This is a genomic window from Marinobacter sp. MBR-105 (assembly GCF_053628895.1).
This window is the reverse complement of sequence record NZ_JBRJHG010000011.1, coordinates 112,409-170,079: the sequence shown is the minus strand read 5'-3', so window position 1 is coordinate 170,079 and position 57,671 is coordinate 112,409. Positions and strand designations below refer to the sequence as shown.

The window sequence follows — 57,671 nt, the reverse complement described above, 5'->3', positions numbered from 1 at the left end:
GGGAAAATAGTGTCTGAATCTTCGATTTTTTGCCGTTTAAACCCAAGATGGGCAAATATCAGCAGTTATTCAGACCTTCCCTAGAATCCTAAATCAGACTTTTGTCGGACCCTGAGCTGCATGTTTCACCGCCTGAAAAACGATTTTCGGTTATCCATCATTACCTTGCTGGGCATCAGCGGGCTGGTGGGCATCACGCCGTTTGCGGTGCTGCGGTTTATGCAGGGAAACCTGTTGGCGGGTGTGGTGGATAGCGCGATCCTTGGCGGTATTGCGATGAGCATGGCCTATGCCTGGTTCACGGGAGATACCCGCAGGACGGGCCTGGTTATGGCGATTATTTCGTCCTACGGGGCTGTTGCAGTCGGTACGATTGTTGGTGACCCGGGGTTATTCTGGTTGTATCCCTGCCTGTTCACCACTTTCTTCCTGGTCGTTCCGAGGGTTGCCGTCGGTATCAACCTGTCCGCCATCCTGGCCATGATGGTGATCGGCCTGGCATTCAGTAGCCAGGAGCAGATGTGGTCGTTTTCTTCCACCGCCGTTGTGGTCAGTGCCTGCGCCTATGTCTTTGCCCATCGTAACCACAGCCAGCGCCGGCGCCTGGAGCAACTGGCCACCATCGACCCGCTGACCGGCGTAAAGAACCGCCGTTCCATGGATCAGGAGCTGGATGTGGCCGCTGCCAATGCCGAGCGTTCCGGCCTGCCCTACGCTCTGGTGTTGCTGGACCTTGATCACTTCAAGAAGATCAATGACGAATATGGCCACGGCGTGGGCGACGATGTGCTGACCGAGCTGGTGGCCCTGCTGGAGAGCAATACCCGCCGTTCCGATCAGTTGTTCCGATATGGCGGTGAGGAGTTTGTATTGCTGCTGCCAGGAGTTGATGGCGTGAATCTGCGTGCGGTGATGAACAATCTTCAGCAGGTGCTCCGAAAATACATGAAGCACCCTGGCGGGCCGGTAACCGCGTCATTCGGCGTGGCCCTGCTGGGCCATGGCGAAAGTGTGGAAAGCTGGCTGGCCCGGGCCGACAACGCGCTGTACACCGCCAAGGAAACCGGGCGTGACCGGATTGTTTATGCCGAGGATATTGGTCAGCCCATGCCAGAGCCGGTTCCCACGGCTGCAGGCTGAGTGTCTTCATCAACGGGTGTGGAAGGCTGGTAATGAAACAGGCGCCAGCCGAGTAACAGGCTGGCGGAGGTCAGCCCGGCCGTCAGTCCTACCCAGAAACCCGCAGCGCCCAGCGCCGGCCACACCCAGTCGGTAAATGTCAGCACATATCCCAGCGGCAGGCCCACTCCCCAGAATGAAAACAGCATGATGAACATGGGAATGCGCGTGTCCTTGTAGCCGCGCAGGGCGCTGATACAGGTTACCTGGATAACATCGGCAATCTGGAACATGGCGGCGAAGGTGAGCAGCCGAATGGTGACCGCCTGAACCTCGGCATCGCCGGAATACAGGCTGGCAATCGCGCCGGAGAACACGAACAGCAGGGTGGCAAACAGCAGGGCGATGGCCGAGGCCAGAATCAGCGAGCTGCGGGAGATGAGCCGGGCGGAATCCGGGGCCCGCGCACCTACCAGAAAGCTCACCCGCAGGGTCAGCGCCATGCCGACGCTCAGCGGCAGCATGAACAGCAGCGATACCACATTCAGGGCAATCTGATGCCCGGCAACCACCACTGGCCCCAGCGGTGCCAGGAACAGTGCAATTACTGCAAACATGCTGGCTTCCACGAAGATGGTGAAGCCGATGGGCACGCCAATGCGCAGGATGTAGCGAATGCCGGCCCAGTCGGGCTTCACCCAATCGGCAATCAGATGAAACTGGCGGAAGGTCTCGCTGCGGTTCAGGTAGATCAGCATGGCGATGGCGGCGATACCGTTGGAGATGGATGTGGCCCAGCCACAGCCGACGCCGCCCATGGCGGGAAGCCCGAGTTTGCCGTAAATGAAGATGTAATTCAGGGGCAAATTAATCAGGGTGCTGAGCACGGAAAACGCCATGATGACCCGGGTATGACCCAGGCCATCGGTCAGGCCCCGAAGGGCGTTGATCAGCAGCAGCGCGGGAATGCCCCAGGCGAATGCGTCGAGATAACCCTGGGTGATGCCGGCGGTGTGCGGGTCGAGTCTCAGCAGGGCCAGGACGGGATGGACATTGGTCAGCAACAGCGCCATCACTACGGTGCCGCCCGCCGCAATGTAGATGCCCTGCCAGGTTGCGGGCATGATCTTATGGGTTGTCCGAGCGCCGTTGTAGCCGGAAATGATCGGTTGCAAGGCGCCGAGCATGCCCATGAAAAACAGGAAAAGCGGCATCCACAGGCTGCTGCCGATACCCACGGCCGCGAGGTCTTCGGCACTGGCGTGGCCAGCCATCACGGTATCGATCACACCATTGGCCATCTGTGCCACCTGGGCAATCAGAATCGGGCCGCCCAGAATGGCCAGTGTTTTCCACTCGGCGAGCGTGCGCTGAATCAGCGGCTGGCGGGCTTCGGGTAGTGGCTGATGGGTTTCGTCCATGGCGCTCTGGTCTTTCCGGAATTGTAGCGTGGCACTGGTAGAGGACCGGCCATGGTACCTCAGCCTGCAGGCTCATGCTTATAGGGGTTTCCCCGTCTGCCGCCGCTGCAAAACCCACCGTAAAGCAGTAAAGTAGGCGCCCGGCATACAACAGGGGTGGTGCAATCGATGGTCTTACTGGTTCTGGTAACCGTACTCTGGGCCTTTTCGTTCAGTCTGATCGGCGAGTTCCTGGCTGGCCGTGTAGACAGCGACTTCGCGGTATTGAGCCGGGTCTTGCTGGCAGCCCTGGTGTTCCTGCCGTTTACCCGCTGGCGCGGTGTTCCCTCCGGTATGAAGCTGGGCATCCTGGTGACTGGTATGCTGCAGTTCGGCATCACCTATCTGTGCCTGTATCGCTCGTTCAGTTACCTGACGGTACCGGAAGTCCTGCTGTTCACCATTTTTACGCCTCTGTACGTGACTCTGGTGGATGATGCCCTGGCCCGCCGGTTTTCACCGGTGGCGTTGCTGGCTGCGGCCATTGCCACACTTGGTGCCGGCATCATCCGGTACGATGGCCTCAGTGAGGATTTCATTACCGGGTTCCTGCTGCTGCAGGTGGCCAACTTTACCTTCGCTGCCGGCCAGGTCGGCTACAAGCACGTGATGCAACGTTACCCTCTGGCGCTGCCTGGGTATCGCACTTTCGGTTACTTCTTCATGGGCGCACTGGTTATCGCGCTACCCTCGTTCCTGATTTTTGGTAACCCGGGCAAGTTGCCCTCAACACCGTTGCAGTGGGGCATTCTTGGCTGGCTGGGCCTGGCGGCGTCCGGTCTGGGGCTGTACCTGTGGAATCGCGGTGCCTGCAAGGTCGATGCAGGCACCCTGGCGGTGATGAACAATGCCCTCGTACCGGCTGGCTTGCTGGTCAATCTGCTGATCTGGAATCGTGATGCAGATCTGCTGCGCCTGGCCGTTGGTGGTGTGGTGATCGGATTCTCTTTGTGGGTGAATGCTCGCTATCACCCCAGGGCAAAACTGGCTGCATCCTCCTGAGTTCCCTGAATTTTTTCTAAAGCGCCGTGGCCTGTTGTCGTTACACGAATAGGACACGGCGTAACCCATTCGCTATTTCATTGATATATATCTATAACTAAGCTGTCGCCGTTAAATTTTATCGGGCCAACGGACGAACAGTTCCCCATGCGCAAGAACCTGCCTGTCACTCAGCGCGAGATCCACATCCCTGAAGGAATGCGGTTGATCAGTACGACCACTCTCAAGGGGGTGATTACTTACTGTGATGATGACTTCGTCACCATCAGCGGTTACAGCCGGGACGAACTGATCGGTCAGGCCCATAACCTTATCCGGCACCCGGATATGCCCCCGGCGGTTTTTGCTGACATGTGGGAATACCTGAAAGCCGGCAAGGCCTGGATGGGGGTTGTGAAGAACCGGGCCAAGTCTGGTGACCATTACTGGGTGAGCGCTTACGCCACGCCAATCTGGGAGAATGGCCAGATGGTGGGCTATGAATCCGTGCGGGTCGCCGCTACCCGGGAGCAGATTGCCCGTGCTGAACGGCTGTATAAGGAGATCTCCGAGGGTGGGTTGAGTTCCGGTTGGCGCAACCGGATTCTGACCATGGTCCGTTCAGGCTGGCCCTTTATGGTGTCCCTGGGCTTGAGTCTGGGCGCCCTCGCGTTCGAGTCTCCGGCTTTGGCCGTGCTTCTGGTAGTGGTTGGTCACGTTCTGGGTTTTGGTCTGGTGTTTACCTCGCTTTCCAACCGGCTCAAGAGCTTGCTGGAACTGCGTCCGGATGCCTTCCAGGACCCTATCGTTGCCCGAACCTACAGCGATGAGCGCGGACTGATGTCCCGGCTGGCACTGATGCTGGTGAGTGAGGAGGCGAGAATCCGAACCGCATTGGCCCGCATAGATGATCAGGCCGAACAATTGCTTGAGCAGGTTCACGCTTCCCATGGTTACATTACCGAGGGCGCAGCAGCCATTGCGCGGCAGCGCGCTGAAACGGACCAGACCGCTTCGGCCATCAACCAAATGACCGTCTCCATCCAGGAGGTGGTCGAATCTGTTAATCACAATGCCCGGGAAGCGGAACAGGCCAATCGCCAGGCCCATGAGGGTAGCGAGCGCAGTGGTGAGGCATTGGGCGCCATCCAGCAACTGGTGAATCAGGTTCAGGGCATTGGCGACTCGGTGGGCCGGCTGGGCGAATCCACCCGTAGCATTGGCGAGGCGGCAGATCTGATCAGTGAAATCGCTGATCAGACGAATCTTCTGGCCCTCAACGCCGCCATTGAGGCAGCTCGGGCTGGAGAGCAGGGCCGGGGCTTTGCGGTGGTCGCTGATGAAGTTCGCTCACTGGCGCAGCGGACCCGGCAGTCGACGGTACGCATCCACGAGGTGGTTGAAGGTTTCCGTGCCCAGGTGGATCAAACTGTAAACGCGGTGCGCGCAGGGGAACAGATTGCCGGTGATGGCCTCAACCGGGTGCAGGGCGCTGCCGATGCACTTAATGCCATCGTCAGTTCCGTGGATCGCATTTCCGAAAGTTTTATCACCATGTCGGCGGCGTTCGAAGAGCAGAGTCAGGTCTCTGATGAGATCAATCGCCAGGTGGTGAATATTGCCAGCCTGGCTGACCAGAGCGATGAACAGGCGGATGCGGCAAAACAGAGCAGCGATACTTTGAGCCAGATGGCCGGTGGTCTGAAAGACCTGATTGCCCGATTTGTCAGTAAAACCCGATGATTAGCATTCCCGGGCGGCGTCGGGGACGATGAATTGTCCCGGCGCTCGCCCCTCGGCACTGGCATCATGCCGCCAGTGCTGGCAGAATCCCGCCCCAATAGCCCGCACGCCGTGTGCCGGGCGATCTGACAATTCGTATTTTCCTCAGCCAAAAGCACAGGAAGCAAACACATGACTCAGTCCAACTCCGCAGCAGACAGCGGGAACGGGGCTCGCGGACTCTGGTCTTCCAAGTTCGCGTTTATTCTGGCAGCCACCGGTTCCGCGGTTGGTCTCGGTAATATCTGGAAGTTCCCCTATGTCACCGGCGAGAACGGCGGTGGTGCCTTCGTTCTGGTGTACCTGCTCTGTATTGCCATCATCGGTATTCCTATCATGATGGCGGAAGTGTTTATCGGCCGGAATGGTCGTCATAACCCCATTACCAGTTTTCGGCTGGTGGCGGAGCGCAACCTGGCGTCGCCGGCCTGGCGAGTCTCGGCCATTGTCGGCATGCTGGCTGCATTTATCATTCTGTCGTTCTACTCGGTCATCGGTGGCTGGGCGGCCTCCTACATTGGCCACGCGGCCATGGGCGATTTCACCGGTGGTACTGCAGAATCTGTGGGCGAGCTGTTCGGTGGCCTGCTGGGCAGCCCGATTCAGCTGCTGGCCTGGCACACGGTGTTCATGGCGCTGGTGGTGCTGGTGGTTTCCCGGGGCTTGAAAGGCGGCCTGGAGCGCGCAGTCACCATCCTGATGCCGGCGCTGTTCCTGTTGCTGTTGCTGGTGGTTGGTTATGCGACGACGACCGGCCATTTCGGCGAGGCAGTCAGTTTCCTGTTCACCCCGAATTTTGAGGCATTGACGGTCAAAGGCGTACTGGTTGCCCTGGGGCACGCCTTCTTCACACTGAGCCTGGGTATGGCCATCATGATGGCTTACGGTTCCTACCTGGGCCGTGATGTCTCCATCGGCCGAACTGCCGTCAGTGTGGCGATCATGGATACTGTGGTGGCACTGCTGGCGGGCCTGGCCATTTTCCCGGTGGTGTTTGCCAACGGCCTGGAAGCCGGTGCCGGCCCCGGTCTGATCTTCCAGACCCTGCCGCTGGCGTTCGGTAACATGCCCATGGGCGGCCTGTTCGGCACCCTGTTCTTCGTTCTGTTGCTGTTTGCTGCCTGGACCTCTGGCATTTCCCTGCTGGAGCCGGTGGTTGAGTGGGTTGAAGAGAAAACCAGCCTGGCCCGCACCGGCAGCGCTATTCTGGTGGGCGTGCTGTGCTGGGCGCTGGGCATTGTTTCCATTCTGTCCCTGAACGTCTGGTCTGATGTGACGCCGCTGGGCATGTTCGCCGCCTTTGAAGGCAAGACGGTGTTCGACCTGCTGGACTACTTCACCGCCAACATCATGCTGCCACTGTCTGGCCTGCTGACCGCCATTTTTGTGGGCTGGTTTGTGGCCAAGGAATCGCTGAAGAGCGACCTGGCCCTGCAGGGTGGCGCGTTCAGCCTGTGGTACAACCTGATCCGGTTTGTGACGCCGATTGCCGTGGCGATCGTGTTTGTTTACAACCTGACGGCCTGATCGCCTCGCTGCTCAGGCAGCAAAAAGAAACCCCGGTGCTGGCGACAGTACCGGGGTTTTGTTTTTGGGGAGCGTGTTATTCGTAGTCGCTCTCGTCCTGCTCCATCACAGCCTTGAGGCGTTCTACGTGGGGCCGGACAGCACGTTTGTCGGCATCGCTCACTTGCTTCGCCGCACTGGATGCGCTTTTGACGGTCACCATCATCTGTTCCATCATTTCGCGCATCTGGGCTTTGGCGGCTTCGGGCATGTCGGGATTGTTTTCCATCTCGGCAATGGCGCGCTCCATCTCCGCGATATCCGGAGCCATGTCGGGCTGGGCTTCCATTTCAATGGCAAACCAGGCGCTGACGATGCGGTCGCCTTTGCGGGCCCAGGCTTCCGGGCTGGAGAATCCGAAGTCATCGACCAGGTCGTCCAGGTCATCGTACATTTCGTGCCCTTTCACTTCGTCCACCATCGAAGACATCATCCGGGCGAAATCCACTTCCCGCTCATCGTCGGCTGGATCTTCGATGGATTCGATGAAGTCCTGATGCTTGTCGATCAGGGGCTGCATGGCTTCCATGCTGGCGATGAAGGAAGTGACATCGTCTTCGGTGAGGTTTTCGCTGTGGGCTAACGGTGCCAGGGCCAGGCTGAGTAGCAGCAGGCCGGCTTGCAGCACGTTGAGGCGCGGTTGGGTGTTACGGTGGTTCATGGTGCACTCCTTGCTGATGATTTCCTGTGGATGTCAGCAAAGAGTAATCCCAGGCTGGCCAGGTTTCCAGAGGTATCAGGAGCTCAGACCTTTCCGCCCAGCAATATGCGCACGGCAGTGCAGGCATCCTCAAGCTCTTCATCGCGGGGTTCGCGGCCGCCAATGATGTCGCTGTACAGGCAGGATTCGGCGATTCGTACCATGAAGTAGGACAAGCTCTGGATGTTCATGGGTGGGCTCAGATGGCCTGCGCGCACTTCGTCTTTGAGCAGGCGGGTGTTCACTTCCACGGTGCGGGCGTGCAGCGTGGAGTGGGAGGAGGTGAGCATTTTCAGGGCGTATTCCGGGTCCTGATGCAGGAACTTTCGCAGCGGCGCGAAGTGCAGGATGGTCATGTTGATGTGGCGGAACACGCCCACCACGTAGTCGACGCCATGGCCGGGGGTAACGGCGCGGGCTTCTTTGTACAGGGGCTCGTACAGGGACCACAGGATTTCACCAATCAGCAGGTCGCGGTTACCAACCCAGCGGAACAGGGTGGCGCGGCCGATGTGGAGGTCGTCGGCGAGGGCGGCCAGGCTGATTTTTTCCCCTTTTAGCCACATTCTTCTGGCGCGGCGGAAGGCGTCCAGGGGGGTGGTTTTGGCGGTTGGTGTGGTCACTTCGGTCCCTTTGGCTGGTTTGGGGACATTCTATCGGTTGCTGGGGCTTGGGGCTATGGCCATTGGCTTGGGTTGTGGTTTGTAGCCTGCTGATTCTGGAGTTTGTGAGCGTGTGGGAGTGCTTTCCAAAAACCGCTACGAGCTCATCCCTGAGCGCTTCTCTTCGGCCATCCATGGCCTTCGAAATTTTTGGAAACCACTCCCACACGCTCACTATCAGCCTTCGGTGGCATAGTCCCATTGATTGTTCGGGGATATCACACCCACAAGTCTCCAATAGGAGTATCCGGGCTGAAGTGGTGCACTATCTGGGCCTGCAGCAGTTCCGCGGTGGCGATGGCGTCGATCAGGGCGTTATGGGAGGCATAGTGGGGCAGGCCGTAGCGGAGCCGGCTGTCGGCGAGGCGGATGGAGATCGGCTTTTTGCCCATCAGTTGCTGCCAGCGGCTGGGGTTGCGGTTTGGGTGCAGGTGCGCTTCGATGGCCATGGTGTCGATGACCGGGAAGCGGAGTTGTTCGTTCAGGCGCCATTGCAGGGCGGTGTTCAGGAACGGGCGTTCGATGTTGCGGTAGTGCACCACGGGGATTCGGCCGTTGAGGTGTTCGAACAGCGGGTCGAGTACGTCTTCCAGGTCCGGGGCGTTTTCGATTTCGCTGTGGGTAATGCCGTGGATGGTCACAGAGGTTTTGTGCAGGGGCAGTCTGGGGCGAACCACCTGGTGCCAGCATTGGCCGAGCTGGATGCCTGTCAGGGTAAAGGGCACCAGGCCGATGCTGACGATGGAATGCTGGTCGGCTTCCAGGCCAGTGGTTTCGAAGTCCAGGGCCACTAAGGGGACGTCCCGGACAGGCGTGTCCGGACTGGGGCAGCCGGCTTCGTAGAAGGCGCGGATTCTGGCGTCTTTTGCCTGTTCGGCGCCTTTGCGGTAGTTCTCTGGCCAATTCTGCTTGCTGTTGCCGCTTTTGATCACGCTAGACATTCCGGGTGGCTCCCCCGGCGTTGTAGCGGAAGCGCAGGAATTTCTGGGCGTTACTGACGATCTGGAAGGCGTCTTTCAGGTGGCTGCGTTCAAACGGCGACAGGTCCTCCGGGCGCACGTTGTTGTCCGGGTCGCGGCCCTCTTCGATGGCCAGGGCCTGATGGCGGATGCGGACGATGGAGATGAATTCCAGGGCATCCCGCAGGTTGCCGGCGTCGTCGTCCAGCATGAGTTTGGTTTTGGCGATGTCGCGCAGGCGTTCGAAGGAGTTCTGGGAGCGGGAACCGCAGGCCAGGGCGTGCACCCGGATGAGGTCAGAAACCGGTGCGGTGCCGCGGCGTTTGAGGTTGAAGGTTTTCTGGTGTTTGCCGTCTTCTTCCAGGACGAAGGTGCGGAAGAAGCCCAGGGGCGGCGTGCGGTTCAGGGCATTGCGGGCCAGGAAGGTAAGGAAGCGCTGGCTGTTGCTGGCCTTGTTCACGATCAGGGTTTTCAGCTGTTCAGCATAGTCGGTTTCGCCGTAGATGCCGTCCAGGTCGAAGAAGATGTTGCTGTTGAGCAGGGCTTCGGCTTTGGGGTTGTCGATCCAGTCGGTGAAGTAATCCTTCCACACGCTCAGCGGTTGTCGCCATTTCGGATTGGTGGCCATGATGTCACCGGTGCAGTAGGTGTAGCCGCATTCAGCCAGGCCGTCGGAGACAAATTTGGCCAGGGCCAGGAAGTATTCGTCGTGCTCTTCCGGAATGAAGCTGTCGTCCAGCACCATGGCGTTGTCCTGGTCGGTAACCACCAGCTGTTCATCCCGGGCCATGGAGCCGAGAGCCATAAAGCAATACGGGATGGGTGGCGGGCCGAGTTTTTCCTCGCCCAGCTCCAACAGGCGCTGACTGAAGCTTCGGCCGATGCCAGCCATGGCGCTGCCGATCATGTGGGAATTGGCGTCTTCATTCACCATGCGCACGAAGCTGTCGCGCACTTCGCGGCTGATTTTCTTCAGGCCTTTGACGTCGTTCTGGTGGTAGATGTTGCTCACCAGGTACAAGCTGCTCTGGCTCTCGTATTTGACGATGTCGGACAGCGCGATTACGCCACGCACTTCATGGTCTTCCATCACTGGCAGATGGTGCACGTTATTGTGCAGCATGGTAAGCATGGCTTCGAAGATGTAGCTGCGGGCGCTGATGGTAATCAGCCCTTCGGACATGATCTCGCTGATGGGGGTTTCTGATGGCAGTGCGTTGGTGACCGCCCGGGTGCGCAGATCCCGGTCGGTGATGATGCCCTTGAGCCGGGGCGAATCCCCACTTTCGTCCATCAGCAGCAGTGCCGACACGCCGTTGTCGGTCATGATCCGGGCGGCTTCCTGAAGGCGCACGGTGGTCGGGGCAGAGACTGGCTCGCGGGCAATTAGCCGGGTGACCTTGGCGGACATCAGTTCGTTGGATTTGTGCCGGCGCGAGACCGCCGAACGCAGACGGCTGTGGTCTTCAATCTCGACAAAATCCGCGAAGTTCTCGTCGTTTTCCCACAGATGCTGGAAGGTCTCGTAGGGGATTTTGTAGATCAGGCAGTCTTCGATGGCTTTGGCCGGAAAGCGCACTTTCTGATTGCGCAGCAGGCCAAACTGGCCAAAGATTTCGCCCTCACCGATGCGGTTGTAAAGCTCGCCCGAACGCCGGAAGATTTCCACCGCACCGCTGCGGATGTAGTGCAACCAGTAGTTCTGCTGGCCCAGCTCAAGGATCTGGGTGCCGGCCCGGTAATAGGCCACTTCGATGCCAGTGACGATGCGGTCGAGCAGTTCTTCGGGCATTTCGTCGAAGGGAGCGTGTTGGGCGATGTGGTTGCGGATGTCGAGCAGCTCGGCCTGCATAAAACTCCCTGATCTGGCGACGAAAAACATTTGTTAAAAGATGAATATAGCAGTGTGGGGGTTGTGGGGCCACGCACGGTTTTGACGGATGTCGTTGACCGTCCCCGTTCCGGTTGCTAGCCTTGCCGCACTTTTTTCAGGTGCCTGTCGCAAAGCGCGATGGGTGAAACGGGAAATCGGTGCGCCATTGTATGGCTAATCCGATGCTGCCCCCGCAACGGTAAGCAGGTTAACGGCAATCTGATGCGCCACTGTGCTTCGGCATGGGAAGGTGATTGCCCCGGAGTTCGCTCTGCCTGCAAGCCCGGAGACCGGCCTGGAAAAACACCCGGAGTTGCGGTGGGCTGCTTGGGTGGGCGAATCCCGGCCCGTTTCACAACACCGCACCCGCCTGCCCTCTGCCCGTTCCGCAACCTTAAGCCTGAACCTTGAGTATCAACCCGTGCGGGTGCGCGCGGTTGGCGGAGTAAAGCGATGCATACCCTGAAGTTTCCTGCCGCAATTGCCGGCGTTTCCATGTTGACCCTGCCCCTGGCTGTGGCTGCCCAGTCTTCCGAACCTGCTGAAAACCTTGATCCGATTGTCGTGACTGCGACCCTTGGGCCGAAGACGGTGGGGGAGAGTTTGTCTTCGGTGACGGTGATTGAGCGCGCAGATATCGAGCGCCGGCAACCGGCCGAGTTCCGGGATCTTTTGCGTGCTCAACCGGGTGTTCATGTGGTGTCTGATGGTAGTTACGGTAAAACCACCAGCCTGTTTCTGCGTGGCGCCGGTAGTTCCGGCACGGTTCTTCTACTGGATGGAATTCGTTTGCGCTCGGGCACAGCTGGTATCCCGCCCTGGCAGTTTCTGCCACCGGAGCTGATGGAGCGTGTGGAGCTGGTGCGTGGTGCCAAGAGTTCATTGTATGGTGCTGATGCTGTCGGCGGTGTGGTTCAGGCCTTCACGCTGGAGCCACAGGCGAACCAACAGGGGTGGGCTGAAGTATCGGGTGGTTCTCACAAGACCCGTGAGACCTCAGTTGGCTTTGCTGGTAAAGCGGGACAAACTTCTGTGCTGGCAAGCGGTGTTTACTCCGATACTGATGGAACCAACCTGCGTGCCGGTGGCGATGACAAAGGCTTTCGCAATGCAGGCGGCCTCGCCAAGATCAGCCACCGGTTCGAGCAAGGTGGCGGAGCTGGTGTAACCGTTTTTCAGTCTGAAGGTAACACTGAGTTCGAGAACGGCGATACCGATTACATGATCCGGGCGGCCGGGCTGTATGTTGAGGCGGTGGCCAGCGATTACTGGCGTACCCGGATCCAGTTCTCGGAAGCACGGGATGAGCAGGAAACGTTCGGTGCCTACCCGAGCATCTACGATTCATTGTCCCGTTCTGCCCGTTGGGAGAACACGCTGACCGCCGGTGTTCATGAACTGGTGCTGGGCTCCGAAGTGATGGTGGATGAAGTCGAGGGCAGCGACGAGTTTACCGAAACCAGCCGTACCAACGCTGCGGTGTTTGGCCAGGGGCGCCTGAACTTCGGGGCAACGGATGTCATGCTGAGCCTGCGCCTGGATGATAACGAAGCCTTTGGCAAAGAAGAGACCGGTGGCATTGCCGTTGGCCACCAATTTGATCGTGCTCATCGGGTTCGTCTGAGCTATGCGACCTCATTCAGGGCGCCGACTTTCAATGATCTCTACCTGACCACACCTTACTACACCGGTAACCCGAACCTGGAGGCGGAACAGGGCGAGATGGTTGAACTGGGCATGTCGGGTCGCTACGACCGTTGGTTCTGGGATCTGGCGCTTTACCAGAATGATGTGGAAGACCTGATTACCTATGTATCTGATCCGGTTACCTGGAATGGCACCATGGAGAACGTGGAGACTGCAAGGATTCGCGGTGCTGAACTCTCATCCGGTTTCGACACTGGCGGCTGGAATATCGCGGCGGCCCTAAGCTACTCGGATACAGAAAACAGGGACACGGGTGCCCGTTTGCCTCGTCGTGCGGAAAAGACCGCGCGACTTGATGTTGATCGGCTGTTCTCGCGGTGGTCGGTAGGCGCCAGCCTTGTTGCTGAAGGCAATCGCTATAACGATGCCGCTAACACCAGCCTCTTGCCAGGCCACGGCACCGTCGATCTGCGAGCCGCCTGGAATTTCCTGCCCGGATGGTCGGCCAGCTTCAAGGTGGATAATGTGCTGGATCGTCGTTACACCACCAGCCTTGGCAGTGACAACGTCACCTTCGAGCCGTTCGACTATCTCGCCGCAGGCCGGACGTACATGGCAAGCGTACGCTATGATTTCAGCCGGTAAAGTACTTATCCAGAAAGGTATTGTTTCCTGATGATGGCTCGCGGGCTCACCCTCCTGACCGCTCTCCTACTAGCACCCCTCCCGGTGCTGGCAGAAACCCTGTGTGCCCGCGATGCCCTGCAACGTGATGTCTGCCTGCCGGATGCCGCCACCCGAATTGTCTCCCTGTCGCCCGGCGCCACGGAGCTTCTTTTTTCCGCCGGTGCCGGCGACAAGGTGGTGGGCGCCGGGGCCTGGAGTGATTATCCGCCAGCGGCGGAGCAGTTGCCCCGTGTGGGGGACAGCAACCGGTTGGACCTGGAGGTGATTCTTTCGTTGCAGCCAGACCTGGTGGTGGCCTGGGTGGATGGTAATTCCCGACAGCAGGTGGAGCGGCTGGAGCAGCTGGGTTTGCCGGCGTTCTGGCTGTCGCCCAGGGAGTTTGAGGATATTCCCCGGGCTATTGAACAGCTTGGTACGCTGGCGGGTACTTTGGATGTGGCGCAATCCGAAGCGCTGTCGTTCCGGCAGGGCATCCGGGAACTGGAGGAACGCTACCACTCAGCCGACCCCATTCGGGTGTTCTACCAGATCTGGGATCAGCCCCTGATGACCATCAACCGGGATGAGTTGATCGGTAAAGCCATCGAGCTGTGTGGCGGTATCAATGTCTTTGGTCACCTGCCCCGGCTGGTGCCTCGCATCAGTACCGAGGCGGTTCTGGAAGCCGCACCGGAGGTGATTGTAACCTCTGGCCGTGAGGGCAATGACCGGGCGTGGCTGGCAAGCTGGGAAGCCTACCCAGGCTTGCCGGCGGTCGCTGCCGGCAACCTCTTCCTGGAGCCGCCGGATCTTCTTGCCCGCCCGACTGTTCGTATGCTCGAAGGCGTAAGCCATCTGTGCCAGACACTGGAGACCGCCCGTGGCCGGCTTTAATGCCCTGCGTCCGCTGGCTGTGCTGGTGCTGATCAGCATCGCCGCAGTCACCTTCGCCATCGCCGTGGGCAGTGCCCAGATTGGCGTTGGCAAGGTGGTGTGGGTGTTGGCCGGGGGCGGCTCGGACCTGGATCGTACCCTGATCCTGGATCTACGCCTGCCCCGGGTGCTCAGCGCCTTTGCTGTGGGTGGCTTGCTGGCGGTGGCCGGTGCCTTGATGCAGGTATTGCTGCGCAACCCCCTGGCGGACCCCTATGTACTTGGCCTGTCTGGCGGTGCAGCGGTGGGCGCCCTGCTGGCTATGCTGGCGGGTATGGCCGGATTGATTGTGTCCGGTTCCGCCTTTGCCGGTGCCATGCTGGCCACCCTGCTGGTGTTTGGCCTGGCCCACGGCAGCGGCAGCTGGACACCTTCGCGCCTGCTGCTGACCGGTGTTGTAGTAGCTGCTGGCTGGGGTGCATTGATTACCCTGATCCTGGCCATGACACCGGCAGCCCGGTTGCCGGGCATGCTGTACTGGCTGATGGGCGACCTGTCTCATTCCGGCCAGCCCTGGCCCGGTTTGCTGGTGTTGGTGCTGGTGATCCTGCTGGTGCTGCCGCTGGGCCGGAGCCTGAATGTACTTGCCCGGGGTTCCATGCAGGCGGCGGCGCTGGGCGTGTCGGTTCGGCCGCTGGAATGGCTGGTGTACCTGCTGGCCAGTTTGCTGACTGCAACCGCCGTGACCATGGCCGGTGCAGTCGGGTTTGTCGGGCTGGTGGTGCCGCATATGCTTAGGCTGGTGCTGGGCAATGACCAGCGCCTGATTCTGCCTGCCTGTGCCCTGGCCGGTGGCATTCTGCTGGTGCTGGCGGATACCCTGGGGCGGGTGGTGATTGCCCCGGAGCAACTGCCGGTGGGTGTGATTACCGCTTTGCTGGGGGTGCCCACCTTCCTGTACCTGCTGTACCGGAGCCGATGATGACGACGTTGGCGACTCACGAGCTTGTGATCGACATTCCCGGGCGGGCGTCCGGATCGCCACTGGGACTGCAGGTTGCACCGGGGCAGATCTGGGGTGTGCTCGGCCCCAACGGTACCGGCAAAACCACCCTGCTCCACACCCTGGCTGGCCTTCGGCCACCCCGAGGCGGGCAGGTGTTGCTGGATCAGAAACCCCAAACCTCTCTGCGTCGCAAACAGGTGTCCCGTAATGTTGGTTTAGTCTTTCAGGACCGGCAAGACGGCTTCCCCGCCACGGTCCTGGAAACCGCCCTGATTGGCCGTCATCCCTGGCTCTCGGCCTGGCAAATGGAATCCGCGAACGATATCGCCCTGGCCGAACAGGCCCTGCAGGCCCTGGATGTAGCGCACCTGCGGGATCGTCTGGTCAGCACCCTGTCTGGCGGCGAACGCCAGCGGGTAGCTATTGTCACCCTGATGACCCAGAACCCGGACATCTGGTTGCTGGACGAACCCACCAACCACCTGGACCTGCACCATCAGGTGGCCGTGATGAACCTGCTCACCGCCCGTGCCAACAGCGGCAAGGCGGTGTTTATGTGCCTGCACGACCTGAACCTGGCTGCCCGCTGGTGTGACCATCTTCTACTGCTCTATCCGGATGGCCAGGCCTGCTGGGGGCCGGCGGATACGATGCTGGTGCCCGCGGCCCTTGAACAGTTGTATAACCAGAAGCTGGAAACGGTGGAGGTGGATGGCGCACCGTTCTTTGTGCCCAGCCGCGGGAGCTGATCAGCCGTTTGTCAGGATTTGATCGGCGGTAGTACTTCGACGAGCCCTTTTAATTCCCGGGTGATTTCAAATAACTCCCTGAGCAACTGGGGGTTCACGTCCATATGGCCTTCGTATTCGGCTAGGTTGCGGGCTGCATGGCACTTATCGAGCACACGCCATTTTGCGTTGGATAAGCCAACGGTATGCTGAAGACACTGGAACACAATGTAGCGGCTTTCTGACCGATACCCGTGCCAGCGCAGCGCGGCCAGCGATAAGGCGTGAGCGGCGCCGTAAGCGAGTGAAAACTGGCTGTCGGCCGATTATCCAGTGCTTCCATGCGCTAAGTCCTTTTCATTGGTGAAAACCAGCTCCAGCCGGGGCTGCTCCAGAACCCGTGTAACAAAGCTCTGTTGCTCTTTGATCCGTTGCTCAAATTCGGCTGGTGAGTATACCGTTGGATTGATGGTGCGTTGCAATTGCTGCTCGGCGGGAGCCAGTAACTCCATGATTCCGCTGTAACTCAGATCGTTGCCCACGAGCATCAAATCAACATCGCTTGCCGAATGGGCTTCACCCTTGGCAACGGAACCGTAAATAAAGGCCTGCTCCAGTTGATCGGCCAGCGGTGCCAGCGCGGTTTGCAGTATCTCGCGGATACCAAAGGTTTTCTGCACGAGGCTGCACAATTCCTGAAAGATGGGGGTGTCCTGATTGGCCTGATAATGGTGCTGGTTTCCATGGGGTATCATGATCACCAAGCCAGATTCGGTTAGCTTGGCCAACTCCCGGACGACCGAACCCCGGCCGATCTGGGCAAGCCGTACCAGTTCGTTCAGGTAGAAACTCTGGTCCGGGTGGCCATAAAGTACGGAAAGTAGCCGCTGCTGGGTTTTGGTAAAGAGTGCATCACCGATGCTTCTGCCTGGCATAATCTGGGCTCTGCTGACTAGGTCCTGTTATGGGTACTATAGTACCCAATATGGGAATTGAAAGTCTCAAAAAAGGTACTAAAGGTCTCATTTTGGGTACTATGAGTCCCTTTGTGAGACTTCTTTTTGTGTTTTGACAGCTCTGCCTTTTGGAGAGTGCTATGAACTTTACTGAATTCTACAACGTCGCCCTCGCCCGCAAAGGTGGTGAGCAGGCCCTGCAAGCCCTGCTGCCGCCGGTGGTGGAGAAAAGCCGGCTGGCGGAGGTGAGTGACGACCGCTATCTGTCGGAGATGACTCGCTGCATTTTCAAGGCGGGGTTTGTCTGGCGGGTCATCGAGAACAAGTGGCCGGATTCTGAGGCGGCGTTTGACGGTTTTGTTCCGGCCTACTGGCAGCAAGTGCCACCGGAGGTGCTGGAACGGTTGGCGGCGGATGAGCGTATCGTCCGCAACATGCAGAAAATCCGCACCGTGCCGGAAAACGCCCGGATGATCATGGATGTGGCGAAAGATCACGGCAGCTTCGGGCAGTTTCTCGCTAACTGGCCGGGTGATGACCAGGTGGGCTTGTTGCTTTACCTAAAGCGTAACGGTGAGCGGCTGGGCGGTAACTCGGCCCAGTACTTTCTTCGCCGAGTGGGCTGGGATGGTTTTATCCTGTCCCACGATGTGGTTACCGCTCTTACCCGAGCCGGCATTCTGGATGCCTCTCCTGCCAGCAAGAAAGGCCTGACCCAGGCCCAGCAGGCGTTCAACCAGTGGCACCAGGAAACCGGGTTGCCGGTGAGCCATTTGTCGCGGATTGTGTCGTTTACGGTGGATAATTAGCCAGACGGGACACGAGGGCTCGCCGGGTTTTCAGCCGGCGACGACACCAAAAAGCGCACCAATGCCCGCAGTAAGCGCCATGGCGAGCGCCCCCCAAAACATAACCCGGATGGTGCCCCGCATGACACCCGCACCGCCGGCCCGGGCGGACAGGGCACCAAGGCCTGCGAGGAAAATCAGTGAACTCACCGATACCGCGCCGAGAACCAGACTGACCGGAACCAGCAGAAGTACAGTCAGGGGCAGGGCTGCACCAACGGCAAAGGTGGCTGCCGAGGCCAGGGCTGCCTGCACGGGTCTGGCGGTAAGGGCATCCGTAATACCCAGTTCGTCCCGGGCGTGGGCACCCAGGGCATCGTGCCTGGTTAACTCGGTCGCCACTTGCTGCGCCAGCTCCCGGCTCAGACCGCGAGCGCGGTATATACCCGCCAACTCTGCCAGCTCTGACTCAGGGTCCGATTCAAGTTCCTGGTGCTCGCGCTTGAGATCGGCCTGTTCGGTATCAGCCTGCGAACTGACCGACACATACTCGCCGGCGGCCATCGACATGGCACCCGCCACCAGCCCCGCTACCCCGGCAACAAGAATGGCCTCTTTGCTGGCTCCGCTGGCCGCGACCCCAAGCACCAGGCTGGCGGTAGACACAATGCCATCGTTGGCGCCCAGAACGGCGGCCCTCAGCCAGCCAGTTCGGTGAACTCTGTGATTTTCCATCTATCATGGTCCGTGTGTAGGGAGTGCATGAGGCAACATAGCACACAGGAATCCTGGCGGGTTTATTTCAGCCAGGTTCCCGGTTGTCGGGTGGTGAAGCGCAACACGGACGCCGGAGGCTCGCACTCCGGTTTCAGGTGGTTGTCGCTCAGCAGCAGGAAGTTGTCCCGGTGAGCCGTGCCAATGGTTTTTGCGCCGTCAGTGGTGAAGCAAGACAGGGCATGCCGATCGGCCACAATCAGATAGCTATCCGGCGTCTCCCTCATCCAAAGCCAGGCATTCCGATCTTCCTGTTCCAGTGAACTGAAGAAGCTGAAATGCGTGAAATCGCGCTTTGAGAAAAGGATAAACTGTTCCCGAAAATCAATCATGCCGATCTGGCCCCCGGCTGGCGCGATCTGCTCTGCCGCCGCCAACACATTCCTGGGGGTGCGCAATGGCTCGAGAATCCGATAACCCCAGGTGGTGAATACCAGCCAGCTCAGCATCAGGGCAACGAACCAGCGCCCAAGAGCCTGGGAGCGCCAGAGCGCTACGAGGCTCACCAGCCAGATAAGCCCGAGGGTGAATAGCAGGCTGCCGGCTTCGTGCAGTCGGGCAGGATCCTGGGTGTAGTCGGCGACTTTTTCCACCAGGCGGGGGAGATCGTTCCAGGCCATCACGCCAATGCTGACCAGGGCGGCACCCAGCAACAGGTGCAGGCCGGTCATGGCCGGCCCGAACCAGCGTGCCGGGCGTTGTCCGCTCAATGCCGGAGCCAGGCTCAGGGCCAGTGCTGGCAGAGCCGGGAGCACATACACCCCGCGTTTGCCCGGGCTCAGGCTGAAAAACGCCACCACCAACACCACCCACGCCAACAGGACCAGGACTTCCGGACTGTGCCTGAGGGCGTTCCGAACGGGCTGCAACAGCGCCAGGAGCAGGAGTGGCAGCGGAAACCAGAGTGAGGGAATCACGCTGGCGAGGTAGTAATACCAGGGCTGAATGTGCCCCCAGGAATCGGCATAGCGCTCACCGGTCTGTTTGAACAGAATGTTGTCGCGATAAGCCAGGGCTTCATCGGTGCCAAGGTGATTGACTGCCAGAACCATCGGCACCAGCCAGGCTGCCACAACGGCCAGCATGACCAGGGGCCCGAGGGCGCAGCGCCAGCGGAGTGTGCCCTGAAATTGAGAAGTGTCCCGCAGTTTCAGAGCCAGTATCGGAATGAACAGCAAGGCGGGAAGAAAGCCAACCCCTTTGGTAATAATGCCAAGCCCCATAAAGGCCCAGGCCACGAAATACCAGCGCCAGGACGGCTGAACAAAAAAGTGCCGGATCAGGCCGTAACAGGCCACCATAACCCAGCAAGCCACCATGGCATCGATCTGGGCACGCTGGGCTTGAATCAGGAACTGGGGCGCCAGCATCAGCAACAGGGCGGCGGTTGCGCCGGTGCGTTGATTCCACAGGCGCGTGCCCAGATCGAAGACCAGCCCCAGGGTCAGCAGGCTGCAGAGGGCATTGGGTAAGAGAAAGGCGATCTTGAGATTGCCGGTCAGCCAGTAGAAGAACGCAATCGCCCACATGAACACCGGCGGCTTATCCGGGTACAGCTCACCGCCCCGCATGGGTAGCAGCCACTGCCCTGATTCCACCATCTCACGGGCGATCTCCGCAAAGCGGGGTTCGTCAGCAGGCCATGGCGAGCGCAAGCCCATGCCCGAGAAAATGACAACGGCGGCAAAGGCCAGGAGCAGCCAGAGTAATCGGCTGCGTGGCAGGTCGAACAGGCGTTCAGGTAACTGACGTAAAAACGGAGTTGCAAGCATAAACGGGAACTCAGGATGGCTCAGACACGGACCGGGCCAGAGACTGGTTGCGTTGACTGTGGTAGAGGAATGCCCCAATCGCTGATGCCACGGCAAAAAGAACGGCACTGACCAGCAGCTGGGTTGCGTCGGTTTGACCGATACCGGCACCGGCCAGGGCGAAGATCACCATTTGCGGAACATAGCCAATGACACTGCCGGTTATAAACGGCAGAAAACGAATGCCGGAACAGCCGGCAATCAGATTGGTGGCCAGGTTGCTGCCGACGGGCAACAGGCGGATCATCAAAATTTTCAGCAGGGTCTGTTCACGGAAGAGTGCGTCAAAGCGGTTGAGCCTGCGCTGGAAGCGATTGAGCAAGGGGGCTCTCAGCAGCAAGCGGGCGGTGAAAAAGCAACCGGTGGTGCCGAGGGCCGTCGCCAGGGTGGAGAGAATCGTGCCCTGCAGGCCGCCCACGGCGAATCCCATGGCCAGTGCCAGCAGTTGTCGGGGCGCGCCAAGCCCGGTGTAGAAGGCGCCTCCGAGCGTGACGGCCAGTAATCCCTGCAGACCGTGTTGTTCAAGGTACCCGGCGATTCTGGCCTGATCTGTGATTAATCCAAACCAGCCGTAGTGCACGGCCCCATAACCTGTCAGAACCAGGCCTGCAAATGCCAGCCAACGAACACCCTTGATCATCTCAGGCCTGCTCGGATGTCGGGAACTCAGCGTGGCTGTCGGCCGGCGCTGCAATGCGGGGCACGCGGGTTCGGCGAATCAGCCACATCACCCCGATCATGTCGATCACACCGGCCCAGGCCCGATTCCAGGCGGTGTATTTGGAGATGCCCGCCGTGCGGGGGCGATGATTGACTTCCACCACGGCAATCTCACCATTCAGACCCTTTACCAGCGCCGGAATAAATCGGTGGGCGTGGTCAAACCATGGCAGTTTCAGGAACGTCGCTCTGGGAAACAGCTTGAGCCCGCAGCCGGTGTCGGGCACCCCATCGTGCAGAAAGACATTGCGCACCTTGTTGGCGAAGCGGGATTGGAAGCGTTTCCACGAGGTATCTTTGCGGTTCTTCCGATAACCGGCAATGCAGAAATCGGTAGCACGGATGCCGTTGGCTTGTTGCAGAAGCGCCGGTATGTCCGCGGGGTCGTTCTGGCCGTCGCCGTCCATGGTCACGATCAGTTGACCCCGTGCGCGGTGGACGCCCGTTGACAGTGCGCCACTCTGGCCGATGCTCTGTTCATGTCGAACCGTGACCAGTTGCCCGCCAAGCCCCTCGGCGGTGCGACGGGCAATGGCCAGTGTCTGGTCATTGCTGCCATCATCCACGACCACTACCTCAAAGCCCGGGTAATCCCGCATCACCGTGAAAGCCTCGGTCAACAGGTGTGCGATATTATCCTGTTCGTCTTTGGCCGGAATCACCAGCGAGAGGGTACGAGGTTGCACCATTGCGTCTGTCTCCCTGAAAGAACCGATGGATCATCGCTGTCGATGATCCAGTCCGGGAGGTATTATTGGCCTGGAACCTTAAATGAACCTTAAGGGCGGGGCTGGCTTGCTGCGTACCGGGCGGGTAGCCAAACGTTGACGCAGAGCCCGCTTTCGCCATCCGCACGGTCGGTCAAAACCAGGTGGCCATGATGCAGCTCGGCAATCCGTCGGGCGATTGCCAGGCCCAGCCCGGCGCCGCCTCCTTTGCGCTGGTCCAGCCGGACAAACCGGCTGAGCGCCCGTTCACGTTCTTCGGGGGGAATGCCCGGGCCTTGGTCGCATACCGAGATGGCATAGCCGTCGCCGTCTGGCGCCAGGCGGGTAGTGATCAGGGTGTGCGCCGGGCTGTACTGAATCGCGTTGGCCAGCAGCGAGCGCATCAGGGTATTGATCAGCGCGCTGTGGCAGCTGATCAGCGATTGCCCAGCCTCATCCTCGAGTACCGGCTCGATGTGCTTTTTCAGGGCCAGTGGTGCCACGTCGGCAATGCTCTGTTCGATAATAGCCGAGAGGTTATGGTACTCCGGCGTGAAATCCGTGCCGGCGTCGACCCGGTTCAGTAACAACATTTGCTCCACCAGGTAGACCATTCGGTCGACAGACTGAATCAGGTCGCCGTAATGCTCCGGGTTGTCGCCGTAGACTTTCTCCAGGTTCAGGCGCAGCGCGGTCAGAGGAGTTCGCAGCTCGTGGGCGGCATCGGCGGAGAACCGGCGTTCCCGTTCCAGGGCCTGGTTCAGGCGTTTCAGCAGGCCATTTACGGCGTGCACCAGCCCGGCGACTTCTTTCGGCGCCTGGCGGTCGTCCAGAGGGTGAATTTTCTCCGGTGCCATATTGCGAACGGACTTCTCCAGCTTTCTCAGGGGCTGGAAACTGACCTGAATGGCGGTCAGCACGGATAACCCCAGCAGGGGCAGTGCCAGCAGGAATGGCAGCACGTTGCCCAGGGCAATCTCCTGGCTCAGCTCATCCCGAACGTCTTCCCTCTGAGCCGTACGAATCCAGAAGCCGGTGGCGGGATCCTGCAGGGTGAAGGTTCGCCACTGGTAGCCCGCAGCCTCTTGCCAGGCAAATCCCGGCTCCAGGCCCTGGGTGTCGTTGGCCCGAAGTGTGTCCAGAACCGGCTGCTGATCTGGTGACCAGACCTCAAAGGCTATTTTCCGTTCGTACTTGTGGCCAGCGCCGTCCGGCAGGATTTCGTCTTCCTCTTCATCGCCCTGAAAGACGGCGTCGGGTAACTCCAGGGTTCTGGACAGGGTAATGGCCAGCTGATCAATGGACTGAGTGCCAGACAGGTGCTCCACCAGCCCCTGCACGATGCGGGTGCTCTGGGCCAGTTCGGCATCAAATAGTTCTTCCAGCTGATGGTCGCTGACGTAAAAGCCCCAGCCGGCGGCAATCAGGGTAATCAGGAAAACGGTGCTGGTAATCAGCAGGATCAGCTTGCGGGTCAGGCTCATGCGCTTTCATCCTCGCCCGCTGCAGCCTTGCTGTCGAGCAGGTAGCCTACGCCACGCACGGTGCGGATGGTCTGTTTGCCCACCCGCCGGCGCAGGTGGTGAATGTGTACTTCCAGAGCGTTGCTTTCGGCGCCCTGATCCCAGCCATACAGCTGTTCTTCCAGGCGCCTGCGGGTGGCTACCTGGTCGGGGTGGCGCATCAGGTGGTGCAGAATCTGCAGTTCGCTGCGCGGCAGCACGGAGGCTTCGGTGCCGACCTGTAGCTTTCCTGACTCCGGATCCAGTATCAGTCGGCCGACTCTCAGTCCGTCGGCCCGGGTGCCGGAGCCCCGGCGCGTAACGGCCCGGATGCGGGCCTTGAGTTCGGCCATGGCGAAGGGTTTGGTCAGATAATCATCGGCCCCGGCGTCCAGGCCTTGAAGCTTCTCAGTCAGGTCGCTGCGGGCGGTCAGAATAATGATCGGCAGGTCGATTCCCTGTTCCCGCACCCTCCGGACGATATGCAGGCCGTCGACTCGGGGTAATGTCAGGTCCAGAATGGCCAGGTCAAAACTCTCGTTGAGTAAGGCATTGAGGGCCTGCTGACCATCATCCAGCCAGTCCACGGTATTCTGGCCGTCCCGCAGCATGCTCAGCATGGTGTTGGCCAGTGGGTGATCGTCTTCGGTTAGAAGTATGCGCATTTGGCTACGCCATCCGGTTGGTTTTTAGCTCAAAGGTTGCTGGTGTTTTTCAGTGTAATGGAATGCGGGCAATTTGCGGTCCGAATTACTGTTCCCAGCCGTATTGTTGGTCATCGGTTCCAGCAGGAACAGCTTGTAACGCCGGTTTTCGTCGACCGGATCGGTAATCTGCTGCAACTGGCCAAGTAAGTCATGCTGGTTTTTTCCCACGGCCACCGCCAAAGGTCGCCGCAGAGTTCCATTCGCGAGCTGAAGACGAAGACTTTCGACGTCAATGCTATCGGCTCTGCCTGCGCTGTAAAACCTGGCCGAAAATGGCGGTTCGCCGGTGTACACAAGCCTGGCCGATGAACGCCCGGCCAGCTGGCTGGCGGTCATCACCAGCTCCCGTTCCGTTTTCAGTTGCTCCGGATGCAGGTAGACCCAGCCGCTGGCAATTGAGCCGAGTAAGGGGATGAACAGGGGGGCGGCTATAGCGGAGCGCTTTAAGCGTCGGCCGGTGTCTGCTGCCAGTAACCCGGAGGCGAGCGCAGCCATAAATGGCAGTCCCGGCAGCACATAGGTCCACAGTATGTTACCGGCCAGGGTAAAGAACACGGCCGGTGCCACCGCGGCCAGGATTACCAGCGCGCTGACATGTTGTTCGCCAGTATGCCATTGCTGCAGCTTGGGAGCGTCGCGCCAGTGGTTGCGAAGCACGCCAGCCACCGCGACAAGCCCCCAGGGCATGCTGGCAAGCACCAGATAGACCCAGATAGTGCCCCGGGGGAAATCGTGGGCGCTGCCGTACAGATCACCCTGCCAGCCGCTGACCACAAAACGCTTGATGTGCTCGCCGACAATGAAGTAATCGAGGAAGCCAGGTGTCTTCAGCTCCGCCAGAACATACCAGGGGGCTGAAATCAGCAGGGTCAGGGCCAGCCCGCGCACCCAGGGCAAACTGTGCCAGAGGGTCTGCCAACGGTTGAAGGTGAGCGCCCAGAGGAGCACCGGCAGGCCAGCAAGCACCAGAACCAGTGGTCCCTTGGCCAGCAGGCCAGTAGCCAGGCCGATGAAGAACAGCCAGCCCCAGAGCGGCGGCCCCCCCTGCAGGCGAATGATCAGGCTCACCAGTGTCAGGCTGGTGCCAAGGGCCAGGAATGAATCCGTCATTACCGTGCCGGCAGACAGAAAGCCCAATGCCGTAGTGGCGTAGATTAACGCAGCCCAGAGCCCTTGAGTTTTGGCTCCGTGGCCGAGCGGGTCGGGGTGCAGGTAGCGACGCAGGTTGTAGACCAGCCAGACGATGCCGACATTGGCCAGCCAGGAGGGCAGTCGGCCGGCGAATTCGCTGACGCCGAACAGCTTGAACGACAGTGCCTGAGTCCAGAACGACAGGGGCGGCTTGCCCCAGAAAGGCACACCAATATCGAACCAGGGGGTTATCCAGTCGCCGGTTTCCGCCATAATCCGCGCCATCTCCGCGTAGCGGGGCTCGGTGGTGTCCGCGAACGGCAACAAGGCAGACAGGCCGAGCCTGGCAGCAAGCACCGAGACCAGCAGCCACAGCAAGGTGTTACTGATTCTGGTCATGGCCGGCCACTCGCAGCATGGGTTGTATGTAAGTCATGGTCTCCTGACTATCTTCCGCCACGATAAAAACCGGGCGTTGCTTGGTTTCCATATAGATGCGCCCGATGTATTCCCCCAACAAGCCGACACACAGAAGCTGGACGCCGGACAGGAAGGTGATCATGGCAATCAGGGAGGCATAGCCCGGTGTTGAAATGCCGAAGGCCAGCGCCCGGATTACCTCCCAGAGGCCAACGGTGCCGCCTGCCCCCGCGGCCAGTAAGCCCAGCACAAGGGCCAGTCGCAGTGGTCGGGTCGAGAATGAGGTGATGCCCTCCATGGCCAGGTGTACGAGTTTCAGGTAGTTCCACTTGGTGCTGCCTGCGATTCGGGGGTCGCGATCGAATTCCAGGGTCACCGTGGGCATACCCACCCAGGCAAACATGCCCTTGAGGTAGCGGTTGCGTTCCGGGAGCTGTTTCAAGGCCTCGACTGTGCGCCGGCTCATCAGCCGGAAGTCGCCGGTATCCACCGGGATCGGAGAATCGCTGATCCGATTGATCAGACGATAGAAAAGGCTGGCCGTGATGCGTTTAATCCAGCTTTCGCCGGCCCGGGATCGGCGTTTCATCAGCACGACATCGGCCCCTTTGCGCCATTGGGCAAGCATGTCGGGAATCAGTTCGGGGGGATCCTGAAGGTCTGCATCCATAAGCACCACGGCCTCGCCGCGGGCGTGCTCCAGGCCGGCCGAGACTGCCGCCTCCTTGCCGAAGTTTCGGGACAACTGCAAGACACGGATTTCTGGCTGCCGTTGCCTGGCGGCCATCAGAATTGCGACGGAATCATCCCGACTGCCGTCGTCGACAAACAGCAGCTCAAAGCTGCCGTCGAGATTTTGCCCGGTTGTCCAGAGTCGAGCCAGCAGGGCCGGGAGCACTTCAGCCTCGTTGTGGACCGGAATAACTATGCTCAGCATAGGTTCAGGGGAGCTTGAGCGTTGTTTTTTCATGGAAAACAAACCTCTTGGCAAAGAAGTAATTGGCAACCGTGACGAGTGCCGTGGCCAGGAACTGTGCTGACAGGACTTTGAGGCCAGCCAGGCTGAGAACGGAGAAGCTGAAAAGGTTCAGGGTCCAGCCCAGACTGGCTGCCGCCAGGTATCGCGGCATCGCGACTCGGTGCGGCAGGTTCGAGGCAAACGCGTACTGATGCTGGGCCACGTAGTTGAAAACCAGTCCGGCCGTGGCTCCGGTTGCTGTTGCTAGCCTGGGGTCAAGCCCGGCCTGAACCAGCAGGCCCATCATCAGCCAATGCAACAGCGTGGCCAGTCCGCCGGCTGCAAGGAAACGGGCAAGTCGGCGTTGAAAAAAATGGCGAGCTTTGGGCATAGGTGTTTGCGTCTGTGTCGATTGTTTTCGGGATAGCCCCGAGGTTGGCCGCAATCTACCCCTCCTTTCTTAAGTGAGCCTTAACCGTGCAGGCACAGAAACCTTAAGGCGCTCTTAAGGTTGCTGTGGTGCCGTCTTAAGACTGGTTTAAGCCAGCCTTTCTAATCTGTCAGCCATGACCCTGCGTCCGTCTGGGCCAGGAAAAGCAAGCAGAGAGAAAGCAGCCATGACTGATCCGTTAACAATGTCGACCTGTTGTCCTCCGGATTCCGGGGAGTTGGTTCCGGCCGTCCGTTGTGCTGGCCGGTGGTTTTGCGAAATCCAGTCCAATACGCCATTGGCCCACACGGTGTCGGATTTCATTCGGCGCCGCTTCCTCCACGCGTACGGGGCCGAGCCTTCCCTGCGTATTCCACGGCTTCTGGCCCTGACAACCGCTCAGGGAACGCTGCTGGCCGCCGTTGGCGTGCGCAATGCGGAACAGGAACGGCTTTTTCTGGAGGATTACCTGTCGGTGCCGGTGCAAACACTGATGCCGGAACCGGGAACCAGACGCAGCGGTATTGCCGAAATTGCCCACCTGGCCGGGGTGGAAGCCGGGGTCAGCCGCTATCTGTTCGCCTCGCTCTCAGTGTGGTTGGATGCTGCCGGCTATGACTGGGTGGTGTGTACCGGTACCGACCAGTTGCGCAACAGTTTCCATCGGCTCGGCATCGCCACGCAGGTGCTGGCGGATGCCGACCCTTCAAAATTGCCGGATGGCGGCGCTGGTTGGGGTCGCTATTACGACCATCATCCGGTGGTGATGACCATCAAGGTCGCTGATGGTATGGCGGCCTTGCGCGCCGCCGGCTTGCTGAAGCTGGTGCAGCCGGTTGTTGCGGCCGAGGATAAACTGCAGGCGGACCTGGGAGGTGCCTATGGCCGCCTTGCCTGATCTCCTGTCTCAGCGGGTCCGGCAACATCCGGAGCGCATTGCACTGCAGGGGCCAGACGCCAGTTTCAGTTATCAGCAGCTATGGCGGGCGGCGCAGTTGGTGGCCGAGCAGTTGCGGAGCCTGGGCGTGAAACGCATAGGCCTGTGTGGCGACAACACCCCGGCCTGGGTGGTTGCGGACCTGGCTTGTCTGATGGCGGACGTGGTGTGTGTACCGGTGCCGGTGTTTTTTTCCAGAAGCCAGACCGAGCACCTGATTCAGCGGGCCGGGCTGGATGCCCTGGTATTCAGTGGCGAAGCAGAACAGGCGGAAATGATCGGTCATGGCGTCTGGCTGAGACATTTGCCGGTGTCCCCTGCTGCCTCCTGGATGCCGGAACACACCGCCAAGATTACCTTCACCTCCGGCAGTACTGGTACCCCCAAGGGCGTGTGCCTGTCGGCGCAGCAGCTGGCGGCGACCGCCGGTGCGCTGCAGCAGCGGCTGGAAGGTGTGGAGCTGGAGCAACACCTGTGCATTCTGCCGCTGGCAACCCTGCTGGAGAACATTGCCGGGGTTTACCTGCCCCTGCTGATGGGCGCCACGGTGACGGTTGCCCCGTTGCAGACCCTGGGCATGACCGGCAGCAGTGGCCTCGATCTCGGCCAGCTGGTGGCCGGCCTGAACCGGCATCAACCCCATTCCGTGATTCTGGTGCCTGAGCTGGCGATGGCGCTGGTCAATGCCGGCGAGCAGGGATTGCTGACAACGGATTCGTTTCGCTTCCTGGCGGTCGGCGGCGGCCGGGTATCGCCGGACCTGTTGGCCCGGGGACGGTCGATTGGGTTGCCTCTGTACGAGGGCTACGGCTTGTCCGAATGTGGCTCGGTGGTGGCGCTGAACGTGCCCGGAGCCGAGCGAGAAGGCTCGGTGGGCCGGCCCCTGGGGCATGTGCAGGTAAAGGTGGATAACGAACACCGGATTCTGGTTCGGGGCAATACCCATCTGGGATATCTCGGTGATGAGCCGCAAGCCGATGACTGGCTCGATACCGGCGATCTGGGCGACCAGGACACAGAGGGCTTTCTGGCTATCAACGGTCGGGCAAAGAACCTGTTGATTACCAGCTTTGGTCGGAACATCAGCCCGGAATGGCTGGAAAGTGAACTGGTCCAGGCATTGGGGGCTGCTCAGGCTGTGGTATTTGGCGATGGTGAGCCACAACCCGGTGCTTTGGTGGTGATCACGGATAACCGAAGCCCTGACGATATACGTGCGGCCCTGACGTTGCTGAATGCCGGTTTGCCGGATTATGCCCGCTTGCAGGCCGTGTACCTGCGCCGGCAACGGCTGACCCAGGCCGAGGGCCACATCACGGCCAACGGTCGCCCGGTGCGGCACCAGATTCAGGCGGACCTGCCCAGGCTCATGGCCGAATCCTTTCCCTTATTCATGAATCTCTCAGTGCCTGCGGGCACTTCTATCCGACAGACAACGCCAGGAGACTCAAACATGGCATTTTTTGACCGACTGCAATCCGAAACTGAACAGGCCCGGGCCCATGTCACCGGAGCCCCGGTGATTCAGGCTATCCGCGAGGGTCGCTTTGATCTTGAGGGTTACACCTGGTTCCTGACCCAGGCCTATCACCACGTGAAGCACACCGTGCCACTGATGATGGCCTGTGGTGGCCGGCTGCCCGAACGGCTGGAATTCGTGCGCAAGGCACTGGTGGAATACATCGAGGAAGAATACGGCCACCACGAGTGGATTCTCAACGACCTTGAAGCCTGCGGCGAAGACAAGGAAGCCATTCGTCATGGCCAGCCCGATACCTCCATCGAGTTGATGGTGGCCTACCTGTATGACCGCATCCAGCGGGGTAACCCGGCGGCTTTTTTTGGCATGGTTCAGGTGCTGGAGGGCACCTCCATTGAGCTGGCCACGCCCCTGGGTGAAGCCATCCAGAAACAGCTGGGCCTGCCCAATCAGGCGTTCAGTTATCTGTACTCTCACGGCGCCCTGGATCAGGACCACTTTGAGTTCTTCCGCAACCTGATGAACGACATCACCGATCCGGAGGACCAGCAGGCCATCATCGAGGCCGCGCGCATGGTGTATCGCCTGTACGGCGATATGCTTCACAGTATTCCGCTGCGGGCCCATGGCAAGGAGCAACGTCATGAGGCTGCATGACCGTACCTTCCTGCTGCTGGGTGGTACCGGTGGCATTGGCCAGGCCCTGATCGGGCCGCTGGTGGAATGCGGTGCCCGGGTGATCGTTGCGACCCGACATCCGGAGCGGCTGGAAAAGCGCGCCGGCGTTTCTCCGGTACACCTGGAGCTGGCCAGCCCGGAGCTGGATCGACAGCTTCAACAGTTGAGTGAGGTGTATCCCGATATTGATGGTGTAATTCATTGCGCCGGCCAGAACCGGTTTGCGGCGCTGGATGCCATGGCCGTCAGCGACCTGGATGCACAGCTTATGGTCAATCTGCGTTCCGCTATGCTGGTGGCCCGGCATTTTGTGCCTCGTTTCCGTAAAGCCGGCGTGGGCGCCCTGGTGTTGGTGGGGTCCACCTTCGGCAGCATCGGGTTTCCCGGCTACACCGCCTATTGCGCCAGCAAGTTCGGCCTGCGCGGCTTCAGCGAAGCCCTGCGTCGGGAGCTGGCGGACACCCCGGTGCAGGTGGTGTACGTAGCGCCCAGAGCCACGGCCACGGCTATGAACCCGGCGCCGGTGAACGAGCTGAACCGTGCCCTGGGCAATGCCATGGACGCACCGGAAGCTGTCGCAGCCCAGATTCTTCAGGCGATGGAAAAAGATGAACGCCGACGTTTTCTCGGCTGGCCGGAAAAACTGTTTGTGGTGATCAACGGCATCCTGCCGAAGCTTGTGGATAAAGCCATGTTAAAACAACTGCCGGTGATCCGGCGCTTTCTGGATTCAGGAGTGGTGTCATGAAGTGGATCGTAATGGTGTTGGCGGGGGTCATGGCCATGCCCCTGTGGGCTCAGGACATGCGGGCTGAACTGGCACAAATCCAGCAACGCTGGGCGCAGATCCAGTATCAGTTGCCCGAAGATGATAAGGAAAAGGCATTTGAGGCACTGGCCAAAGAGGCCGAGACCTTTGTCGCTGATTATCCGGGCCGTGCCGAACCGCTGATCTGGCAGGGTATTGTGCTCAGTACCTACGCCGGCGCCAAAGGCGGCCTGGGTGCGCTGGGACTGGTGAAAGAGGCCCGGGCCTCCCTGGAAGCGGCCCTGAAGATCGCTCCGGAGGCGCTGGATGGCTCAGCCTATACCTCACTGGGTAGCCTGTATTATCAGGTGCCGGGCTGGCCGTTGGGGTTCGGGGATGATGAGATGGCCCGGAAGTACCTGCAGAAATCGCTGGCAATCAACCCGGAAGGTATTGATGCCAATTACTTCTTTGGAGATTTTCTGGCGGAGCAGGACGAGCCTCAACGGGCACGGGTCTATCTTGAAAAAGTGTTGGCAGCCCCGTCGAGACCTGGTCGGGAAGTGGCGGATGCCGGCCGTCGGGCGGAAGCAAAGGCCCGCCTGGACAGCCTTTGAAGCGCATTCGCCGCGACTGTCGGGCTGGACTACACTAAAAAAACCAGTGTAGACAATAGCAGGGAGACCGGCCATTTATGGCAAGCCAGCCCGACGATGAGCAGCCAGAGGGCCTGTCGGCCCGGTTTTTTCAGAAGCTGGCATCCGGCGTGCCGGGCGTGCTGTTTACCTATTGGCTCAGTGCCGATCACCAGTCCCACCGCTATCCCTATGTTAGTGACCAGGTAAAAGAACTGTTCGGCGTCGAGCCGCAAAAGCTCCGGGAAAATGCCGATTCGGTTTTCCGGGTCATTCATCCTGACGATGCGGCCGGCGTTGGTGAGAGCATCCTGCACTCGGTGCGAACGCTGCAACCCTGGTGTTACCGCGCCCGGCTGAGGATGAAGAATGGCGAGTACCAATGGTACGAGGCCCATTCCGTGCCGGAGCGGCAACCGGACGGCAGCACCCTCTGGTACGGCCAGTTCCACAACATTCAGCACTACAAGGAGCTGGAGCAGCATCTTCGGGATAGTGAAGCGGAATTCTCGTTCCAGGCGGGTTTCCAGAAGCTGATTGCCCGGCTTTCCAGTGAGTTCATTCATCTCGGATTTGGCTCCATCGATGACTGCATTGATGAGTTGCTCAGATCCATCGGCGCCTTCTTCAGCGTTGATCGCGCTTACGTCTATGCCTTTTCGCCGGACCTTGCCACCATGACCAATACCCACGAATGGTGTGCTCCGGGTGTGCCATCGTTGATGGCGGATCAGCAGGCGGTGCCGATTGACGATTTCCGCTGGTGGCAGCAACAGATTCGCCTGATGGAGAGCCAGAGCCAGGTGGTGTTCATTGAGGACACTGCGGATTTGCCGCCTGAGGCCGAAAATGAGCGGGCATTGCTGGAGCAGCAGGGAGTCAGTTCCATGTTCTGCGTCCCTGTCCGGATCCGCGGTCAGGTGATGGGCTTCTTTGGTGTGGATTCGTTATCCCGGCGGAGTTGGCGGCGGGATATGGCGGATCTGTTGATTATTGTCTCTGGTCTGTTATCCGGTGCGTTGGAGCGCAACCGGCTGGAAGAGGACCTGCTTAACCAGTCGATTCGTGATCCGCTGACTGGACTGCATAACCGTCGTTACCTGATGCCCCGGCTGGACGAGATCCTTGCTGCCAGCAATCGCCATGGCGACCGTTTCTGCCTGGCCATGTTCGATATTGATCACTTCAAACGGATAAACGACAACCTGGGCCACCTGGCAGGTGATCAGGTATTGATGCGATTTACCGACGTCCTGCTTGCCCACACCAGAACCACCGATGTGGTGTCCCGCTTCGGGGGTGAGGAATTTCTGGTGGTTTTTACCGGGGTAACCGAGAGGGATGTGCAAACCCTGGTGATGCGAATCATGGAAGCAGTAAGGGAGGAGGAATGGTTGGTCGACGGCAAGGCATTAACCGTTACGGTCAGTGCCGGAGCGGTGTGCGTGTCGGAGCTGACAGACGAGCCGGCCACCCCGGAGGCAATGATTGCCAGGGCAGATGATCGGCTTTACCAGGCCAAGGAAGGTGGCCGGGATTGCCTGGTCGATGCAGCGGGATTATCGCGCATATAAGAAAACAGCATTTCACCTTATATATCGTTTCAGTATATCCTTAGATCAAATTAAAGAACTGGCGACTTCAAAGGTGAACACCATGACTCAGCCCATCGTTCAGCATTTTTTCGACGAACCCACTAACACCTTCAGTTATGTAGTGCGCGATCCCGACAGCCAGGCTTGTGCGATTCTGGATTCGGTGCTGGATTTCGATTACGCCGCTGGCCGCACCGATGTGCGCTCGGCCGAAGAGATCATTCAGTACATCCAGGCGAACGATCTGACCGTGGAATGGATTCTGGAAACCCACGTACATGCGGATCACCTGTCAGCAGCTCCCTACCTGCATGAAAAGCTCGGAGGTAAAACCGGTATCGGGGCAAAAATCATTCAGGTACAGGACATTTTCGGCAAGGCCTTTAACGCAGGTACCGAGTTTGCCCGCGATGGCAGTCAGTTTGACCGGCTTTTTGAGGAAGGTGACACCTTTGCGATCGGCAGCCTCGAAGGCCGTGTGCTGCATACGCCCGGCCATACACCGGCCTGCCTCACCTATGTGATTGGCGACGCCGCCTTTGTGGGCGATACCCTGTTTATGCCGGATTACGGCACGGCCCGCTGTGATTTTCCGGGCGGAGATGCCCGGGTTCTCTATCAGTCCATCCAGAAAGTTCTGGCGTTGCCGCCGGAGACTCGAATCTTCCTGTGCCATGATTACAAGGCTCCTGACCGTGATGAATACCAGCACATGACCACCGTGGCCGAGCAGCGCCGGGCCAATGTGCACGTGCACGATGGTGTGTCGGAAGAGGAGTTCGTGAAGATGCGCACCGAGCGGGACGCAACGCTGGATATGCCGAGACTTATCCTGCCGTCGGTGCAGGTGAATATGCGGGCGGGCCATATGCCGCCTGCAGAAGACAACGGCCAGGTGTACCTGAAGGTACCGGTCAACCTGTTCTGAGCCGCGCATGAATCTGAAACGCTATCTGCCCATTCTGCAATGGGCGCCATCCTACGGTCGTGACCAGGCCACCAGTGATCTGGTGGCTGCGGTTATTGTCACCGTTATGCTCATTCCGCAGTCCCTGGCCTACGCTCTGCTGGCAGGCCTCCCGGCGCAGGTCGGGTTGTACGCCAGCATCCTGCCACTGGTGATCTATGCGGTATTCGGAACCAGTCGCACCCTCTCTGTTGGCCCGGTGGCGGTGGCCTCACTGATGACGGCGGCTGCTCTGGCGCCACTGGCCGAGGCGGGCACTGCTGAGTATCTGGCCGGAGCTATTTTGCTGGCGGTGATGTCTGGCCTGATGCTCACACTGATGGGGGTGCTGCGGCTGGGATTCCTGGCCAATTTCCTGAGCCATCCGGTGATATCCGGGTTTATTACCGCCTCGGGCATTGTCATTGCCGCCAGCCAGCTCAAGCACCTGTTCGGTATCCAGGCCAATGGCCACAACCTGTTGGAGATTGGTCATTCGTTACTGGTTTCCCTGGGCAATACCAACTTACCCACGCTGTTGATCGGGGTCGGTGCCCTGCTGTTTCTGCTGTGGTCTCGCCGGTACCTTAAACCGGTACTGCATCGATTTGGCCTGGCGCCCCGGGCGGCCGACATCCTGACCAAGACCGCGCCCATTCTGGCGGTGCTGATCACGACTCTGGTTGCCTGGGTATTGCGGCTTGATGAGCAGGGGGTGCGACTGGTCGGTGAGGTACCGTCAGGATTGCCTGCCTTCACCATGCCCAGTCTGGATATTGGCCTGTGGTCCCAACTGGCGGTCAGCGCCTTGCTGATCAGTGTGGTGGGTTTCGTGGAATCGGTTTCCGTGGGTCAGACCCTGGCGGCCAAACGGCGCCAGCGCATTGACCCGGACCAGGAGCTGATTGGTCTGGGTACCGCCAACCTGGGGTCCGGCCTGTCGGGCGGTATGCCGGTTACCGGTGGCTTTTCCCGTTCGGTGGTGAACTTCGATGCCGGCGCAGAAACACCGGCGGCTGGCGCTTACACGGCGGTGGGCATCGCCCTTGCCACTCTGTTCCTCACTCCGGCCATAGCCTGGCTGCCCCAGGCGACGCTGGCGGCGACCATTATTGTGGCGGTGATCACCCTGATTGATCTGCCGGCACTAGGCCGCACTTTCCGTTATTCCCGTACAGATTTCGGGGCCATGCTGGCGACCATCCTGCTTACCCTCGGTCACAGTGTCGAAGCCGGTATCATTGCCGGGGTGGCGCTATCGATCGGCCTGTTCCTGTACCGCACCAGTCGCCCCCACAGCGCCGTGGTGGGCCGTGTGCCGGGCACCGAGCATTTCCGCAACGTGCTGCGCCATGAGGTGGAACTCTGTCCCAAAGTTACCTTCCTGCGGGTGGACGAAAGCCTGTATTTCGCCAATGCCCGTTTCCTTGAAGAAACCGTGATGGATCTGGTTACCCGGGAGCCTGAGCTGACCGATCTGGTGCTGGTGTGTCCGGCGGTGAACCTGATTGACGCCTCAGCCCTGGAAAGCCTGGAAGCGATTAACGAACGGCTGCGCGATGCCGGGGTGCGTCTGCATTTCTCGGAAATCAAGGGCCCGGTCATGGACCGGCTCAAAGGCACGGAGTTGCTGGAACACCTGGGCGGACGCATCTTCCTGAGCACTTATGAAGCCTGGCAGGCGCTCACGGACCGGGCGGCGTTGGCGGCTTGACCTGAACGGTGTGATCCCATTGACGGTGTATGGGGTATGTGTAGACACTGCCCCGTATTTCCAATCGCACCCGCACTGGTAAAACGCCATGGGAATGACCGACAACCTGCTCTCCACCAGTCAATGGCTGATCACCGCCGTGCTGTTTGCGGTGATCCTGTTGAACGCGGTGCGTTCTGTCGACTGGTCCGCCTTGCGCAAGGATAACGCCCTGCAGCATTCGTTTTTTGGCGCTGCGGTGATGCTGGGTTTTGTCTGGCAGTTGCGGGCAGGTATCTCACCAGGATTGGCGATTCACATCTTTGGCATCACGGTGATTACCCTGATGCTGGGTTGGGCTCTGGCCGTGCTGGCGGGCCTGCTTGCCCTGGTGATCACCGTCATCACCGGGCGAGAGCCGTTACTGATGTTTGCCGCCAACGGTCTGATTACGGTGATGGTCCCGGCACTGGTCAGCCATGGCATCATGTTGTGGGAACGGCGGCGCAATTTCCGTAACTTCTTCGCTTATATCTTCTTCTGTGGTTTTTTCGGGGCCGGTCTGTCGGTAGCCGCGGCCGGTATGGTGATGTGCCTGATGCTGTGGAGCAGCGGTACCTACAGTTTTGATGAACTGGTGCATGAGTATCTGAGGTATCTGCCGCTGTTCATGATTCCGGAGGGCTTCATCAACGGCACCTTTGTCACTGGCCTGATGGTTTTCCATCCGGACCGGCTCAGTACGCTGGACCAGAGCCGGTACCGTTAAGGCCCTTTTCAGATACCGTCACCCTGCTCGGAAACGGTCTGCAGTTCACGAATGTCCCTGCTGGAGTGGATTCTCCGACGCCAGTTGTCCAGCCAGCCCAGTACTTCGGCTGACGGCATGGGCCGGGCGATGCCATAGCCCTGAACCAGGTTGCAGCCCATGTCCCGCAGTGCGATGGCGTGCTCCAGCGTTTCCACCCCTTCGGCCAGTACGGGGTGGTCAAAACGCTGTGCGAGGAAAATGACGCTTTCGACGATGGCACGGTCATTGGCGTCGGTAAGCATGTTGCGGACGAAACTCTTGTCAATCTTGATGACATCCACGGGCAGGGTGCGCAGGTAGGTCAACGAGGAAAATCCGGTGCCAAAGTCGTCCAGCGCCACCTGCAGCCCCAGAGACTGGCAGCGCGCCAGCACATTGCTGGCGCGTTTGGTGTCTTCCAGCGCCGTGGATTCCAGCACTTCCAGGGTGATTTGCCCGGGGCTCACTTCCGGATGACTTTGCAGATAGCCTTCCAGGTAGTCCGCAAACTTCCGGTCCATCAGGTGGGGCGCGCTGATATTGATGCTGACAGCCAGGGCTTCGCCGGCTTCCCGCCATCGGTTCATCTGGTGAATCGCCTCTTTCAGCACCCATTGGCCCAGGGGGATCTCCAGGTGACTGTTGGCCACCGCCGGAAGAAAGGCACCGGGGGTAATCAGTCCTTTTTCGGGGTGGTTCCAGCGAATCAGGGCCTCGAAGGCAATCACCTGGCAGTCGGCCATGCGCAGTTGTGGCTGGAAGTAGAGTTCGAATTCCTCGTTCTCCAGGGCCCGGGAAATCTCCATCAGCAGGTTCCGACGTTCCTTGCGGAAGGCATATTGGCCTGGATCGAAAATATGAAACTGGTTGCGGCCTTTCTCTTTGGCAGCATACATGGCCTGGTCGGCATGGCGGATCAGGCCTTCGGCGTCGGTATCATCCTCCGGGTACAGGGTGACGCCGAGGCTGGCGGTCAGATTTACCGCTTTACCCGCCATGTCGAAAGGCTCACTGACCGAGGTCAGGATACGCTGATACAGCGGCTCTGAATGATCGCTCTGAATCAGCAGAACAAATTCATCGCCGCCGATTCGGGCGACGGTATCTCCGCTGCGGAGACTTCGGGTGAGCCGTTCCGCCACCATTCGGAGGGCCTCGTCGCCGAAATCGTGGCCTAGTTCATCGTTGATGCCCTTGAATCCGTCCAGGTCAAGATAGCAGATGGCGAGTGAGCGTTTCTGCCGGTCCACGTGCGCCCTGGCGGATCGCAACCGCTCTTCCAGAAGCTGGCGGTTGGGCAGGCCGGTGAGGTCGTCGTAATTCGCGGCCCGGTCGAGCTCTTTGGCGTGATTCTTCAGGGCAGTGATATCGGAGAACGCCGCCACATAATAGTGTTTGCCGGGTTCATCCAGGTGCACCCGGCTGATGGATAGCAGTTCCACATATTCCTCACCGTTTTTGCGGCGATTCCACACCTCTCCGCGCCAGTGATCGGTTTTTTCGATGGACTGCCACATGGAACGGTAGTATTCCCGGGAGTGGCGGCCAGAACTCAGAATGGAAGGGTTGAGGCCGAGTACTTCCTGACGGCTGTAGCCGGTAATCCGTGAAAACGCAGGGTTTACATCGATAATGTGGTTGAGGTGATCGGTGATGACAATCGCCTCGTGGCTGCGATCAAAGACGCTGGCAGCGATGCGGAGGCCTCGTTCACTGTTCTTCCGGTCAGAGATGTTGGTCTGGATCACCACGAAGCCGGGTTCAACGCCGTCCTCGCCATCCACCGGTGTGCAGTAGGTGTGTACCCAGTAGGGTTCGCCGCTGGCGGTATATCCGGCTGACGGTATCAGGATCCGTGTCCGGCCCGGCCAGAACCTGGCTGGGAAGCTTTCCACGTACTGCACTCAGCGAGTAGCCAGTATGCTCCTCGAACGCCTGGTTGACCCATTCGATGCAGCCGCCGGCATCCAGTATCAGTGCCATGTTACGGCTGGCGGTGGCGACCAGGGCCAGTCGTTTCGGATCGATATCCGAAGCAGGCTGGGGAGTGTCCGGGGTGTTGGGCATAGATCAGGTGTTCCGGTTAACGGTGGCTTTCGTCTTCCTCCTCTCCATGTGAGAACTGTTCGCGGGTATGGCAATGATGGCGACCCGCAACCTCCGCATTTTTCGTGTACCTGTTATCCGTATATTGCAATGAGAGGTGCGAGGGATGCTACCTCATCCGGGGCTGGAAGGCATTCGACCTTGGTTTCAGAGAATTGATCATCGTCAATTCGTAACAACTTTTTACGGTTCGATGACAATCGAGGCACTATTGCCGCCAGCGGGAATGCTTCTGCAGTTTGCGCTGGAGTGTACGCCGGTGCATGTTCAGGGCCCGGGCGGTTGCTGATATGTTGCCTTCATGCTCATTTAACACCCGCTGGATATGCTCCCACTCCATTTCCTCCACCGACGGCGGTTCCTGGCGCAGTTCAGGGGCGCCTTCAATGGGCTCAAAACCGTGAATCAGCTGGCTTACGGTGACCGGTTTGCACAGGTAGTTCATGGCGCCACGGCGCATAGCTTCAACCGCCGTGGCGATACTGCCGTAACCGGTCAACACCAGGACCTCCAGATTGTCATCAACCTGCAGCAGTTCTGGCAGTAATTGTAGGCCGCTCTCACCCGCCAGATTCAGATCCAGCACGCAGCGTTTAAAGCGCTTCTCGCCAAGGGCCTGGAGCGCATCCGCCCGGTTACTGGCCGTCGCGCTTTCCACGCCCTGTCGTGCAAGAGAGCGGCTTAGTACCTGCAGAAAGCTCTCATCGTCATCAATCAGCAACCAGCATTCGCCGTCTGTCATGTTCAGATAACTCCCGTAGAAGGTGCGCCAGACATCGGAAGGTCGATCACCATGGTGGTGCCCTGATCGCTCACCCGGGCACGAAGGTGGCCGCCCAGTCGCTGTATGGTGGCGTTGGACAGAAACAGCCCCACACCCAGGCCGTTGCGGGAATCCACCACGTCTTCGCCCGGCGCACCGGCAAAGGCACTTTCCAGACCATCGCCGTGGTCTTCGACGATGATCTCGACCCGTGCATTGTCGGCCCTCTGGCAACTGACGGCGACCCATTGCGGGCTGGCGGTCAGGGCGTTGGCGAGCAGGTTCAGTACCGCCTGATCGAGGGTGGCATCTACCGCAACCATGGCCTCGGGACAATCGTCTGCCCAGCGTATCGGCCCGGCGGGCCAGAGCAAGGTTGCAGACTCCCGAAGCCGTTTGAGCCAGGCGGACACCGGCAGGTTTTCCAGTTTTGCGTTGCGGGCTTCGACGGCCGCCTGGGTCAGCTGCTGGAGATGGCCACTGCACAGTGCCAGCTGCTGTTGCATCATGCTCAGATCATCCTCCAGATGCTTATCGTCCTGATCAGAGGTGGCAGAGCGAATTTCATCCAGCAGTAACGTCATGGTGTTCAGGGGCGTTCCGAGACGATGGGCGACGGCCGCGGCGGACAGCCCCAGAGAAATAATCTGTTCGTCGCGAAGCCGGTTTTCCCGGAACTGTCCAAGCTGGGATTGCTGTGCTCTGAGCTGGCGGGCCAGAGTGCCCACTACCAGGAGCAGGATGGTGGCAGTCAGGGCAAAGGTCACCCACATACCCACCAGATGTAGCTGGGCCAGGTCGCCGCCGTGATGCTGATGTTCAATGGCGGGCGTATGCCAGAGCACCAGGGCGGTATACACCAGAACACCGGATACTGTCAGGACGATACTGTGGCGCCCAGGCACTAGGATAATGGCGACCGCAATCGGCAGCAGCAGGAGCGAGACCAGAGGGTTGGTGTAGCCTCCGGTAAGGTAAAGCCAGAACCCGATCAGTACCAGATCGGCTGCCAGGGTAAGGCTGACAAAAACCGCCGAGGCGGGCGGGCGTCGGCTGAACCATAACCATCCGAGCGTGGCCAGTACACCGTATAGCAGGCACAGCAGCAGCGCCTCGGCCCGATGAGCAAGGGTGATGGTGGTTTCGGCAACCGCGACCGCCACCAGCAAGGTGACAATAATGGCCAGGCGCATGCCCAGAAGGTAGCGGGCGGCCTGCCGAAAACCGGTCTGTGAGTGTGTCAGCCATTCCATGAGGGCATTCTAGCAGCGTGTTGTCGGTGCCGGGGCGAAAAACCTCTGGCTATTGCTTCGGGTCAACCGGCCGGTAGCACACCAGTTCCTGCCGAACCACATCACCGGTCAGTTGCAGGGGTGTCTGGTCGGTGACATATACCCGGACGGCGCGCTCAATGTCACTGGCGTTGTCAGGCTGGGAGATTTCGCCGGGCAGAAGGTCAGGTCGGTAGCGGCACTGGTCTGATTCAGGAAACAGCGCCACATAGGCAATACCGGTTTCCACCAGATCCTGGAAGAAATGGGAACCGTAGGACAGATCCGGCACCATGTCGCCGGCATTCTCCGATACCTCCACCAAGGCACTGACGCCGGCAATATCGGCAAACCTGACCGGAACGCCCAGCTCCGGGCTGCTGGTGCCCCAACGTCCGGGACCGATCAGCAGGGTGCTGGCGCTGGATTCCCGAACCACCTCGCCGACACGTCGGGCCACATCGTAACGCTGATTGATATTCAGGTTGGCGTAGATCGCCGCATCTATACGGATAATCCGCGTAATCGCCAGATTGATGTTGCCGCCCATGAAGTGGCCCTGGGTGCGGAAAATCTCTCGCTCCGCGGGCAGATGTTCCGGCAGTGTGACCGGACCGGTTTCACCAATCGTGGCCAGTGGCCGGCACTGAACCAGATTGAAGGAGGGTTCGCCCTGTTCATCAATATGCAGGGTGAACTCGACATCCACGGGATGCTGATAGCCGGCCTCCAGGGTAGATAACAGAGATGACAGCCGCTGAATGAATGAGCTGAACTGAACCAGCGGCCGGAAGGTCAGTCGCCAGACCGGCCCTGGCAGCCCAATCTGTTCCGCCCGGGTACTGGCGGCCCGGTCGATTTCGCCGATCTGGGCCATGGGCAGATCTTGAACGGTGTCCAGTAACTGGCTCAGGGGTCGGGTTTCCAGATGGCCCTCCTGCAGGTCGAGCAGGTCCACCAGATGTTGGGAGAATCGATAGTGTTCGTCCGGGTTGCGGAAAGGTTGCCGGCCGGGATGATCCAGCGCCATCACGCAGGCGTGGTCGCCTTCAATCCGGTCTACGGCCCGGGTGCCCAGCCCCATAACCAGGCGGACCATGCCCACTTTCGGGTTCATGGCGCTGTCCCAGGCAAAGGTGTTTCTGGACACGCCAACGCCCGCGGCATCGGGCAGGTAATAGCGGCCATGGAAACGGCCATTTACCCGCTGGATCAGCAGGGCCATGGGTTCCTCGCGCTGATCCAGGCCTCTTTGTTTACGGTACACCAGAGCGTCGTCACTCATGGACGAGGCGTAGACCTGGCGGATGGCATCTTCCAGTTCCGCCAGTCGCTGTTCCGGTGCCCCCTGGTTGATCAGGAAGACACTGTCGTATTTGCCGGCAAAGGCGTTGCCGAAACCATCCTCCTGCAGGCTGGATGAGCGCACCAGGATGGGATACTGGCCGTAATGGTCAAGCAGGCGTTCCAGCTCCGAACGGACTTCCGCCGGGAATTGCCCGGTCAGGATGGCCTTGCGAAGAGAGGGTGCTTCACTGAGATAACCTTCTGGTGAGCGTTGTCGCATGATTGCCGGCCACAGGCCGTTGTGGACCAGAAATGCGTAGTAGGCGTCGGTGCCCAGGTAGCTGGAATCGTGGGGTTCCAGATTCGGCTGCCAGAGTTCAGGGTCATCTTTCAGCAGAATGTTCCGGGCAATCAGCATGCCTGTGGCCTTGCCGCCAATGTAACCGCTGCCAACCAGACGGCTGCGGATGGTGAGCAGATCTTCCAGGGTCAGGTAGCGCCGGGCCAGTTCCAGAATCTTGGGGTCGCGGCTGATCATCACCTGCAGAACCTGCTCCTGCAGATCAGGCATGCAGGCCTGGTCCTGCTCAAAAACGGCCCGGCTGACTTCCTGGAACAGTCTGTCCCAGTAATCCAGCAGTGGCTGGCGATGCAGGTGCCCGGATTCCAGCGAGGCCTGCAAGCGGGTGGCATCGCTGCTGTCGGTAATCGGCCAGAACTGGCCAGCCTGTTCCCGATGGGGCAGGAACATGGTCGGTGACTGCCGGCGCCAGGCTTTGATGGGATGAATCTGCACATCGTCGCCGTGGCGGTGTACATCAATCATCACCTGGGTGGTCTGGCGAATCCGGTCCAGGGTCATCCGGGAGTGTCGGTCCGGGTGCAGGGCGAACCAGGCGACGGTATCCAGCTCGAACAGGAAGGGACACACGACCCGGAAAAAGTTGCCCACCATGGCGTCGGTGGCCCAGGCGTTGAGTAGCTCACTCAGGCTGTCGCAAACGTAGAAGGCGCCGCGGCCATGCCGTTCGATCAGGTGCCAGACCCGGCTGGTAAAACTCTCGAAACCGCCGAGGGCATCAATAGTGATGGTGCGCACCGCAGGGTGCTGGTCAATGATCGGCGGATGCTCGCCGAAGCGGAGATAGATGATCTGCCGGCCGGCTTTGGCGGCAGCATCCAGAAAGGGAATAACGAATCGGCGGTAATCGTCCAGATCGGAGACCCGCCAGACAACATTGTCGCCGATTCGCAGGCCATCCAGCACCTCATCCAGACCGGGCAGTCCGGTGGACACCCGGCCTGTGGTCTGCTGAGGCTGCTGGTGCGTCATGGCGTGATCAGATCACGCCCATGGCGGTCATAGCCTTGGCTACGCGAAGGAACCCGGTGATGTTCGCGCCCAGCACATAGTTACCCTGAGCGCCAAACTCTGCGGCGGTCTCGTAACAGTTCTTGTGGATATCGATCATGATTTCCTCAAGGCGCTTCTGGGTGTAATCGAAAGTCCAGGAATCGCGGCTGGCGTTCTGCTGCATTTCCAGGGCGGAAGTTGCAACACCACCGGCGTTAGCGGCCTTGCCCGGGCCGTAAGCAATCTTGGCGTCCTGGAAGATGATGATGCCTTCCGGCGTGGTCGGCATGTTGGCGCCTTCGGCAACTGCGATACAGCCGTTTTCCACCAGGGTCTTGGCATCGCTGCCGTTGAGTTCGTTCTGGGTGGCGCAAGGCAGGGCCACATCACACGGAACGCTCCAGATGTTGCCGTCTTCCACGTACCTGGCGTCTTTGTGGTATTCAGTGTAGGCGCTGATGCGGCGGCGCTCCACTTCCTTGATGCGCTTGACCGTCTGCAGGTCAATGCCCTTCTCATGCACGATCATGCCCTGGGAGTCGGAGCAGGCAATTACCTTGGCGCCCAGTTCGTGGCATTTTTCGATGGCATAGATGGCTACGTTGCCGGAGCCTGACACCACCACGGTCTTGCCTTCCAGGGAGTCACCACGAGCCTTGAGCATTTCGTGGGTGAAGAACACGGTGCCGTAACCGGTGGCCTCGGTACGGGCGCGACTGCCGCCCCAGTCCAGGCCTTTGCCGGTGAATACGCCGGATTCGTAGCGGTTGGTGATGCGCTTGTATTGGCCGAACAGGTAGCCGATCTCGCGGCCACCGACGCCGATGTCACCGGCGGGAACGTCGGTGTACTCGCCCAGATGGCGATACAGTTCGGTCATCAGGCTCTGGCAGAAACGCATGATTTCGTCGTCCGACTTGCCTTTCGGGTCGAAGTCGCTGCCGCCTTTACCACCGCCGATGGGCAGTCCGGTCAGGGCATTCTTGAAGATCTGTTCGAAGCCCAGAAACTTGATGATGCCGAGGTAAACAGATGGGTGGAAACGCATGCCACCTTTATAGGGGCCAAGAGCACTGTTGAACTCGACACGGAAGGCTCGGTTGATGTGGATCTCACCGCTGTCGTCCTGCCAGGGCACACGGAAGATGATCTGGCGCTCGGGTTCGCAGATGCGCTGGATGATCTTCTTGTCCGCGAACTCCGGGTACTTCACCAGCACGGGCCCCAGGGTTTCCAGTACTTCGTGAACCGCCTGGTGGAATTCTTTCTCACCCGGGTTGCGATGAAGTACGTCCCGAAAGATCGGTTCCAGCTTTTCGTCGAGTTTTGCAGTCATGGTGTCATGCCCTCGGAATACGCGTATTGAAGGTCGCAGGGAAATGCGGTGCCCAAAAAAAGGGCAGTGATTGCACCACAGCGGTGCGGTAGTTGGCAAGTGAATCCGCTGCAAAGCCCGGCGGCCTGCCCGACGGAGATACCCCCAAGGGGGTGCGACATTGTGTCTCAAGCCAGTGAAAAAGAAGCGGCATACAATTCCGGCTAATTCACGAAACACCTGATCCAAACGCTCCAAGGACCCGCCACACCATGATGAGAAAGACCCACCTGGCTCGCTGTATCAGCCTTGTGATGGCCGGCTGTGCTGTCGCCCCTCTTGCCCATGCCCAGTCTGAAACCGATGCCCTGATGTTGATCCGGGTGACCGAAGGTCAGTCGGCCGAAGCCGCCCGACTGTCGGCGGCGGCCGTTCAGACCGAGCCAGTACAGCGGTTGTCCTCGGATGCCGGGGTTTCGCTGTCGCGCATGGGTGGCCGTGGTCTGGACCCGGTGATCCGTGGCCAGAACGAAGAACGGGTTGAGGTGCTGCTTGACGGCATGCGGGTGGAGGGAGCGTGCCCGAGCCGGATGGATCCGCCCACCAGCCGTTTGAGCACAGCGCTGGCGCCGGTGCTGGAAGTGCGCACCAGCAACCGCACCCTGCGCTGGGGCCCGATTGCCGGCGGCCAGGTGGTCGCCACCACCGCCGCCCCGGAATTTGCTGATGACAACCGCACAACCGGCCACCTGACCGTCGGCGGTGCCGACAATGGCGAAGGCAAGCTGGTGAATGGCAGCGTGGCGGTCGGTGACAAGGAAACGTTTATCCGCCTCGCTGGCGGCTACGACGAAGCCGACGACTATGAAGACGGCGACGGTAACGAAGTCCGTAGCGCCTACAAAAACTCTGAAGGCCGGGTGGATGCTGCCTGGACCGCTGATAATGGCTTCTACATCAAGGGCCTGGTCAGCCGCCAGGAAGAGCGGGATGTAAAGTTTCCCGGCCGGGGTATGGATGCACCGAAAACGGATACCGACCTGTACCGGCTGGAGCTGGGAGCGCCGGTCGCCAGCGGCGGCTGGAACCTGATGGCCTGGCAGGCAGATGTGGATCACGTGATGGATAATTTCAGCCTGCGTGAGCCGCCGGTAAATATGGGTATGCCCATGAAAATGCAGACCAACTCGGAAACCCGTACCCGGGGCGCCCGACTGGTGCTGGATCAGACCATCAACTACACCAAAGATATTGCCTTTGGTGTGGATGTGGAAAGCAATGAGTGGGACGCCACCATGTACAACGGCATGAATCTCGACCACGAGGCCTCTTTGATGTGGCCGGGCGTTGAGCGAGACCGGGTAGGTGTGTTTGTGGAAGCCTTCCACCAGATCCGCGCCAACGCCCGCCTCGGTGCCGGCATCCGTTATGACCGTGTGGAAATGGATGCCACCCGCGCCGATCAGACGTTTACTCCGATGGCCGGCGGTATGATGACGTTCTCCCCTTCCGGGCTTTACGCCTCGGCCTATGGTGCAAGCGATACCGAAGCCAACGATGACAACGTAAGCGGTTTCCTGACCGGAGAATGGCGTGTTTCTCCGGTCCAGGCCCTTGAGGTTACGGCCAGCCACAGCGTGCGCTCCCCCAGCGTGAATGAGCGCTATGTTGCTCGAAAGACCATGAAAAGCAGTTGGATCGGGAATCCGGGTCTGGATACCGAAAAACACCACAAGCTGGAAGTCAGCCTGCCCGGCAACCAGGGAGAGTGGAGCTGGCGCCCGGCTATCTGGGTGGACCAGGTGGATGACTATGTTTACCGCTTTGACATCCGCAATCCCAACAACACCACGGATACCCGCTACGAAAATATCAGCGCCCGCCTGCTCGGCGTAGAGGGCATGCTGGGATGGACCAACGGTACCTGGAGCAGCACCAGCAAGCTGGCCTCGGTGCGCGGCGAAAACCGCGATGCCGACAAGGCGCTGCCGCGGATTCCGCCCATCCAGTTTATCCAGACGCTGGGCTGGCACTACCAGGGCCACACCCTGGAAGCCGAATGGCAACTGGCCCGTCGCCAGGATCGGGTAGACCTGGAATCCGGACTGGACCCCAGCACTTCACCGGGATACGGCGTATTCAACCTGTCCGGAACCCATCCGCTCATGGCCAATCTGAGCCTGACCTGGGCAGTGGATAACCTGTTCGACAATACCTGGGCGAACCATGTCAGTAAGGACAACCTGGCCGACAGCGGGGTGTTCCGGGTCAATGAGCCGGGGCGCACCTTGCGCGCAGCGCTTACGGCCCGGTGGTAAAACGATTATGGCGGTTGCCCGCTTCTCATAGCCGGCGGGTGACATTTATACCCCGGGTGGAGGTCACTCCATCCGGGGTTTTTTTGTCGTTGATCAAACCCGGTTCGCAAGGACAGCAACTAGACTGAAGGGTGTCAGGGGTAATGCTACACTTGGTTATCAAGTAATTCTTTAAAGGAATAATGAAGATGGGTAAGTGTGTTCAGGCGATCCGGGGGCTGCTTCTGATACTGATCAGTTCCGCTTTATCGGCTGAGACCGTGGAAACGCAGGCGGTAACGCGGGCCACCCTGCAGGAAACCGCCCTTCTTGATGGTGTTATTGAAGCGGTTCAGCAGAGTACCGTATCCGCCCAGACCAGCGGTACGGTGGTGGAGCTGCCCTTTGATGTGGATGATTCCGTTGCCGCCGGTGATCTGATCGTGCGCCTGGAAGACAGCGAACAGCAGGCCCGGCTCAACCAGGCCGAAGCCGGACTGCAGGAAGCCCGTTCCGGATTGGAGGATGCCCGTCAGCAGTATCAAAGAATCGAAGCCATTCATGAACGGGGCCTGGTGTCGCGGCAGGAATTCGACCAGGCTCGCAATAATCTGAGCGCTGCCCAGGCCAGGGTGGAAAGGGCGGAAGCGACCGTGGCCGAAGCACGCAAGCAGCTGGACTACACTCGTATTATCGCCCCCTATGGCGGCATTCTCACCGAACGGCATGTCGAGCTTGGTGAGTCTGTGAGCCCCGGCCAGCCTTTGCTCAGCGGTCTGTCCCTTGAACAGCTGCGGGTGGTGGTGGACCTTCCCCAGAAATACGCCGATGTTGCACGCAGTCAGCGCCAGGCCACCGTGACCCTGCCCGATGGCCGGGTGCTGGAAACCGGAGAGATGACTTTCTACCCCTATGCCAATCCGCAAACCCACACCTTCCGCCTGCGGATGCGCCTGAGTGAGCCCAATGGTTCCCTGTTTCCGGGCATGCTGGTGAAAGTCAGTGTGCCGGTTGCCAGCCGGAAGGCACTGTGGGTGCCGGCCAGCAGCCTGATTCAGCGCAGCGAACTCAGGGCCGTCTTTGTACTGGACAATCAGGATCAGCCCCGCCTGCGCCAGGTACGCACGGGGATGCGGGATAACGGCAGGCTCGAGATCCTGGCCGGCCTCAGCGAAGGCGAGCGTGTGGTGTCGAACCCTGCCGAACTGGTGGGCAGCGATCGTCTGAATCCGGTTGAAGACTCGGGCGAGGAGTCGAATCCGTGAGCAGTGATCTGCCGCCCGTTGGTCCATCCGGTGCCATTGCCCGGGTTTTTCAGAATAACCACCTGACACCACTGCTGGCTATCCTGGCAATCATTCTGGGCATCCTGGCCGTGGTGGTCACGCCCAAGGAGGAAGAGCCCCAGATTGACGTCACCATGGCCGATATCATGGTGGCCTTTCCCGGCGCCAGTACCCGGGAGGTGGAAAGCGCGATTGCCACGCCCGCCGAACAGGTGATGAGTGAGATCCAGGGCGTCGAACACGTCTATTCGGTATCGCGGCAGGGCCAGGCCGTGATCACGGTGCAGTTTGAGGTGGGCATCTCACGGCAGGAAGCCCTGGTGCGGCTTTACAACCAGGTGTACTCCAATCAGGACTGGCTGCCGGCCAACCTGGGTGCGACCCAGCCGGTGATCAAACCCAAGGGCATTGATGATGTGCCGGTGATGACGCTTACCCTCTACGACCCGGCCAACGGACATACCGGTGAGGAACTGACCCGCCTGGCACATATGCTGGAAGTCGCCCTGAAAAGGGTTCCGGGTACCCGGGATGTCTACACCACCGGCGGCACTCCGGATCGGGTGGATATCCGGTTCGATCCGGCGTTGCTGGCGGGCTTCAACCTCACCATCGACGATATCCGTAACGCCCTGGCGGCGGCCAACACCAGCAGCCAGGAAGCCCGGATTACCCGGGACAACCTGTCGATACCGGTCCAGGCCGGCACGCTGCTGGAAACGGTGGAGGATGTCCGGCGCCTGGTGGTCGGTATGCAAAACGGCGCTGCGGTGTACCTGGAAGATGTGGCCGAGGTTAGCCGCGGAGGCACTGTGGCTGACCAGAGTGTGATGACCGGATTCGGGCCGGCCCATGAGGACGGCATGGCTGGCCGACCCGGTCAGGTTTACCCGGCGGTCACCCTGGCCATCGCCAAGAAGCCGGGCGAGAACGCCATCAACATCACCACGGCCATTGAAGAGCGTCTGGCGCAGCTGCGCAACCGGGCCCTGCCGCAATCCGTGGAGGTTCTGGTGACCCGGGACTATGGTGTGACTGCCTCCCAGAAAGCCCGCAAACTGATAACCGATTTGATCTCCGCCACCCTCTGCGTTGTGTTGCTGGTGCTGGCGGCCATGGGCTGGCGCCAGGCGCTGATTGTCGGCATTGCGGTGCTGATTACCCTGCTGCTGACCCTGGTGTTCTCCTGGGCCTGGGGCTTCACCCTCAACCGCGTCTCCCTGTTTGCGCTGATCTTCTCCATCGGCATCCTGGTGGACGATGGCATCGTGATCACCGAGAACATCAACCGACGCATCCAGAACTCCCGGCGGGCGGTGAAAGACATTATTCCCGTTGCGGTAGACGAGGTGGGCACCCCCACCATTATGGCCAGCCTCACCATCATGGCTGCGCTGATTCCAATGGCGTTTGTCAGTGGCCTGATGGGGCCCTACATGAGCCCGATTCCGATCAACGCCTCGGCCGGTATGGTACTGTCCCAGATTGTTGCCTTTGTGGTGGCGCCCTGGCTGGCTTTCAGGCTTCTAAAACACAAGAAGGGCGAGCAGGCCGCCGAAGCCGAGGAGGCTTCCAGCTCGGCGGATGGCGTCAGTCCAGTGTCCCTGCGAATTTTCCGGACGGTGCTCGGTCCCTTCCTGGGCGATCATCCCTGGCGGCGCCGTGTGCTGGCACTGGGCGTGGTGGGCCTGACCCTGGCCGCCACCTCGCTACCGGTGTTTCAGGCGGTGATCCTGAAGATGCTGCCGTTCGACAACAAGTCCGAGCTGCAAGTGGTGGTGGATATGCCGGAGCGCACACCCATGGAGCAGACCCAGCGGGTGTTGATGGAAATGGGCCGCTACCTGGAAACGGTGGATGAAGTGGCCAACTGGCAGACCTACGCCGGTACCGCGTCGCCGATCAATTTCAACGGTCTGGTCAGGCAATACTACCTGCGTGGCGACCCTTACCACGGCGATATCCAGGTCAATCTTATTCATGAGGAGCGCCGGGAACGGCAGTCTCATGCCATTGCCCAGTCGCTCCGGGGTCCGTTGACCGAGATCGGTAAGCAGCACGGCGCCAGCGTCAAGATTGTCGAGGTGCCGCCCGGTCCGCCGGTATTGTCACCGGTGGTGGCGGAGATCTACGCGGTGGATGAAAACCGTCGGGCGGAACTGGCCCGGCAAGTGGCCGAGGGCATGACCCGGGTGGATGGTCTGGTGGATATCGATACCACGCTTGAGGCGCCTACTCGACAGTGGGAAGTGGTTGTGGATCGGGACCGCGCGGCACGGCTTGGCGTGTCCCAGGCCCAGGTGGTCGGTGCCCTCCAGACGGCCCTGGGCGGCACCAGTGTCAGTTTCCTGCACGATGACCACGCCAAGTACCCGGTTCCGATTCGTGTGATTCTGAGCGAAGGCGACAAGGCCCAGCCCGCGGCATTGTTATCCCTGAACGTGCGCAGTCGTGATGGCAACCTGGTTCCTTTGGCGAGTATTGCCGATGTTCGCGAGGCCGACTGGATGGGCGCGATCTACCACAAGGATTTGCTGCCGGTGACCTACGTGACGGCGGATATGGCGGGCGAGATCGATTCACCGTTGTATGGCATGTTTGCGATGGTTGAACGTCTGGACCAACAGGAGTGGGCGCCGGAGCAGTATTTCATTGATCAGCCCCCATTGCCGGAAAAGGCACCCTGAAATGGGACGGCGAATGGCAGATCACCTACGAAACGTTTCGGGATATGGGGGCCGCCTACAGCGTGGGGGTTTTCATGATCTTCGTGTTGCTGGTGGCCCAGTTCCGCTCCTATATTTTGCCGTTGGTGATCATGGCGCCCATTCCCCTGACGATGATCGGTATCATGCCCGGCCATGCCCTGTTGGGGCGGGAATTCACCGCCACCAGCATGATCGGCATGATTGCCCTGGCCGGCATCATTGTGCGCAATTCCATTCTGCTGGTGGTATTTATCCGGCAGTTAATCGAGGAGGGCGTAGAACTGGACGAAGCGGTGGTACTGGCAGGTGCAGTCCGCATCAAACCGATTGCTCTGACGGCCATTTCAGCGATGGTGGGTGCTTACTTTATCCTGAACGATCCGATTTTTAATGGCCTGGCGATATCGTTGGTCTTTGGCCTCGCCATGTCCACTTTGCTGACCGTTCTGGTGGTTCCGCTTCTGTACTACACACTTGCGCGTTGCCGGTGGATTTGACGCCAGGTCATTTGCTATCGGGTTGGCCAGTAGCGCTGCATTTCGAGGAACAGGAAGGAGGCGCTCCAGGTAATCAGGACCAGCCCTGTCAGGGCCTCGATGCCGGTCAGATGACGGAGCATGCCAACGGCTTCAATATCGCCGTAGCCGAGGGTGGTAAAGGTTGTGAAAGAAAAATAGGTACAGTCCAGCATGGAGCCGTTGAAATTGCCAAGCAACTGGCCCCAGCCATCCGCGTGGTGCATGAAATAAAAGGCCGTGGCAAATATCCAGACCTGAAGAGCATGGGCGGTAAGGCAGCCGAGCACTGCGACGATCAAGCGGAAGTGGTGGCTTTGCCGCATTCGCCCTAGGAGGCTACTCAAACGGATCAGGGCTTCGTTATGAATTGCTACAACAGCGCACACCAGAAGAATGTTCAGCAGCATGACGTTGAGCAGAGTGTCGTGGGTGGCGTCCAACGGAGTCGATCCTGAAGCCTGGAAACCTGCCGGAGTAATCCGGAACCTGTTGAAAATTGTATAGTAAATTCGTTGTCTTTGCGCACTTTCATTTAATCAGAGTATTTACTGTCCATGTCCAGAAAACTGCTTCCCCTGTTGATGATCGCCCTGGGTATTGCCGGCTTCCTGCTTTTGAAGGCAACCCGGCCGGAACCGGCGGAAGTATCCGCCACCGAGCGTAGCTGGCTGGTGCAGGTGCAGAAGGTCAATTCCACTCGAGCGACCCCGGTGTTGCCTCTGTATGGTGAGGTGGTGGCGCCGGATCTGCAGACCATCACCGCCACTCTGGCCGGGCGTATTGACCGGTTACCGGTACGGGAAGGGCAGCAGGTGAGCGAAGGTGACTTGCTGGTCGCGCTGGATTCCGCCGATATTGAACCGGTACTTGCCCAGGCTCGGGCCCAGGTCGCCGACCTGGAGGCGCAGGTGCGGTCCGAACAGGTGCGATACCGCAACGATCAGCGATCCCTGGAGAGTGAAAAGGCCATCCTGGATAACGCCCGTCGCCAGTTTGAGCGCATTCAGTCGCTGGTTGAGCGCAACCTGGCCTCCCGCGAGAACCTTGAGGCTGCCACCGATGCGCTGGCCAGGGCGGAGTTGACCGTTCGTACCCGGGAGCGGGCCATAGCCGAGCATCCGGCCCGGCTGCAAAGCCTGGAAGCCCGGTTGTCGCAGGCCCGGGCCAGTCTGAGCACGGCAGAACTGGACGGTGAGCGGGCGGTATCAACAGCGCCTTTTGACGGTATGGTTACCAACCTGCAAGTGGCGGCTGGCGATCAGGTATCCCGCAATCAGGCGTTGTTGAGCATCTATCCGATACAGGGGCTGGAAGTCCGGGCGCGGGTGCCGAAGATGTATCTCGGCGAGTTGGTGGATGCCCTGGCCAAGGGGGCAACACTAACGGCTACCACCGAGGATTCCGGCCAGCGCTTTGAGCTGGTCCGGTTTGCTGGCCTGTCTGATCCGGCCGGTACCGAGGCGGTGCTGGAGCTGAACGGGGAATCGGGAGCCTTGCGGCCCGGGGCCTTGCAGCCACTGCTGCTGCAGCGGCCAGCAAGGGACAACCTGATTACCATACCCTTCAGTGCACTGTACGGGGCCGACAGTGTTTACATCATGACTGATGATAACAGGATGCAGCGGGTGACGGTGCAACGGGTTGGCGAGGCACTCAGCGAGAATGGCGAGCGCCGGTTGTTGATCGCCAGTGAACACCTGAAACCGGGCATGCGCCTGATCACCACCCACCTGCCCAATGCGATCACCGGCCTGAAAGTAAAGCTGGCGGATAGCAAGGGAGCACCGGCCTCATGAGTCGCAAAAAGGGTGTGATCGGCTTTTTTGTCCATCACCGGTTGGCCGGCAATCTGGTGATGCTGGTGATGTTGCTCGGTGGCGTAATGGCCCTGACTCGCATGAATATCCAGTTCTTCCCTACTTTCGCCCTGGATGTGGTCAGCGTGCGGGTGGTGTGGAGTGGGGCGTCGGCCGAGGATGTGGAGCGCGGTATTACCGACCCGCTTGAGCAGCGTCTGCGCAGCGTCGACGGCCTCAAGAAGATGACCTCCACGTCGGCGCAGGGGGTGTCGTCCATTACCCTGGAATTCCATGAAGGCACCGACCCGATACAGGCAGTGGATGACGTGCGCCAGCAGGTCGACGAGTTCAATAACTTGCCGGCGGATGCCGAAGAACCGCAGGTGGCCAGGGTTGAACGGTACGAACCGGTGGCCCGGCTGCTGGTTTACGGTGATGTCGACCGGGCCGAGTTGCGCCAGCTGGTGTACCGGTTTGAAGATGAATTGCTGGACCGGGGCATCGACCGGGTCACGCTCCGGGGCCTGCCGGAGCAGCAGATCAGTATTGATGTGCCGGTGGAGCGGCTGGAATCCCTGGGCCTGTCGCTGGAACAGATTGCCGATCGGGTGGCGTCGCTGTCCCGTGACCTGCCGGCGGGGATGATGGCTCAGCAGGATGCCACCCGAGAGCTGCGGGCGGTGGAACAGCGACGCAGCCCCCAGGCCTTCGAGACCATTCCGGTACTCAGCGGTGATCGCATCCGCATGCAACTGGGTGACATAGCCATCATCCGCCAGGAAGCCCGGGACAACCAGACGGTCATGGAAAACAACGGCATGCCCGCCGTAGAGCTGCAGCTTCAGCGGGCGGAAAACGGCAACTCCCTGACCGCCGCGCGGGTGTTTGAGTCCTGGCTGACGGATACCCGCCCGACCTTGCCGGCCACCGTAAATATCAAGGTGTACGACGAAACCTGGCAGCTGATTGAAGACCGGATTTCCCTGCTGGTGAATAACGGCCTGGGTGGTCTGGTGCTGGTGGTGGGGCTGCTCTACCTGTTTCTTCCCGGGCGGGTCGCCGCCTGGGTGGCGGTGGGTATTCCCACCGCCTTTCTCGCCGCCCTGGGCGTGCTATGGCTGATCGGCGGCTCCATCAACATGATTTCACTGTTTGCCCTGATCATGGCCCTGGGGGTGATCGTTGACGATGCCATTGTGGTGGGGGAGGACGCGGACGCCCATGCCCGTATGGGAGAGCAGTCCATCTATGCCGCCGAAGGCGCTGCCAAGCGTATGGTCTGGCCAGTACTGGCCTCGTCCCTGACCACGGTGGCGGCGTTCATGCCACTGCTGGTGGTGGGAGGTGTAATAGGCAATATCCTGGGCGATATTCCGGTGGTGATGATCTGCGTGTTGATTGCCTCTCTGCTGGAGTGTTTTGTGGTCTTGCCAGCCCATCTTCGCCATGCCTTTGTTCGCAAGGTTTCCGAGAATCAGCCAGAGCGACGCCCTCACGCCGTGGCCCGTTTGCGCCGGGGATTTGAGCAACGGTTCGATACCTTCCGCGACGGCCCTTTCCGCCGGTTCTCCCGCTACAGCCTGAAGCACCGGGGCATGACCGTAGCCTCGGCACTGGCGTTGGCTATTGTCACCGTCGGCCTGCTGGCCGGTGGACGGCTTGGGTTCAATTTCTTCCCGACGCCGGAACCATCGGTGTTCTACGCCAATGCCAGCTTTGTGGCGGGCACGGACAAGGACACGGTGGCGCGCTTCATCCGGGAAATGCAGCGCTCACTCACTGAAACGGAGGGGGCCCTGGGTGGCGATCTCGTACGCCATGCCGTGACCACCTACGGCGCTACTCAAGGGGCTGAGGGCAGTTCCCGGAACGATGACGAGCTTGGCTCCATGCTGGTGGAGCTGGTGCCTTCGGACAGCCGTTCTGTGCGCAATGCCGAGTTCATTCGGGAATGGCGCAGCCGTATGACGCTGCCGGCCGGACTCGATGCCCTGAACATCAATGAGCGCCAGGCCGGCCCGCCCGGGCGAGATGTCAATGTGCGACTGACCGGTGATGACGCAGAGGCCCTGAAGCGGGCAGCGGATGAAGTGGCCCAGGCACTGGCTACCCTGCCGGGCGTGCTGGATGTGGAAGACGATATGCCCTGGGGCCGGGAACAGTTGCTCTATCAGGTCAGCCCTTATGGTGAGGCCCTGGGGCTGACCACTGTGGATCTGGGCCGACAGTTGCGGGCGGCATTTGATGGCCGGATCGCCCAGATCTACCAGGATGGTCGCGATGAGGTGGAAGTCCGGGTGCAGTTGCCGAGGGCGCAACGGGAGCAATATTCCACCCTGGAGCGCATGACCATCCGCATCCCCGATGGCCGTTTTGTACCGCTGACCCAGGTGATGAACCTGGATCACCGCCAGGGATTCCAGGCCCTGCGCCATGCCGATGGCAAGCTTGCGGTGGAGGTCACCTCGGCGCTGAATACCCGGGTTGCCACCACCGACCAGATTCTTGAAAGCCTGCAGTCCGGGCCTTTGCCGGAGATCGCCAGTCGCCACGGTGTGCGCTACAGCTTTGAGGGCCGCTCGGCCGATCAACGCGAAACCATGGCGGACATGCAAACGGGGCTGCTTATCGGCCTGGCCCTGATGTATGTGGTGCTGGCCTGGGTGTTTGCATCCTGGAGTCTGCCCCTGATCGTCATGGCGATTATTCCCTTTGCCCTGGTCGGTGCCCTCCTGGGCCACTGGATCATGGGGCTGCAGCTCACCATACTGTCGCTGTTTGGGTTGTTCGGCCTGTCCGGTATCGTGGTGAATAACGCCATTATTCTGGTGGCTTTCTACAATCAGCAACGGCAGAAGGGGCTGGACATCACGGATGCCCTGAATGAGGCCGCCGTGCAGCGGGTTCGCGCGGTTCTGCTGACGTCCTTGACGACCATCGGGGGGCTGACACCGCTGCTGTTCGAAACGTCGTTGCAGGCCCAGTTCCTGATTCCCATGGCAACGTCGATTGCCTTTGGCTTGGGACTGTCCACCTTCCTGGTGCTGCTGGTGATTCCAGCGCTGTTGTCCTGGGTCGAGCAATTCCGGGAATGGCGTGCCCAACGCAGGAACGGTGCGGCAGAACCTCTGGGGGCTGCCGACTGAATACCGGGAGAAAACATGGCCGATAACCTGATCAGTGTCACCGGTCTGAGTAAACAGTTCGAGAGCGGCGACCAGCATGTGACCGTGTTGCGGGAACTGAGTGTGCATCTGGGGCGAGGCGAGTCGCTGGCGCTCACCGGCCCGTCCGGTTCCGGGAAAAGCACGCTGCTGAATGTTCTTTGTGGTCTGGAGTCTCCCGGTTCCGGTCGGCTGGCGATGTTGGGACAGCCTTTGGCCGGGGATGGCGCGCCAACGGGCAAGGCCCTGGAGCGGGCCTGGTGCGAATTGAGGCAGAGCCGACTCGGCGTGGTCTTTCAGGATGCCAACCTGATGCCGACCCTGTCCCTGCTGGATAATATCCGGTTGCGAGCGCGCCTGGCTGGCCGGGACGACACCAGCGCTGGCAACTGGCTCCAGAGGTTGGGCATTGGTGAGCTGGGCCAGCGTTATCCGGATCAGGTTTCCGGTGGCCAACGCCAGCGGGCTGCGCTGGCCATGGTATTTGTTACCCGGCCGGCACTGATTCTGGCGGATGAGCCGACCGGTAGCCTGGACCGGAGGACGGCTGAGACTGTCGCCGATGAGTTGTTCGAACTCCAGGCCCGCCATGGCTGTGGGCTGGTGCTGGCGACCCACGATGCGGACCTGGCAGCCCGTTGCCTGCATCAACTGGACCTCGGGCACCAGGGCCGGCCCTGAAGACCTATGTCTCCCCGCATCGCATTGTTCAGTCATTATCGTCGTCACCCCCTGCAGCTGGCCGCGCTGGCCGCCATGATCCTGCTTGCCACCGCGCTCTGGACTGGAATACATCACCTCACCAGCCAGGCCAGGGCCAGCCTTGAACAGAGCGAGAGCGCTGTCGCCGAGCGCCAGCAAGTGGTGCGTGAGGACGGCCAGCCGGTCTCGGTGCAGGACTTTGTCACCCTTCGGCGCCAGGGCCTGTGCGTGATGCCTTGGCTGGAAGTGCCGGTACCGGGGCGCGGTCGGCTGGTGGGCATTGATCCGCTGGCGGCCCATTGCTTTGCCGAGCCGGAACACACGCCAGCACCCTGGCAGGGCGAACTCGATGGCAAGCCCTTCGTCGATATCAGCGAAGCCGCCGCCCAGGCCTCAGCCGAAGCATCGGCCCTGGTTCTGCTGGTGTCGCAAGCCGACGGTCAGACGCCACCACCGGCCGGCTACCGCTATCAGGCATTCGCCGTTGCGCCTGACACGGCAGAGCTGGGTGACAGTTTTCTGCTCAACCTGGATGCGCTCGGAGTGCTGGTCCTGCTGATTACCTCGTTGTTGTTGCGCAGTGTGTTCCTTCTGGGTCTGGCTCAACGCCGGGAAAGCCTGGCTTTGCTGTATCGCTATGGCGTGAACAGGAGCCAGCTCAGCCGACTGTTGC

The 57,671-nt window shown here is 60.1% G+C and carries 45 protein-coding genes, 1 pseudogene and 1 riboswitch (1 of these 47 cut by a window edge); of the genes and pseudogenes, 24 read left to right on the top strand and 22 right to left on the bottom strand.

What is annotated here, in order from left to right; genetic code table 11:
- Nucleotides 1-120 precede the first annotated feature (120 nt).
- Complete coding sequence (locus tag ACSSVV_RS14055) at nt 121-1,140, top strand: GGDEF domain-containing protein (protein ID WP_454106427.1); 1,020 nt, start codon at nt 121-123, stop codon at nt 1,138-1,140.
- On the opposite strand, the gene ACSSVV_RS14050 is transcribed toward ACSSVV_RS14055, so the two are convergent.
- Nucleotides 1,101-2,540, bottom strand: coding sequence for an MATE family efflux transporter (locus tag ACSSVV_RS14050; protein ID WP_454106426.1), 1,440 nt, complete (start codon nt 2,538-2,540; stop codon nt 1,101-1,103). The genes ACSSVV_RS14055 and ACSSVV_RS14050 overlap by 40 nt on opposite strands.
- A gap of 168 nt (nt 2,541-2,708) precedes the next feature.
- On the opposite strand from ACSSVV_RS14050, the gene ACSSVV_RS14045 reads away from it, so the two are divergent.
- The 3 genes from ACSSVV_RS14045 (at nt 2,709) to ACSSVV_RS14035 (ending at nt 6,869) form a co-directional block, all read left to right on the top strand.
- Nucleotides 2,709-3,581 carry a carboxylate/amino acid/amine transporter gene (locus ACSSVV_RS14045; protein WP_228224436.1) on the top strand — a complete coding sequence of 291 codons (873 nt, stop codon included), beginning with the start codon at nt 2,709-2,711 and terminating at the stop codon, nt 3,579-3,581.
- A gap of 147 nt (nt 3,582-3,728) precedes the next feature.
- Nucleotides 3,729-5,303, top strand: coding sequence for a methyl-accepting chemotaxis protein (locus tag ACSSVV_RS14040; RefSeq protein WP_454106425.1), 1,575 nt, complete (start codon nt 3,729-3,731; stop codon nt 5,301-5,303).
- A gap of 171 nt (nt 5,304-5,474) precedes the next feature.
- A complete protein-coding gene (locus ACSSVV_RS14035) occupies nt 5,475-6,869 on the top strand; it encodes a sodium-dependent transporter (protein ID WP_153739777.1) in 1,395 nt (464 codons plus the stop codon).
- 76 nt (nt 6,870-6,945) lie between these two features.
- Here the strand turns inward: ACSSVV_RS14035 and ACSSVV_RS14030 are convergent, their stop codons facing one another.
- The 4 genes from ACSSVV_RS14030 to ACSSVV_RS14015 all read right to left on the bottom strand — a co-directional run bounded on the left by ACSSVV_RS14030 (nt 6,946) and on the right by ACSSVV_RS14015 (nt 11,081).
- A complete protein-coding gene (locus ACSSVV_RS14030; protein WP_011783818.1) occupies nt 6,946-7,569 on the bottom strand; it encodes a hypothetical protein in 624 nt (207 codons plus the stop codon).
- A gap of 83 nt (nt 7,570-7,652) precedes the next feature.
- Nucleotides 7,653-8,231: a QsdR family transcriptional regulator gene (locus ACSSVV_RS14025; protein ID WP_011783819.1), complete on the bottom strand. Its 579-nt coding sequence runs from the start codon at nt 8,229-8,231 to the stop codon at nt 7,653-7,655.
- 257 nt (nt 8,232-8,488) lie between these two features.
- On the bottom strand, nt 8,489-9,211 hold the full coding sequence (locus ACSSVV_RS14020; protein ID WP_454106424.1) for a 3'-5' exonuclease: 723 nt from the start codon (nt 9,209-9,211) through the stop codon (nt 8,489-8,491).
- Nucleotides 9,204-11,081 (bottom strand): putative nucleotidyltransferase substrate binding domain-containing protein, encoded by a 1,878-nt coding sequence (locus ACSSVV_RS14015; RefSeq protein ID WP_011783821.1) that lies wholly within the window; start codon nt 11,079-11,081, stop codon nt 9,204-9,206. Before ACSSVV_RS14015 ends, ACSSVV_RS14020 begins: the two co-directional genes overlap by 8 nt.
- Before the next feature lie 121 nt (nt 11,082-11,202).
- A riboswitch (cobalamin riboswitch) is annotated at nt 11,203-11,415 on the top strand.
- Between the two features lie 140 nt (nt 11,416-11,555).
- Here ACSSVV_RS14015 and ACSSVV_RS14010 point away from each other — a divergent pair.
- Genes ACSSVV_RS14010 through ACSSVV_RS13995 form a run of 4 tightly spaced genes read left to right on the top strand, consistent with a single transcriptional unit; the run spans nt 11,556 to nt 16,043 of the window.
- Nucleotides 11,556-13,394 carry a TonB-dependent receptor plug domain-containing protein gene (locus ACSSVV_RS14010; protein WP_023012016.1) on the top strand — a complete coding sequence of 613 codons (1,839 nt, stop codon included), beginning with the start codon at nt 11,556-11,558 and terminating at the stop codon, nt 13,392-13,394.
- A gap of 30 nt (nt 13,395-13,424) precedes the next feature.
- Nucleotides 13,425-14,309: a cobalamin-binding protein gene (locus tag ACSSVV_RS14005; RefSeq protein WP_022990561.1), complete on the top strand. Its 885-nt coding sequence runs from the start codon at nt 13,425-13,427 to the stop codon at nt 14,307-14,309.
- A gap of 13 nt (nt 14,310-14,322) precedes the next feature.
- Nucleotides 14,323-15,270, top strand: coding sequence for a FecCD family ABC transporter permease (locus ACSSVV_RS14000; protein ID WP_413771521.1), 948 nt, complete (start codon nt 14,323-14,325; stop codon nt 15,268-15,270).
- On the top strand, nt 15,270-16,043 hold the full coding sequence (locus ACSSVV_RS13995) for an ABC transporter ATP-binding protein (protein ID WP_022990563.1): 774 nt from the start codon (nt 15,270-15,272) through the stop codon (nt 16,041-16,043). The genes ACSSVV_RS14000 and ACSSVV_RS13995 overlap by 1 nt, the downstream gene beginning before the upstream one ends.
- A 305-nt stretch (nt 16,044-16,348) precedes the next feature.
- Here ACSSVV_RS13995 and ACSSVV_RS13990 read toward each other — a convergent pair whose 3' ends face one another.
- Nucleotides 16,349-16,957 carry a nucleotidyltransferase domain-containing protein gene (locus ACSSVV_RS13990; RefSeq protein ID WP_023012017.1) on the bottom strand — a complete coding sequence of 203 codons (609 nt, stop codon included), beginning with the start codon at nt 16,955-16,957 and terminating at the stop codon, nt 16,349-16,351.
- A gap of 161 nt (nt 16,958-17,118) precedes the next feature.
- Here ACSSVV_RS13990 and ACSSVV_RS13985 point away from each other — a divergent pair, with 161 nt between their 5' ends.
- Nucleotides 17,119-17,787 (top strand): DNA-3-methyladenine glycosylase I, encoded by a 669-nt coding sequence (locus ACSSVV_RS13985; protein ID WP_022990566.1) that lies wholly within the window; start codon nt 17,119-17,121, stop codon nt 17,785-17,787.
- Nucleotides 17,788-17,817: 30 nt separating this feature from the next.
- On the opposite strand, the gene ACSSVV_RS13980 is transcribed toward ACSSVV_RS13985, so the two are convergent.
- The 9 genes from ACSSVV_RS13980 to ACSSVV_RS13940 form a co-directional block, all read right to left on the bottom strand.
- A complete protein-coding gene (locus tag ACSSVV_RS13980; protein ID WP_022990567.1) occupies nt 17,818-18,501 on the bottom strand; it encodes a VIT1/CCC1 transporter family protein in 684 nt (227 codons plus the stop codon).
- 62 nt (nt 18,502-18,563) lie between these two features.
- Nucleotides 18,564-20,312, bottom strand: coding sequence for an ArnT family glycosyltransferase (locus ACSSVV_RS13975; RefSeq protein ID WP_022990568.1), 1,749 nt, complete (start codon nt 20,310-20,312; stop codon nt 18,564-18,566).
- Between the two features lie 10 nt (nt 20,313-20,322).
- Nucleotides 20,323-20,991 (bottom strand): TVP38/TMEM64 family protein, encoded by a 669-nt coding sequence (locus ACSSVV_RS13970; protein WP_022990569.1) that lies wholly within the window; start codon nt 20,989-20,991, stop codon nt 20,323-20,325.
- A 1-nt stretch (nt 20,992) separates the two neighbouring features.
- Entirely contained in the window at nt 20,993-21,760 is a 768-nt protein-coding gene (locus ACSSVV_RS13965) for a glycosyltransferase family 2 protein (RefSeq protein ID WP_022990570.1), read from the bottom strand.
- A gap of 89 nt (nt 21,761-21,849) precedes the next feature.
- Complete coding sequence (locus tag ACSSVV_RS13960) at nt 21,850-23,262, bottom strand: ATP-binding protein (protein ID WP_022990571.1); 1,413 nt, start codon at nt 23,260-23,262, stop codon at nt 21,850-21,852.
- Entirely contained in the window at nt 23,259-23,945 is a 687-nt protein-coding gene (locus ACSSVV_RS13955) for a response regulator transcription factor (protein WP_022990572.1), read from the bottom strand. The genes ACSSVV_RS13960 and ACSSVV_RS13955 overlap by 4 nt, the downstream gene beginning before the upstream one ends.
- 24 nt (nt 23,946-23,969) lie before the next feature.
- Entirely contained in the window at nt 23,970-25,517 is a 1,548-nt protein-coding gene (locus ACSSVV_RS13950; RefSeq protein WP_454106423.1) for an ArnT family glycosyltransferase, read from the bottom strand.
- The gene (locus ACSSVV_RS13945) at nt 25,501-26,508 is read right to left on the bottom strand and encodes a glycosyltransferase family 2 protein (RefSeq protein ID WP_454106422.1); all 1,008 of its coding nucleotides are present in this window, start codon (nt 26,506-26,508) and stop codon (nt 25,501-25,503) included. Before ACSSVV_RS13945 ends, ACSSVV_RS13950 begins: the two co-directional genes overlap by 17 nt.
- Nucleotides 26,480-26,887 carry a GtrA family protein gene (locus ACSSVV_RS13940; RefSeq protein ID WP_011783843.1) on the bottom strand — a complete coding sequence of 136 codons (408 nt, stop codon included), beginning with the start codon at nt 26,885-26,887 and terminating at the stop codon, nt 26,480-26,482. The genes ACSSVV_RS13945 and ACSSVV_RS13940 overlap by 29 nt, the downstream gene beginning before the upstream one ends.
- Nucleotides 26,888-27,113: 226 nt before the next feature.
- Between ACSSVV_RS13940 and ACSSVV_RS13935 the strand changes: the two genes are divergently transcribed.
- The 8 genes from ACSSVV_RS13935 (at nt 27,114) to ACSSVV_RS13900 (ending at nt 36,407) form a co-directional block, all read left to right on the top strand.
- A complete protein-coding gene (locus ACSSVV_RS13935) occupies nt 27,114-27,824 on the top strand; it encodes a thermostable hemolysin (protein WP_167539878.1) in 711 nt (236 codons plus the stop codon).
- The gene (locus tag ACSSVV_RS13930; protein ID WP_286714138.1) at nt 27,808-30,000 is read left to right on the top strand and encodes an AMP-binding protein; all 2,193 of its coding nucleotides are present in this window, start codon (nt 27,808-27,810) and stop codon (nt 29,998-30,000) included. Before ACSSVV_RS13935 ends, ACSSVV_RS13930 begins: the two co-directional genes overlap by 17 nt.
- Nucleotides 29,987-30,769: an SDR family oxidoreductase gene (locus ACSSVV_RS13925; protein WP_022993394.1), complete on the top strand. Its 783-nt coding sequence runs from the start codon at nt 29,987-29,989 to the stop codon at nt 30,767-30,769. The genes ACSSVV_RS13930 and ACSSVV_RS13925 overlap by 14 nt, the downstream gene beginning before the upstream one ends.
- Nucleotides 30,766-31,386, top strand: coding sequence for a tetratricopeptide repeat protein (locus ACSSVV_RS13920; RefSeq protein ID WP_023007786.1), 621 nt, complete (start codon nt 30,766-30,768; stop codon nt 31,384-31,386). Before ACSSVV_RS13925 ends, ACSSVV_RS13920 begins: the two co-directional genes overlap by 4 nt.
- Nucleotides 31,387-31,463: 77 nt before the next feature.
- Nucleotides 31,464-32,978 (top strand): sensor domain-containing diguanylate cyclase, encoded by a 1,515-nt coding sequence (locus ACSSVV_RS13915; RefSeq protein ID WP_454106421.1) that lies wholly within the window; start codon nt 31,464-31,466, stop codon nt 32,976-32,978.
- Between the two features lie 82 nt (nt 32,979-33,060).
- Nucleotides 33,061-33,927 carry an MBL fold metallo-hydrolase gene (locus ACSSVV_RS13910; protein ID WP_114434391.1) on the top strand — a complete coding sequence of 289 codons (867 nt, stop codon included), beginning with the start codon at nt 33,061-33,063 and terminating at the stop codon, nt 33,925-33,927.
- A gap of 7 nt (nt 33,928-33,934) precedes the next feature.
- Complete coding sequence (locus tag ACSSVV_RS13905; protein WP_454106420.1) at nt 33,935-35,659, top strand: SulP family inorganic anion transporter; 1,725 nt, start codon at nt 33,935-33,937, stop codon at nt 35,657-35,659.
- An 88-nt stretch (nt 35,660-35,747) separates the two neighbouring features.
- Nucleotides 35,748-36,407: an energy-coupling factor ABC transporter permease gene (locus ACSSVV_RS13900; protein WP_454106419.1), complete on the top strand. Its 660-nt coding sequence runs from the start codon at nt 35,748-35,750 to the stop codon at nt 36,405-36,407.
- A gap of 8 nt (nt 36,408-36,415) precedes the next feature.
- On the opposite strand, the gene ACSSVV_RS13895 is transcribed toward ACSSVV_RS13900, so the two are convergent.
- The 6 genes from ACSSVV_RS13895 to gdhA form a co-directional block, all read right to left on the bottom strand.
- A complete protein-coding gene (locus ACSSVV_RS13895) occupies nt 36,416-38,212 on the bottom strand; it encodes a putative bifunctional diguanylate cyclase/phosphodiesterase (RefSeq protein ID WP_454106418.1) in 1,797 nt (598 codons plus the stop codon).
- Nucleotides 38,190-38,495: a PAS domain-containing protein gene (locus ACSSVV_RS13890; protein ID WP_454106417.1), complete on the bottom strand. Its 306-nt coding sequence runs from the start codon at nt 38,493-38,495 to the stop codon at nt 38,190-38,192. The genes ACSSVV_RS13895 and ACSSVV_RS13890 overlap by 23 nt, the downstream gene beginning before the upstream one ends.
- A 247-nt stretch (nt 38,496-38,742) precedes the next feature.
- Nucleotides 38,743-39,276 carry a response regulator transcription factor gene (locus tag ACSSVV_RS13885; RefSeq protein WP_228224414.1) on the bottom strand — a complete coding sequence of 178 codons (534 nt, stop codon included), beginning with the start codon at nt 39,274-39,276 and terminating at the stop codon, nt 38,743-38,745.
- Between the two features lie 2 nt (nt 39,277-39,278).
- Nucleotides 39,279-40,550 (bottom strand): sensor histidine kinase, encoded by a 1,272-nt coding sequence (locus ACSSVV_RS13880; RefSeq protein ID WP_228224413.1) that lies wholly within the window; start codon nt 40,548-40,550, stop codon nt 39,279-39,281.
- 49 nt (nt 40,551-40,599) lie between these two features.
- Nucleotides 40,600-43,188 (bottom strand): PEP/pyruvate-binding domain-containing protein, encoded by a 2,589-nt coding sequence (locus ACSSVV_RS13875; RefSeq protein ID WP_454106416.1) that lies wholly within the window; start codon nt 43,186-43,188, stop codon nt 40,600-40,602.
- 7 nt (nt 43,189-43,195) lie between these two features.
- Nucleotides 43,196-44,545, bottom strand: coding sequence for an NADP-specific glutamate dehydrogenase (gene gdhA / locus ACSSVV_RS13870; RefSeq protein ID WP_011783856.1), 1,350 nt, complete (start codon nt 44,543-44,545; stop codon nt 43,196-43,198).
- Nucleotides 44,546-44,796: 251 nt separating this feature from the next.
- On the opposite strand from gdhA, the gene ACSSVV_RS13865 reads away from it, so the two are divergent.
- From ACSSVV_RS13865 to ACSSVV_RS13855, 3 genes and pseudogenes are all read left to right on the top strand, one after another.
- A complete protein-coding gene (locus ACSSVV_RS13865; protein ID WP_023007779.1) occupies nt 44,797-46,842 on the top strand; it encodes a TonB-dependent receptor domain-containing protein in 2,046 nt (681 codons plus the stop codon).
- Nucleotides 46,843-47,030: 188 nt separating this feature from the next.
- Nucleotides 47,031-48,086 carry an efflux RND transporter periplasmic adaptor subunit gene (locus ACSSVV_RS13860; protein ID WP_023007778.1) on the top strand — a complete coding sequence of 352 codons (1,056 nt, stop codon included), beginning with the start codon at nt 47,031-47,033 and terminating at the stop codon, nt 48,084-48,086.
- A pseudogene (locus ACSSVV_RS13855) lies at nt 48,083-51,312 on the top strand (efflux RND transporter permease subunit). Before ACSSVV_RS13860 ends, ACSSVV_RS13855 begins: the two are co-directional and overlap by 4 nt.
- 14 nt (nt 51,313-51,326) lie before the next feature.
- On the opposite strand, the gene ACSSVV_RS13850 reads toward ACSSVV_RS13855, so the two are convergent.
- Nucleotides 51,327-51,752: an ion channel gene (locus tag ACSSVV_RS13850; protein ID WP_041656615.1), complete on the bottom strand. Its 426-nt coding sequence runs from the start codon at nt 51,750-51,752 to the stop codon at nt 51,327-51,329.
- 135 nt (nt 51,753-51,887) lie between these two features.
- Here ACSSVV_RS13850 and ACSSVV_RS13845 point away from each other — a divergent pair, with 135 nt between their 5' ends.
- The 4 genes in view from ACSSVV_RS13845 to ACSSVV_RS13830 are tightly spaced (at most 15 nt apart) and all read left to right on the top strand, a layout consistent with a single transcriptional unit that may run on beyond the window.
- The gene (locus tag ACSSVV_RS13845) at nt 51,888-53,129 is read left to right on the top strand and encodes an efflux RND transporter periplasmic adaptor subunit (protein WP_454106415.1); all 1,242 of its coding nucleotides are present in this window, start codon (nt 51,888-51,890) and stop codon (nt 53,127-53,129) included.
- A complete protein-coding gene (locus ACSSVV_RS13840; RefSeq protein WP_454106414.1) occupies nt 53,126-56,278 on the top strand; it encodes an efflux RND transporter permease subunit in 3,153 nt (1,050 codons plus the stop codon). Before ACSSVV_RS13845 ends, ACSSVV_RS13840 begins: the two co-directional genes overlap by 4 nt.
- Nucleotides 56,279-56,293: 15 nt before the next feature.
- On the top strand, nt 56,294-56,977 hold the full coding sequence (locus ACSSVV_RS13835) for an ABC transporter ATP-binding protein (protein WP_011783862.1): 684 nt from the start codon (nt 56,294-56,296) through the stop codon (nt 56,975-56,977).
- A 6-nt stretch (nt 56,978-56,983) separates the two neighbouring features.
- Nucleotides 56,984-57,671, top strand: partial view of an FtsX-like permease family protein gene (locus ACSSVV_RS13830; RefSeq protein ID WP_454106413.1) — the start only. Its footprint extends 1,574 nt past the window's final position; 688 of the gene's 2,262 nt are visible here — the first part of the coding sequence; its start codon is at nt 56,984-56,986; its stop codon lies beyond the right edge, outside the window.

Coding starts and splice junctions, on each gene's coding strand:
- ACSSVV_RS14055 (WP_454106427.1), top strand. CDS start 121: ATGTTTCACCGCCTGAAAAACGATTTTCGGTTATCCATCATTACCTTG.
- ACSSVV_RS14050 (WP_454106426.1), bottom strand. CDS start 2,540: ATGGACGAAACCCATCAGCCACTACCCGAAGCCCGCCAGCCGCTGATT.
- ACSSVV_RS14045 (WP_228224436.1), top strand. CDS start 2,709: ATGGTCTTACTGGTTCTGGTAACCGTACTCTGGGCCTTTTCGTTCAGT.
- ACSSVV_RS14040 (WP_454106425.1), top strand. CDS start 3,729: ATGCGCAAGAACCTGCCTGTCACTCAGCGCGAGATCCACATCCCTGAA.
- ACSSVV_RS14035 (WP_153739777.1), top strand. CDS start 5,475: ATGACTCAGTCCAACTCCGCAGCAGACAGCGGGAACGGGGCTCGCGGA.
- ACSSVV_RS14030 (WP_011783818.1), bottom strand. CDS start 7,569: ATGAACCACCGTAACACCCAACCGCGCCTCAACGTGCTGCAAGCCGGC.
- ACSSVV_RS14020 (WP_454106424.1), bottom strand. CDS start 9,211: ATGTCTAGCGTGATCAAAAGCGGCAACAGCAAGCAGAATTGGCCAGAG.
- ACSSVV_RS14015 (WP_011783821.1), bottom strand. CDS start 11,081: ATGCAGGCCGAGCTGCTCGACATCCGCAACCACATCGCCCAACACGCT.
- ACSSVV_RS14010 (WP_023012016.1), top strand. CDS start 11,556: ATGCATACCCTGAAGTTTCCTGCCGCAATTGCCGGCGTTTCCATGTTG.
- ACSSVV_RS14005 (WP_022990561.1), top strand. CDS start 13,425: ATGATGGCTCGCGGGCTCACCCTCCTGACCGCTCTCCTACTAGCACCC.
- ACSSVV_RS13995 (WP_022990563.1), top strand. CDS start 15,270: ATGACGACGTTGGCGACTCACGAGCTTGTGATCGACATTCCCGGGCGG.
- ACSSVV_RS13990 (WP_023012017.1), bottom strand. CDS start 16,957: ATGCCAGGCAGAAGCATCGGTGATGCACTCTTTACCAAAACCCAGCAG.
- ACSSVV_RS13985 (WP_022990566.1), top strand. CDS start 17,119: ATGAACTTTACTGAATTCTACAACGTCGCCCTCGCCCGCAAAGGTGGT.
- ACSSVV_RS13980 (WP_022990567.1), bottom strand. CDS start 18,501: ATGGAAAATCACAGAGTTCACCGAACTGGCTGGCTGAGGGCCGCCGTT.
- ACSSVV_RS13975 (WP_022990568.1), bottom strand. CDS start 20,312: ATGCTTGCAACTCCGTTTTTACGTCAGTTACCTGAACGCCTGTTCGAC.
- ACSSVV_RS13970 (WP_022990569.1), bottom strand. CDS start 20,991: ATGATCAAGGGTGTTCGTTGGCTGGCATTTGCAGGCCTGGTTCTGACA.
- ACSSVV_RS13965 (WP_022990570.1), bottom strand. CDS start 21,760: ATGGTGCAACCTCGTACCCTCTCGCTGGTGATTCCGGCCAAAGACGAA.
- ACSSVV_RS13960 (WP_022990571.1), bottom strand. CDS start 23,262: ATGAGCCTGACCCGCAAGCTGATCCTGCTGATTACCAGCACCGTTTTC.
- ACSSVV_RS13955 (WP_022990572.1), bottom strand. CDS start 23,945: ATGCGCATACTTCTAACCGAAGACGATCACCCACTGGCCAACACCATG.
- ACSSVV_RS13950 (WP_454106423.1), bottom strand. CDS start 25,517: ATGACCAGAATCAGTAACACCTTGCTGTGGCTGCTGGTCTCGGTGCTT.
- ACSSVV_RS13945 (WP_454106422.1), bottom strand. CDS start 26,508: ATGAAAAAACAACGCTCAAGCTCCCCTGAACCTATGCTGAGCATAGTT.
- ACSSVV_RS13940 (WP_011783843.1), bottom strand. CDS start 26,887: ATGCCCAAAGCTCGCCATTTTTTTCAACGCCGACTTGCCCGTTTCCTT.
- ACSSVV_RS13935 (WP_167539878.1), top strand. CDS start 27,114: ATGACTGATCCGTTAACAATGTCGACCTGTTGTCCTCCGGATTCCGGG.
- ACSSVV_RS13930 (WP_286714138.1), top strand. CDS start 27,808: ATGGCCGCCTTGCCTGATCTCCTGTCTCAGCGGGTCCGGCAACATCCG.
- ACSSVV_RS13925 (WP_022993394.1), top strand. CDS start 29,987: ATGAGGCTGCATGACCGTACCTTCCTGCTGCTGGGTGGTACCGGTGGC.
- ACSSVV_RS13920 (WP_023007786.1), top strand. CDS start 30,766: ATGAAGTGGATCGTAATGGTGTTGGCGGGGGTCATGGCCATGCCCCTG.
- ACSSVV_RS13915 (WP_454106421.1), top strand. CDS start 31,464: ATGGCAAGCCAGCCCGACGATGAGCAGCCAGAGGGCCTGTCGGCCCGG.
- ACSSVV_RS13910 (WP_114434391.1), top strand. CDS start 33,061: ATGACTCAGCCCATCGTTCAGCATTTTTTCGACGAACCCACTAACACC.
- ACSSVV_RS13905 (WP_454106420.1), top strand. CDS start 33,935: ATGAATCTGAAACGCTATCTGCCCATTCTGCAATGGGCGCCATCCTAC.
- ACSSVV_RS13900 (WP_454106419.1), top strand. CDS start 35,748: ATGGGAATGACCGACAACCTGCTCTCCACCAGTCAATGGCTGATCACC.
- ACSSVV_RS13890 (WP_454106417.1), bottom strand. CDS start 38,495: ATGCCCAACACCCCGGACACTCCCCAGCCTGCTTCGGATATCGATCCG.
- ACSSVV_RS13885 (WP_228224414.1), bottom strand. CDS start 39,276: ATGACAGACGGCGAATGCTGGTTGCTGATTGATGACGATGAGAGCTTT.
- ACSSVV_RS13880 (WP_228224413.1), bottom strand. CDS start 40,550: ATGGAATGGCTGACACACTCACAGACCGGTTTTCGGCAGGCCGCCCGC.
- ACSSVV_RS13875 (WP_454106416.1), bottom strand. CDS start 43,188: ATGACGCACCAGCAGCCTCAGCAGACCACAGGCCGGGTGTCCACCGGA.
- gdhA (WP_011783856.1), bottom strand. CDS start 44,545: ATGACTGCAAAACTCGACGAAAAGCTGGAACCGATCTTTCGGGACGTA.
- ACSSVV_RS13865 (WP_023007779.1), top strand. CDS start 44,797: ATGATGAGAAAGACCCACCTGGCTCGCTGTATCAGCCTTGTGATGGCC.
- ACSSVV_RS13860 (WP_023007778.1), top strand. CDS start 47,031: ATGGGTAAGTGTGTTCAGGCGATCCGGGGGCTGCTTCTGATACTGATC.
- ACSSVV_RS13845 (WP_454106415.1), top strand. CDS start 51,888: ATGTCCAGAAAACTGCTTCCCCTGTTGATGATCGCCCTGGGTATTGCC.
- ACSSVV_RS13840 (WP_454106414.1), top strand. CDS start 53,126: ATGAGTCGCAAAAAGGGTGTGATCGGCTTTTTTGTCCATCACCGGTTG.
- ACSSVV_RS13835 (WP_011783862.1), top strand. CDS start 56,294: ATGGCCGATAACCTGATCAGTGTCACCGGTCTGAGTAAACAGTTCGAG.